The organism is Streptomyces sp. NPDC001858, from assembly GCF_053594615.1.
This window is the reverse complement of record NZ_JBSFEV010000028.1, coordinates 57,010-113,167: the sequence shown is the minus strand read 5'-3', so window position 1 is coordinate 113,167 and position 56,158 is coordinate 57,010. Positions and strand designations below refer to the sequence as shown.

Below are 56,158 nucleotides of genomic sequence, written 5' to 3'. Positions count from 1 at the left end.
GGGCACGGTCCGCCTCGTGGACCAGGCCGGCAACGTGGTGATCGAGCAGGCCGTCGCGGTCGGCGACATCTTCCGCGCCTGCCAGACCAAGGACGCGCCGATCCGCGACTGGGTGAAGCTGGCCGTCACCCGCGCCCGCGCCACCGGCGACCCGGCCGTCTTCTGGCTGGACGAGACCCGCGCGCACGACGCCAACCTGATCGCCAAGGTCAACACCTACCTGGACGAGCACGACACCGAGGGTCTGGTCATCCGGATCCTCGCCCCGGTCGAGGCGACCAAGCTGTCGGTGGAGCGCATCCGCCGCGGCGAGAACACGATCTCCGTCACCGGCAACGTCCTGCGCGACTACCTCACCGACCTCTTCCCCATCCTGGAGCTGGGCACCAGCGCCAAGATGCTGTCGGTCGTCCCGCTGATGGCGGGCGGCGGCCTGTTCGAGACGGGCGCGGGCGGCTCCGCCCCCAAGCACGTCCAGCAGCTGGTCAAGGAGGACTACCTGCGCTGGGACTCCCTCGGCGAGTTCTTCGCCCTGGTCCCGTCCCTGGAGCAGTGCGCGACGGCCACCGGCAACACCCGCGCCAAGGTCCTCGCCGACACCCTCGACCGCGCCACGGCGACCTTCCTCGACGAGGACAAGTCCCCGACCCGGCGCGTCGGCGGCATCGACAACCGCGGCAGCCACTTCTACCTGTCCCTGTACTGGGCGCAGGAGCTCGCGGCGCAGACCGACGACGCGGACCTCGCGAAGGCGTTCGCGTCCCTCGCCGAGACGCTGGCCGCGAACGAGCAGACCATCGTCGGCGAGCTGAACGCCGTGCAGGGCAAGCCGGTCGACATCGGCGGCTACTACCAGCCCGACCCGGCCAAGGCGGCGGCCGTCATGCGCCCGTCCACCACCTGGAACGAGGCCCTGGCCACCCTGAGCTGACCGCCCAGGCCCCCTTGGCCCCCGCCCCGGTCGGCAGCTGCCCGGCCGGGGCGGGGGCGTCTGCGACACGCCCCCGGAGCAGTCCCTTGCCGTACGAACCGCCGTCCTTCGAACTGCTGCCGGGTGCGCCCGACTCGCCGGTGATCCTGCATGTGCCGCACTCCGCGCGAGCGATTCCGGCCGAGGTGCGCGCGGGCATCGCCCTGGACGACGGCGCGCTGGAGCGGGAGCTGGACCACATCACCGACGCGCACACCGCGGAGCTCGCCGGGACGGCGGCCGGGCGGGCGGGCAGGACGCCCTGGCGGTTCGTCAACCGGCTGTCGCGGCTGGTCGTCGACCCGGAGCGGTTCCCGGACGAGCGCGAGGAGATGCGGGCCGTCGGCATGGGCGCCGTGTACACCCGGACCACGCACGGCGAGGTGCTGCGCCGCGCCGACGACGACCCCGGACCGCTGGTCGAGCGGTACTACCGGCCGTACGCCGACGCCATGACCGAGGCGGTACGGGAGCGCCTGGCGGCCGTCGGCCGGGCCGTGGTGATCGACGTGCACTCCTATCCGTCCGAGCCGCTGCCCTACGAACTCCACGGCGCGGGCCCGCGGCCGCCGGTCTGCCTGGGCACCGACGCCTTCCACACCCCGCCCGGACTGCTCGCCGCCGCGCGCGAGGCGTTCGCGCGGATCGGGGAGACCGGGCTCGACAGCCCGTTCGCGGGGACGTACGTCCCGCTGGAGCACTACGGGACGGAGCCGCGGGTGAGCGCGCTGATGGTGGAGATCCGGCGGGACGCCTACATGACCGAGCCGGGCGGGCCGACCGGGCCGGGGCTGCCCCGACTCGCCGCGGCCCTCGCGGCCCTGGTGGACGCCGTCACCGGCTGACCGCCCGTCGGAGCACCCGCACCGGACGGGCCGCCGTGGTCCGCCGGCCGACTGCCGGGCCACGGCTCGCGGCTCGCGGCCCCGGCCGACCGGACCGCCCCCGGGGCGCCGACCGTCGCCTGGATGCCGCGGACCCCACCCGTCGGTTCCGACGTCACGCGCGCAGCCACTCGGTGACGACCACCTCCCCGCCGGTGCGCAGCCGCAGCGCGAACGGCCCGGTGGGCGGCGCCTCGCAGGCGAAGCGGCCCATGTCGTCGGCGGTGAGCGCGGCGCCCGCGCGGGGACCGTGCAGGACCTCGATCGAGGCCGGCTGGGGCGGCAGCAACTGCCCCATCAGCCCCTCCGCGGTGACCTCGACGTCGACCGTCAGCCCGCCGGTGTGGAAGGTCAGCATCCGGGGCACGTCCACCGCTCCGCGCACCGGGATGGCGTCGACCAGCGAGTCGAAGGTCAGCTCGGCGATCCGCGCGTCCAGGTCGTGCAGCGCGTACGCCTCGATGGCGACCCGCCGCAGCTCCGCGGGGACCGGGTCCAGGATGGCGGTGGCCTCGCGGAGCTCCTCCTCCATCCGGTCGTGGTCGAACTCCTCGTCGACGAAGGGGACGTCGCCGAAGAAGTCGTCCGGCTCGCCGTCGCTCATGTCATGGATGCCGTTCATGTCGCTCACAGAGCTCCCCGTGCGTCGAGTCGGGCGCGCAGGCGGCGCAGACATCGCTGGCGCATCGGTCCGATGCTGCCGACGGCGATGCCCAGGGCGGCCGACACCTCCTGATAACTGGGCGGCGGCGAGGCGATCAGCACCCGCAGCAGTTGTCGGCAGCGGTCGCCGAGGGCCTCGAACTCCTGCCACAGGAAGCGCACCCGCTCGCTCTGCGCGGCGGCCTCCTCCGAGTCCAGCACCGACTGCTCCGGGGTGCGGTCCTCGCTGGCCCGGTCGAGCAGCAGGGGATCGTCCGTAGGGGTCAGCCGGCGCAAGCCCTTGATCACTTTCAGGCACTCGTTGCGCGCGGTGCTCGCGAGCCAGGAACCCGCCTTGTGCGGCTCGCGGATCCGCCCCAGATGCTGGGCGAAGCGGAACCAGACGGTCTGGTACACCTCGTGCCCGTCGGCGTCCGAGAGCCGGTGGGCCCGCACGACCGACCACACCAGTGGGCTGAGCCCGTCCACCAGCGCTTTCCAGGCCGCCGTGTCACCGTCGACGGCGGACTGGACGAGCGCGCCGACATCAGTACGGTCCACGGCCCCACCCCTCGTGTACGGCCTGTCATCGTACGCCGTGGCGGGGCCTGTCTCGGACCTCATGCGGACCTCACTGCGGACCTGCCGGGAGCGGGCGCCAGGTGGGCGGCAGCAGGGCCGGCACATGAGCACCGCGCACCTCGGCGAACTCGGTGTTCCCGGCGAGCAGTTGGGCCGCGGCGGCCCGCGGGTCGGTCATCCGGTTCGCGCTCATGTGGGCGGCGACGAGCCCGGCCACCAGGGGAGTCGCGAAGGACGTCCCGCTCCAGGACGCCAGTCCCTCGAACATCACCTGGTCCGGCTTGCCCGGGCTGACCTGCTGCGCCTCGCTCAACACACCGGTGTGGCGGGGGGATCGGCAGGTGCAGTCGTAGGTGAAGCCGTAGCGGCAGGCCTCGTAGGTGGAGTGCTGGTAGACGTAGGGGACGGGGGTGTCGAAGCCGGTGAGGGCGCTGGTGAGGCGCTCGCCGGGGGCGTAGACCCGCACCCAGGGCCCGTGGTTGCTGAAGCAGGCGCCGAACTCGCCGTCGGAGCGCAGCGCGCCCACCGACAGCACCGCGTCGGCGTGGTCGGGCAGGGTGGCATAGGCGGCGGGCCAGAACGGCGCGGCACTGGCGTTGTTGCCGGCGGCGGCCACCAACAGGGTGTGCCGGGTGCGGAGTTCCTCCATGAAGGCGGCGACGCCGAGGAGGCCGTCGACGCGTCCGTTGGAGGTGCCGGCGGAGAGGCTGATGATGTCGGGCCAGCCGTCCGCGACGGCGTCGAAGAGCTTCTCGCCGAACTCCGACTCCAGGATCGCGCCGGCGTCGTTGAGAGTGCCCCGCACGGTGACGTCGGTGTTGGGCGCGACGGCCGCGACCAGTCCGGCGATGAACGTGCCGTGGCCGACGTACTGCTGGAGGATCCCGTCGTCGTCGGTCTCCCTGACCTGGGCGTCGCCCTCGGTGTGGGCCAGCGGCGGGTAGGAGCGGTAGTCGTGCGTGAGGCCGGTGTCGATGACGAGGACGCCGACCGCGCCCGCCGGGTCGTGGGCCGCGTCGGCCGCGGACGGGTTGGGCGGCCCGGTGCGCGGGGCGGGCACCGGCTCGTCGCCGGGGCAGGCGTTGACCGCGATCGACACCACGTGGTTGCGGCTGATCAGCCGGCGGCCGGCGCGTCCCTCCGTCTCGCGCAGCGCGCGCAGGGCCCCCGCGACGGCGTGGTCGGCGGCGCGCCCGCCCTCGCCCGGGTCCCCCACCCGGATGCGGGTGATGCCGGAGCGGTTGGCCTGCGGGCCCGCCCGGCGCACCTGGTCCGGGACCAGGCCGTCGGTCGCGGTGAAGTGCGAGCGGACGGCGTCCTCGACGACCCGGGCCTCCTCGCCGTCACGGGCCAGGACGACGCCCTTCTCGTAGATGAACTCGGCCGAGTCGTCCGGCCCCATCGCCAACGGGACGTCGGGCAGCGAGCGTTGGATCTGGTCGAACTGCTCGTGGAATCGCTGTGGTGCCATGGCATGTCCTCCCCTACAGCCGGCGGTCGTCAGCAAGACCCGCGAGGCGGTCGTCTGATACAGGTGGTGCGGACGCGCCCGCGCGCCCCCCGAGTACGCCCCGGCTCGCCGAATCCGTTGACACGACGTCCAATTGTTACTGGTGGATACGGTGCCGAACCGGTGTGATGGGCGCAGCGGAGCACTACCATCCGTGGAGTGACAGCGGGAAACGACACGGTTCTCGAACTGCTGCCGATGGTGTTCGCCGCCCCGGGCGACGCGTTGTCGCGGGCGGAGGGAGTGCTCGACACCGATCCGACGCCGTTGCACGCCTCGGTCGCCCATCAGGTGATCGGCATCTGGCAGCGGGAGTGGGGCGACATGCGGCTCGCCCTGGACCATCTGCGCCGCGCCCGGGATCTCGCGGCGCGCGCGGACTCGGCCGAGCGGGAGGCGGACGTCCTCGGCACGCTCGGGGTGGCGCTGGTGCACGCGGGCCGCACCCGGCAGGGGCTGGCCGCCTTCGAGCGGGGCGTCGAACGCGGGAGCGGCCACACCCGCGCGCGGGTGCTCTACCGGCGGGCCTTCTCCCTCTGGGTCCTCGGCCATCACCGCGAGGCCCTCGACGACGTCCGGCGGGCGATTCCCGTGCTGCGTCAGGCGGACGACGTCATCTGGACGGCGCGCGCCCTCACCCTGCGCGCCACCGTGCACCTGGCCCTCGGGGCGGTGGACCGGGCGGACGCGGACTTCACCGCGGCCGAGGCCCTGTGGGACACCACCGGCCAGGAGCACGACAAGGCGGACGCCGTGGAGAGCCGCGGGCTGGCCGCGTTCCACTCGGGGGACGTCCCGGCCGCGCTGCGCCTGCTGGACGACGCCCAGGAGCGGTACGCCAAACTCGGCACCCCGACGTTCATGCTCACCATCCGGCGCTGCGAGGTCCTGATGGCGGCCGGTCTCGCGCCGGAGGCGCTGGCCGAGGCGGACGCCGCGACCGGGGTGCTGGACGGCATCGGCGGACAGTCCACCCGCAAGGCGGAGCTGCTCCTGACCGCCGCGAGAGCCGCGCGGCTGGCGGGTGATCCGGGCACGGCGCTCGCGCGCGCGGCGGTGGCCGAACGGCTGTTCGCGGGACAGCGGCGCACCTGGTGGGAGGCGCACGCGCGGCTGGTGCTGATAGAGGCGCGGGTGGCCACCGGACGCGGCTCGGGCCGGCTGGTCGCGGACGCCGCCCGGCTCGCCGACCGGCTCGCCGCCTTCCAGGCGCCGGCCGCGCCGGAGGCCTGGCTGCTGGCCGGCCGGATCGCGCTGGGTCTGAACTGGAGCACGGACGCGGAGCGCTATCTGCAGATCGCGGCGCGCAGCCGGCGCAGCGGTCCGCCGCTGGCCCGGATGACGGGCTGGGCGGCACAGGCGCTGTGGGCGCGGGCGACCGGCTCGGGCCGGGGCGTGCTGGAGGCCTGCCGGCGCGGACTCGACGTCCTCGACGCGCACCGCACGACGCTGGGCGCCTCGGAGCTGCGGGCCCGGGCCACCGCGCAGGGCGCCGAACTCGCGGCGCTGGCCCAGCAGGTCAGCCTGGAGCGGGGCGGGCCGCGGCAGTTGTTGGCGTGGAGCGAGCGCTGGCGGGCCACGGCGCTGTCCACGCCGCCGACCCGGCCGCCGGCCGACCCGGCGCTGCTGAGCGGGCTGACCGCGTTCCGGGTGATCGCCGCCCGCGCGGAGGCGGCCCGGATGGACGGCAAGCCCGTGCCGACGCTGGAGCGGGAACAGCGGCGACTGGAGCGGGAGATCCGCGCCCGGACCCTGCACATGCGCGGGGTCACGCCCTGGGGCGGCGAGCGGTTCGGCGGGGACCGGTTCGACGCCCGGCGGCTGCTGGACCGGCTCGGCGCGGGACGGCTGGTCGAACTGGCGGTGCTGGACGGGCGGGTTCAGGTGCTGCTGTGCGGGGGCGGGCGGGTGCGCCGGTTCGCGGGCGGGCTGCTGGCCGAGGCGGAGCGGGAGGCCGAGCACGTCCAGGCCGGGCTGCGGCGGCTGGCCCATCCGGGTGCCGAGGGCCGGCTGCCGGTGGTGGAGGCGGCGGGAGCGCGGCTGGAGGAACTGCTGCTGAGCGAGGCCTCGAAGCACCTCGGCTCGGGCCCCCTCGTGGTGGTGCCGCCGGCCCGGCTCCACCGGGTGCCGTGGGCGCTGCTGCCCTCGCTGCGCGAGCGGGTGGTCAGCGTGTCGCCGTCGGCGAGCGGCTGGCTGCGCGCCCGGGAGACCGAGCCGCACCCGGGCGGCCGGCAGGTCCTGGTCCGCGGACCCGGGCTGGCGACCGGCGGCGCGGAGGTGCCGGAGGTCGCCGGGCGGTACGGCGCACCCCTGGTGCTGGAGCAGGAGGAGGCCCATGTGGCGCGCGTGCTGCGGGAGTTGGACGGGGCCGCGCTGGCGCACATCGCCGCGCACGGCACGTTCCGCGCCGACAGCCCCATGTTCTCGTCGCTGCGCATGGCGGACGGCCCGCTGATCGTCCACGACTTCGAACGACTCACCCGCAGCCCGTACCGGATCATCCTCTCCAGCTGCGACACCGCCCGCCTCGCCTCGGTCGGCGCGGACGAACTCCTCGGCCTGGTGGCGGCGTTGCTTCCGCTGGGCACGGCGGGCGTGGTCGCGAGCAGCGCGCCCGTCAACGACGCGGCGGTCGTCCCGCTGATGCTGGCCCTGCACAAGGGTCTCAGCGCCGGCCTGTCCCTGGCGGAGGCCCTGCGGGACGCCCGGGCGGCGCTGCCGGGAGACAGCGTGCACCAGGCGACGGGCTGGGCGTTCACGGCGTTCGGCGCGGCCTGAACCGGCCGCCCTGTCACGCCAGTTGGGCGTCCGGTTCGTACGGGAGTTCCAGCAGGCAGGGGAGCGCCCCGCGGTCGCCCGCGCCCAGGCGGGTGTAGGCGCCGTGGAGGTGGTTGCCCACGGTGCGGACGGACAGGGTGAGGCGCTCGGCGATCTGACGGTTGCTCAGGCCCGTTGCGGCGAGGGTGACGATCTGCCGCTGACGGGCGGTGAGTTCACCCAGGACCAGACCCGCCAGGGCCGGGGTGCGGGCGCCCTGGCAGCGCCGGGCCAGCGCGACGGCACGGGTACGGGCGGTGCGGGCCGCGCCGGCGTCCCGGTGGGCGCGTACGGCCTGCGCGTACGCCTCGGCGGCGAAGAGCAGGAACCCGCGCTGCTCCAGCTCGGCTGCCGCCAGGTCCAGGGCAGGGCCGTCGGCACGGGCGAGCGCACGAGCGTGCCGGGCGAGCACGCCGTCCGGCGGGAGGAGCCGGGCAGCCCGCTCGGGAGCACCGAGGCGTACGGCGTCGTAGACGGTGTAGCAGTCGCCGACGTTGATGCTGGTGCTGGCATCGACACCTGGGCAGATGCCGGAGCTCGGGTCTGAGCCGGAGCCAGGGTCGATGCCGGAGCCCGGCTCGATGCCGGAGCCCGGGTTGGTGCCGGAGCCGGAGCCCGGGTCTGAGCCGGAGCCAGGGTCGATGCCGGAGCCCGGGTCGATGCCGGAGCCGGAGCCGGAGCCCGGGTCGATGCCGGAGCCCGGGTCGGTGCCGGAGCCCGGGTCGGTGCCGGATCCGAAGCCCGGGTCGGTGCCCGTACCGGAGCCGGAGCCGGAGCCGGAGCCCGGGTCGCTGCCGGAGCCGGAGCCGGAGCCCGGGTCGGTGCCCGTGCCCGTGCACGGGTCGGTGTTCTTGAGTGTCTTCAGGGCTTCGTCCAGGTCTCCGCGGGCGGCGGGCGGCCAGGCGGCTGTGCCGGGATCATCCGCGAGGGGCTCGATCAGCGGGCCGGTGTCCCCCGACTGCACGGCGGCCAGGGCGAGTTCGGTGCGGCAGGCCGGGTCGTGCGGGGCAGCCGTCAGGCCCTCTCCCGCCCAGGCCGCCGCCTCGCGCAGTTCTCCCCGCAGCCGTGAGAACCGTGCGCGGACGGCGGCGTACCACGGCGGTACCGGTTCCCGCTCCGCGAGGATCCACTCCCCCACGGGCGTGGGCGTCCGCCGGACGTCGGCCCGCTCGATGCGGCGGGTCAGCTCGGCCGCCTCGGCGGCGAGGGCGGGCCCGGTGGGCCGTCGGCCGCCGGTGAGCCGCCGCGCGCGCAGCCGGCCGGCGGCGGCGCGCAGCACGGGCCCGTGCAGGGGGTGGGCGAGGCGGACGGTCGTGTCCCCTTCCACGTCCACGTCCATCTCGATGTCCACGTCGATGTCGAGAAGGCCCTTCGCCTCCAGGCGTTCGAGGATCGCCAGGTCCAGGGTGTCCGCCGGCAGCGGCAGGGGTTCGGCGAAGGCGAGGCGGTCGAGGGTCTCGCGTTCCTCGGGGCAGGCGCGGGCGAGGACGGCGGCGGCGCGTTCGCGCAGCGCCGGCGTCACCGGGACCCGGCCCCGCCAGGTCCGTTCGTCGGTCCCGGGGACCCTGGTGAACAGCTCCTGCTCGCGCAGCGCGTCCAGCAGGTCCCGCAGGAGGCGCAGGTCGCCCCGGCACAGCCGGTGCAGCCGGTTGACGGTGAGCGGTTCGACGGGGCCCCCGGCGGCGGCCGTGAGGAGCTGGGCGGTGTCCTCGTGGGGCAACACTTCCAGGGCGAGGCGGGGCAGCAGTTCGCCGGTCCACAGGCGGGAGACCGCGTCGGGCGCCGGAACCTCGTCCGTGACGAGGACCAGCAGCCGGGTGCGGCCCTGGACGGCCAGCTGATGGAGCAGCGCGGCGGAGGCGTCGTCCAGCAGGTGGGCGTCGTCGACCAGCAACAGCCGGGTTCCGGAGAGGAGTTGGACGGCCCGGTGGAGGGTGACGCCCTCCGGGAGCAGGTGGGCGAAGGCGGCGAAGGGCAGTCCGCGGGTCTCGGGCGTGCCGGCCACCTTGACGCAGTCGGCGCCGCGCACCGCCTCCGCGGCCAGGCGGGTGCGGCCGCAGCCGGCCGGTCCGGTGACCGCAATGCCGGGCCGGCCCGCGGCCAAGGAGCGGCGGACGAGGTCCAGTTCCTCGTCCCGGCCGGTGAACGGCCACGGCAGACGCAGGGTCCTGGCTGGGGGCTGATAGGTCGTCACCTCTATGGGAGCAGCCATACTCACCCCTGATACAGGGGGAATTGAGTAGCCCCCGACTCACGCTCCCGGGCGGTGCTGCAGGGCAACCTGGAGTCCATGACCGCCCGTTACTGCTCGCTGGCCCGGCAGTCGGCCCCCGCGTTCGCCCCGGGGCTGGCCGTCGAGCGGCTCGGCGCGCTGCTGAGCGGGCGGCGGATGTGGGTCAACGGCACGGTGCTGCACTACTGCTTCTTCGACGGCGAGGCCGACGGGTCGGTCATACCGCTGCCGGGTTCCGCGGGGACCCGGTGGGTGTCCTGGGTCGGCGGCGAGGACCAGCGCGAGATCGTGCGGGACTGCTTCCGCGAGTGGCGGGAGCTGGGCATCGGGGTGTCCTTCGCCGAGGTCGCCGACCGCTCGGAGGCCGAGTTGCGCATCGGCTTCCAGGCGGGTGACGGCTCCTGGTCGGCGGTGGGCCGGGACGCGCTGTCGGCCGGGCGGGGCGAGCGCACCATGAACTTCGGGTGGGATCTGACCGCGCCCGGGGAGCGCACCACGGCCCTGCACGAGATCGGGCACGCGCTCGGCATGCAGCACGAGCACCAGAGCCCGTTCGCCGGTCTGCACTGGGACGACGAGGCCGTGTACGCCGAGCTGGCGGGCCCGCCCCACCACTGGAGCCGGGACCGCACGCACTTCAACATCCTGCGCAAGCTGGACGCGGCCGAGGTCAACGGGTCGGTGTGGGATCCGCAGTCCGTGATGCAGTACCCGTTCTCGGCGGGGCTGATCCTGGAGCCGGAGCAGTTCCGCGGGGGTGTGCATCCGCCGGGCTCGCTGTCGCCGATGGACAAGGAGTTCGTCCTCGGCTGGTACCCGCCGTCGGGCGCGCCGCGGCCGCCCGCACTGGTGCCGTTCCGGTCGGCGCCGTTGTCGCTGGGGGCGGGCGAGCAGGCCGACTTCACCGTCGAGCCGCGCGAGACCCGCGACTACACGTTCGGCGTCTTCGGGGAGAGCGACTCGGTGGTCGTGGTCTTCGAGGAACGGGAGGGCGAGCCCCGCTTCCTGGCGGGCCACGACGACGGCGGCTCGCCGCGCAACGCCACGATCAGGGCCCGGCTCGTCCGGAGCCGCCGCTACTTCGTGCGCGTGCGCCTGTACTCCGGCTGGGGTTCGGGCGAGACGGCGGTCATGTGCTGGTGAGGCACCCGACCGCGTACTGAGCCACTGTCCGGCGCCGGGGGAAAGGCCGGGGTGACGTCACCTTCGGGGGAGGGAGACGTCACCCCGGCCACACCCGACAATGCCGGGCCGAACAGCCCCCAGGGGCGCGGGAAACTGCGCGACCAACCACGACGCACCCGCACCCGCACCCGCCCGCACCCGCCGAAGCGCACATCCCCGCCCCCTCAGCCGCCCGACTCCAACGGCCGCCCCGGATCCGCCAACCACTCCTCCAGCGACCCGTCGTACACCGAGACGTCCTCGCGGCCCAGCAGAGTGAGCGCCAACGCCGCCCCTGCCGCCGATATCCCCCCACCGCAGTAAAGAACGACCGGGCTGTCGCCGTCGTCGAGCACGCTCCCGACCCGGGCCGCGAGGTCGCCCTCCGGCAGCACCCGCCCCTCGGCGTCCAGCAGCGCGCGCCCGGGAAGGCTGCGGCTCCCGGGGATGTGCCCCCGGCGGCTGTACCGGGTCGGGACACTCCCGTCGTACCCCCCGGAGGGCAACGCGCAGACGAGCGCCCCGGGCCGCTCCCCCCGGCTGATCGCGGCCACTTCGTGGACATCCGTCCACAGTTCGGGACGCGGCACCGGTGTCACCGGTGTGACGGGCCGGACCGGTGCGCTCTCCGCTCCGGAGAGGACCGGCCGCCCCGCCGCCTCCCAGGCCGCCAGTCCCCCGTCGAGGACGGCCGCCGGGACGGAGATCGCCCGCAGCATCCACCACAGCCGGGCCGCCCAGATCCCGCCCCCGGTGTCGTACGCGACCACCGCGCACCCCTCCCCCACGCCGACCCGGGCGAGGGCCGCGGCCAACTGCGCCGGGGCCGGCACGGCGAAGTGGTACGGGGCGTCCGGGTCGGAAAAGTCGCCGGTCAGGTCGGCGTGCCGGGAGCCGGGGAGGCGCCGGCCGGCCCAGGTCTCGTGGCCGCTCGCCGAGCGGTGGTCGCCGTCGTGCCGGGGCGAGGGCAGCAGCGCGGTGGCGTCCAGCACCACCAGGCGCGGGTCGCCGAGACGGTCGGCGAGCCAGGCGTCGTCGACCAGGGGGCCGGGGAGCACAGGTCCGGGGAGCGGGTGTCCAGGGGGCACTGGTCCGGGGAGCGGGCGAGTGGTCATGGCGGCCGATCGTACGCCCGTGAACTGGGCGTCTTGCCCAACGGGCGGCGGCGTCTCATATTCCGGATCACGCTTGCGCGGGGCCCGGCGGCTGCCGTCATGGTTTCGGCCATCTACGCGGGAGCCCCTCCCCGACCGGGCTGAGAGGGCGTCTGGGATCCGCTCGCCGAGCGGTCCCCATGGGGACGCCGACCGCACCAACCGCGCCATGTCGGCGCCCCGCGTAGGAGTTCATGTGTCCGCAGCAGCAGTCGAGCCGAAGCCTCCGGCGGTCTCCGCCCCGGTGCGCCGCTCCTGTTGTTGTCGCTGACCCGCCTCCACCCCTTCTTCTGCTCGCCGTTCACCGCGCTGCCGTGCGCGCCGCCTTCGGAGTTCCCTCATGCTGCACATCCGGGTCATGCTCGACTATTTCCACCCCTGGCCGAATTCGGCCGGTCTGTATGTGTCCCGTGCGGGCGGCCGGTTCGCCGAGGCGGGGCTCGACGTGGAGCTGGTCGTGCAGGACCCGGGGCGCGGCGACACGCTGGAGTATCTGGCGCGGGGCGAGGTGGACTTCGGGATCTTCCCGCCGAACCGGCTGCTCGCCCGCCGTGCGGCGCACGGCCAGCCGCTGATCGCCGTGGCGGCGGTGAACCACCGGGGTCTGGAGGCCGTCCAGACGACGACGTCGACCGGCATCACCCGGCCCCGCGACCTCGCGGGCCGCCGGATCGCGCTCAACCCGACCCCGCGCGGCCGTGCGATGGTCCGTCATCTGGTGGCGGCCGACGGCGGCGACCCGGACGCGGTGATCACCGTCGACGCGGGGGCCCGCGAGCTGACCGTGGACGACATCGAGGCGGGCGAGGCCGACGCCACCTTCGGCAACTACTGGTCGTGGGACGCGCTGCGCGGCGACCTGCCCGAGGAGCGGCGGCTGACCTGGCCGGTGGACGAGATCGGCGCCCCGCGCTATCACAGCTACCTGCTTCGACGCGCCACGGCGCCGGGTACAGCCGCTGGTCGCGTCGTTCACGGTGTTCGCGGCGGACGATCCACGGGCCGCGCTGGAGCGATACGTCGACGAGCGCGCCGAACTCGCCGACGGGCTGCGGAAGTTCCCGTGGCGCGCGGACATGGACCGCGTGCTCGTGCCCCTGCACGAGAACTTGGCTCCGCACCTGTCCGGGCTGCTCCCGCTGTGGACCCACAACGACTGGCACGCCTCCAACCTGCTGTGGGACGCCGACGGCCGGGTCGCCACCGTCCTGGACTTCGGCATGAGCGACCGCACGACCGCCGTGCACGACCTGGCCACGGCGATCGAACGCAACGCCGTGCAATGGCTCCGGCCCGGCTACCCGGTGCGGGAGGCGGACATGACCGCGCTCGTCGACGGCTACCAGTGCGTCCGGCCGCTCGCACCCGCCGAAGCGGCCGCCCTCCCCGCGCTGCTGCCGCTGGTGCACGCCGAGTTCGCGCTGTCCGAACTGGGCTACTTCCACGGCGTCACGCGGTCCGCGGAGAACGCCCGGCTGGCCTACGCGTACTGCTTCGGGCACGCCGAGTGGTTCGCCGGCGAGGACGGCGGACGCCTGCTGGACGTCGTGGCCCATGCCGCGGGGACCGAGCGCGGGCGCTCCACGGCGAGCGTTCTGCGGTAGCGCGCGGGTGCACCGCCCCGGCGCGGCGCGACAGAGCCGCCGCGCCGGGCCGGTCACGCCGGTGGATCAGCTCGGCGGGGCCGGGTGACCGGGGAACGTCAGGAGGCCACCCGCGCCGCGCTCTCCGCCTCGTCCGGGTGCGCGAGGCCGAGGTGGTCGCGGAGGGTGGTGCCCTCGTACTCGGTGCGGAAGACGCCCTGTTCCTGGAGGAGCGGGACGACCCTGTCGGCGAAGGCGTCGAGGCCGCTCGGGGTGATGTGCGGGACGAGGATGAAGCCGTCGGCGGCGTCGGCCTGCACATACTCGTTGATGGTCCTGGCGACGGTCGCCGGGGAGCCGACGAAGTTCTGCCGGTTGCCGGTCTGGATGACCAGGTCGCGGATCGACCAGTTGTTGGCCTCCGCGAGCTCCCGCCATTCACGGGCCGTGGCCAGCGGGTCGCGGTACATCCGGACCTGGGCCCGGCCGCGTGCGATGTGGTTCTCGCCGAGATCGGGGTCGATGTCGGGCAGGGGGCCCTCCGGGTCGTAGCCGGACAGGTCCCTGTTCCAGACGAACTCCAGGTGCTTGAGGGCGGTGGCGCCGCTGACCTGCTGGCGGCGCACGTCCTGGGCGATCTCCTCGGCCTCGGCGTCGGTGTCGCCCAGCACGAAGCTCGCGGCGGGCAGGATCAGCAGTTGGTCGGAGCGGCGGTCGTACTTGGCGAGGCGCGACTTGACGTCGGTGTAGAAGGCCTGGCCGGCGTCGAGGGCCGCGTACCGGCTGAAGATCGCGTCGGCGGACGAGGCGGCGAACTCGCGGCCCTCGTCGGAGTCCCCGGCCTGGAAGATCACCGGGCGGCCCTGGGGGCTGCGCGGCACGTTGAACCGGCCCTGGATGTCGAACTGCCGGCCCTCGTGGACGAAGGCCCCGGCCTTGGCGTCCTGGAGGAAGGTGCCCGTGCTCTGGTCGGCGACGATCTCGTCGCCCTGCCAGGAGTCGAAGAGCTCGCCGGTGGTGGCGAGGAACTCCTTGGCGCGGGCGTACCGCTCGTCCTGCGGGAGGAAGCCGCCGCGGCGGAAGTTCTCGCCGGTGAAGGCGTCCCAGGAGGTGACGACGTTCCACGCGGCGCGGCCGGCGGAGAGGTGGTCGAGGCTGGCGAACTGGCGGGCCACCTCGTAGGGCTCGTTGAAGGTGGAGTTGATGGTGCCGGTCAGGCCGAGGCGCTCGGTGACGGCGGCGAGCGCGGCCAGGATCGTGAAGGTGTCGGGGCGGCCGACGACGTCCAAATCGTAGATTTGGCCGCCCTGTTCGCGCAGGCGCAGCCCTTCGGCGAGGAACAGGAAGTCGAACTTGGCGCGTTCGGCGGTGCGCGCGAAGTGGGCGAAGGAGCTGAACTCGATATGGCTGCCGGCCTTCGGGTCGCTCCACACGGTGGTGTTGTTGACGCCGGGGAAGTGCGCGGCGAGGTGGATCTGCTTCTGGGGCTTGCTCATGGTGGTCGGCTCTCCGTCCGGCTCAGACTGCGGCGTAGCGGTTGGCGGGGCGGGACAGACCGAGCAGTCCGCGCAAGGTGTCGGCCTCGTAGGCGCCGCGGAAGGCGCCGCGGCGCTGCAGCTCGGGGACGAGGCCCCGGGTGACGGCCGGCAGGTCGTGGCCGGCGACGGCGGGGCGCAGCCGGAACCCGGTCAGCCCGGACGCCTGGAAGTCCTGGAGCAGGTCGGCGAGTTGGGCGGGCGAGCCGGCGAATATCCGGGCGTCGCTGCGGTACTCCTCACCGGCGAGGGCGTCGAGGCGGTCGCGGCGGGCGGCGGCTTCGGCGGGGTCGTCGTCGAGGAAGACCACCAGGTCCCCGAAGACGTGCAGCGGCTCGGCGGCCCGCCCGGCCCGCTCCTGTTCGGCGCGGATCTCGGCGACGATCGCGCGGGCCTGGGCGGTGTCGTGCGGGGTGACATACCCGACGTCGGCGGCGCGGGCCACCAGCCGGTAGGGGATCGTGTCGTGCGCGAGGGCGGTGACCAGGGGCTGGCCCTGCGGCGGACGCGGGGTGATGGAGGGTCCCTTGACGCTGAAGTGGCGGCCCTCGAAGTCGATGTAGTGGAGTTTGTCGCGGTCGACGAAGCGGCCGGTCGCCACGTCCCGGATCTCCGCGTCGTCCTCCCAGCTGTCCCAGAGGCGGCGCACGACCTCGACGTAGTCGGCGGCCTCGTCGAACAGTTCGGTCACCAGGTCCTGGGTGGCCGGGGAGTCGTAGGCCTCGATCCGGGGGATGGTGCGGCGGCCGAAGTGGGCGGCCTCGGTGGGGCGGGCGGTGACCTGGACGCGCAGGCCGGCGCGGCCGGTGCTCACGTAGTCGAGGGTGGCGATCGCCTTGGAGAGGTGGAACGGCTCGGTGTGCGTGGCCACCACGGTCGGCACCAGGCCTATGTGGTGGGTGAGCGGGGCGACGCGGGAGGCGATGAGGACGGCGTCGAGGCGGCCGCGTACCTGGTCGGTGCGGTCGTCCGGGTCGAGGAAGTGGGAGGACTGGGGGCCGAGGCCGTCCTCGATGGTCACGAAGTCGAGCAGTCCGCGTTCGGCCTCGGCGACCAGGTCGGCCCAGTATCCGGCGGTGAACAGCTCACGGGGTCGGGCGACCGGCTCGCGCCAGGAGGCGGGGTGCCAGCCGGTGCCGTCCAGTGCGACGGCGAGATGCAGGGGGGAGGAGGGGGTCGAGGACACGAGGGTGCCTTCCTGGAGGTCCGTACGAGAGCGCACGCCACCCCTGACAGGGGTGCGGCAGTGGGGAACGTCAGGAGCAACAGAGCGCGCCGGCCACGCGCTGAAGGTCGATGTGGGGCCGGGAGTGGAGGTGCACGGCGTGGCGTATGCAGGTCACGGCCGCACCTCCCTCGTTCCGGGCGCCGGACGGCGCCTCATACATCTCGACATGACTCAGAACGCCCCGGCCTTGCCGGATGTTCCCGGTGTGCGGACCGAGACGATGGTCGAGCGACGGCGCAGCGTGAAGCCCAGCGACTCGTACAGGCGGATCGCGGGGGCGTTGCCGGCGGCGGGGTGCAGGAACGGGGTGTCGCCGCGCGCGCGGGCGCCGTCTCCCACCGCGCGGATCAGCCGGGTGGCGAGGCCCTTGCCCCGGTGGCCGGGGTCGGTGCAGACGGCGCTGATCTCGGTCCAGCCGGGCAGTCGCAGCCTCCCCCAGCAGGCGCCGAGGGCGACGGTCCGCCGGAGGAACGGGCCGGGGCGGGTGCGGGCGACGAGGTCGAGGATCTCCGGCACGTCGTCGGGGCCGAGCGTCACCGCCTCGGGGGCGGGTTCGGTGCGGAACTCCTCGGTGGCGACGAGCTGGACGCCGTCTCCGCCGCCGATGACCTCCCAGCCGTCGGGGACCTGCTGAACGGGCTTGACGCGTACGGCCGTTCCGGGGCCGACCAGGGTGAGCAGGTAGCCCCCGGCCGCGGGATCCGTGGGGTCGGCGAGGGCGGCGAAGTCGTAGACGTCGGCCGGGTAGCGGGCGGCGCGGCCAGCCCGGTCGGCGGTGGGGGTACCGCCCATGCCCTTAAGGCTATGGGGGAGGGCGTGCGGGCCGTCGAGCGCGGCCCATACGGCGTTGTCGAGGGGATGCGGGTGGGCGCCGGCGGTCGGAACTCCGCCTCCGCGGAGGTCGATCGAGGTGGCCACGGAGGCGAAGTCCCTTCCGGTCGTCTCTGACTCGACTTGCATGGGTCACAACAACAGTGACGTGACGTCAGGAGTTGTCCAGCGGCAGTCCGGGCGGGTTGATCTCGGACTTGGCTACGGCCTCGTTGGAGAGGTTGTAGGCGGCCAGCCACTTGGCGTACTGACCGTTGTCGATCAGGTAGTTGATGGCGTCGGCGACCGGCTTGGCGAGTCCGCTGTCCTTCTTGGCGGTGGCGGCGATCAGGCCCTGGAGCGTCTCGCCGGCGCCGGAGAAGGTGCCCGCGTTGCGGGTGGCGTTGGCCTTGCCCGCGGTCTGCGAGACGTTGTAGGCGATGCCGGGGTTGGGGCCGAAGTACGCGTCGATCTTGCCGCTGGCGAGCGCCAGGTAGATGCCGTTGCGGTCCGGGTAGTACTTGACGGTGAGCTTCTTGCCCTCGGACTCCAGCTTCTTCTTCCACTCCAGGAGGATCTTCTCCTGGTTGGTGCCGGAGCCCACGGTGACGGTCAGACCGGCGAGGTTCTCGTAATTGCCGTCGAAGTTCCACGTGTTGGACTTCTTCACCTCCCAGCCGAGGTTGTCCTGGCGGTAGGAGGCGAACTCGTACTTCTTCTTCCGCTCCTCGGTGTCGGTGACGTTCGAGAAGGCGACGTCGACCTTGCCGCTGTCGATGCCGACGAAGAGGTTCTCCCAGGTGAAGTTCTTGGTCTCGGGCTTCAGGCCGAGGACGGCGGCCACCAGACGGCCGAGGTCGGGCTCGGCCCCGGTGAGGGTCTTCTGGTCGTCGCCGATATAGGCCAGCGGGGCGAAGCCGGAGGGCAGGGCGCCGATGCCGATGTTCAGCTTGCCGCTCTTCTTGATCGCGTCGGGCAGTTCGGCGCTGATGGACTTGACCTCGGAGACCTTCAGGGCGGTTTCCTCGGCGGCGCCGTTGGACACCCGGCCGATGGTCACCGTGCCGGCGGAGCTGCCGGTCGTGGTGGCCGCCTCGCTGTCACCACCGCAGGCGGCGAGCCCGGTGGCGAGGGTGGCGACCGCGGTCGCCGCGGTGATGCCGCGAATCAGGCTGCGTCGGGTGAAGTGGGCAGACATGGCCGTCCTTTGTGGCTCAGAGGGTGGTTCGGAAGGTGGTTCGGAGGGTCGTTCGGAGGGTGGTGCGGCGTGGGGGGAAGTCGTGGGGTGCTCGCGAGCGGGGGGGTCAGAGCACCTTGCTGAGGAAGTCCCGCGTCCGCTCGTGCTGCGGTCGGTCGAGTACCTCGCCGGGCGGGCCCTGCTCGACGATCTTGCCTTCGTCGATGAAGACGACCCGGTCGGCGACCTCGCGGGCGAAGCCGACCTCGTGGGTGACGATGACGAGCGTGGTGCCGCTGGTCGCCAGGTCCTTGATGACGGCGAGGACCTCGCCGACCAGCTCGGGGTCGAGGGCGGAGGTGGGCTCGTCGAAGAGGATGACGCCGGGGCGCAGCGCGAGGGCGCGGGCGATGGCGACGCGCTGCTGCTGGCCGCCGGACAGCTGCCGGGGGTAGGCGCCGGCCTTGTCGGCGAGGCCCACCCGGTCCAGGAGTTCGCGGGCCAGTTCCAGGGCGACGGGCTTGGCGAGCCTGCCGGTGGCGACCGGTGCGGCGGCGACGTTGTCCAGCACGGTCAGGTGCGGGAAGAGGTTGAAGTTCTGGAAGACGAAGCCGATGCGGCTGCGCTGGGCCAGGATGGCGCGTTCGCTCAGCTCGCGCAGCCGGTCGCCGTGCCGGCGGACGCCGATCAGCTCGCCGTTGACGCTGACGTAGCCGATCTCGGGCTTCTCCAGGTGGTTGACGACCCGCAGCAGGGTGGACTTGCCGGAGCCGGACGGGCCGAGGATCACGGTGACCTCGCCGGGCCGCACGGTCAGGCTCACCCCGTCCAGGACCCGGTGGGCGCCGTACCACTTGTGCACGTCGTGCACCTCGACGGCGGCGGGGACGACCGCGGCGGTGCCGGCGCTCTTCTGCACGGTCTCGGTGGTCATACGGCGGCCTCCCGGCGGATGCGGGCCCGCAGGTCGGTGAGACCGGTCCGCAGTTTCTGAAGCGGCGTCGGCGGCAGGGAACGCGTGGCGCCCCGGGCGTAGTACCGCTCGACGTAGAACTGGACGACGGAGACGAGGCTGGTCAGGATCAGGTACCAGACGGTGACGACCAGCAGCAGCGGCACGATGTCGCCGGGGTAGGTGGCCCCCATGGTCTGCGCGGTGCCGAACAGGTCGAGCAGCGACACGTAGAAGACCAGCGAGGTGGACTTGACCAGGCCGATCAGCTGGTTGACGTAGTTCGGCGTGATCGACCGCAGGGCCTGCGGGAAGACGATCTTCCAGAACTGGTAGCGCTTGGGCAGGCCGAGCGCGGCGGCCGCCTCGTGCTGGCCCTGGTCGACGGAGAGGATGCCTCCGCGGACCACTTCGGCCGCGTAGGCGGCCTCGTTGAGGCTGAGGCCGACGACGGCGATCACCATGTCGGTGGCCAGCCGGGACTCGTCGAAGCGGAAGAACGCCGGACCGAAGGGAACCCCCACGCTCAGGGTCTGGTACAGGGCGCTGAAGTTGTACAGGAAGAGCAGCACCACGATCAGCGGGATGGAGCGCAGCGCCCAGACGTAGGTCCAGCTGACCGCGCGCAGCACCGGGCTCCTGGAGAGCCGGGCGAGGGCGAGCAGGATGCCGCCGAGGAGGCCCAGCACCGCGCTGTACGCGGCCACTTCCAGGGTGATCAGCAGTCCGTCCAGGATGACCGGCCGCAGGAACCAGTAGCCGAACCGGTCCCACTGGTAGAAGGGGTTGGAGATCAGCCCGTGCGTGAACTGCGCCACCAGGACCAGGACCACGGCGGTGGCGATCCAGCGTCCGGGCTTGCGCAGCGGCTGGACGCGCTGGGCGGTGAGCTTCGCCGGCGGGACGTCGACGGCGGGCGCGGCCTCGGCGAGGGTCACGGCGCCTGGGGGTTCACTCATGAGGGGCTCCGGCGGGAGTCGGACACCCCGGGTCACGGCGGACGTGCGTGGCCGGACGCGCTTCGGCTCGGCGGCGGGGACCGCTGCGGGGGCGCGAACAGGGCATGGCGCACGGATGCGTACAGGAGACCGGGGTGGGGCGGACAACGGCACACCGCTCGGGCGGTGTTCGTCAGGAACGCGGAGGCGGGGCGGCGGGGCTGGGGTGCGAGGGGTTCGTTCAGCCCCGACAGCGGGCGCGGCCCGGTGCGGTACACAGTGCGCTGTTCACACGCAGGAGGTCGACGGCGCGGTTGGCGACGAGGATGTCGAGGTACGGCCGTACGCAGCCCCGGGGGCGGCGGGGCGCCGTCCGAAGAGCTGCGTACATGTCCGTCACCGTCACTGTTCCGGCCCCCGAGGGGCCCTCGCGCTTACCGATACGTCATTACCGAAACGTCGGTCCGGTCGTCACCTGGGGCACCCCACCGCGGAGCGAGGGTTGCCGGTCAGCTAGCCAGGGCTTGTCGCTGACGCTCATGACCGTTCTGGGCCGTAAGTAAGACAGTTGCCCGAACGAATGTCAACGGCGGTCCAGTGGATGGACCGGGTCAGGGCCGTTCGACCTGCGGTCGGACCGCCGAACCGTCCGCCGCGTGGGTCTCCCAGTCCAGGATCTGGACGGCGGCGCCGGCGGCCTCCAGGCCCTGGCAACGGGCGTGGTGGCGGCGGGCGATGGCGTCCAGGTCGAGGTGGGCACTGAAGGCCGGGTGGGCGGCCAGCCGGCGGGCGTAGGCCCACAGGGCGGGATGGTCCGCGATGCGGTGCACGGCCGCCGCGTCCAGGTGGTAGCGGTGCACGGTGTCGAGTTGGACCAGGGCGACCCACAACTCGACGTCGGCCGCGGTGATCTGATCGCTGATCAGATAGGCGTGCACCCCGAGGCCGCGCTCCAGCACGCCGAGCGTGTCGAGCAGCGTGGCGAGGGCGGCGGTGCGCTCGGCCTCCTCGGCGTCGGCGGCTCCGGCGCGCTGGGCCGCCGCTTCGATGCCCTGCGCGCACATCCGCTCGACGGCCTCGATCTGCGACTCGGCGCCGCACGGGTACAGCGTGGCCCGCCCGCCGCCGAACCTGCGGGCGAGGTCGCGGGCGATGTCGGGGCCGTGGCTGCTGACGATGCGCCCGGACCAGTCGTCGCTGAGCACCGGCGCGAGGGCCGGTCCGCGGTAGTTGTGCGCGCTGGCGTCGTACAGCGGGCGCAGCGCGCTGTGGCCGCCGTCGGGACTGTCCGGGACGGCGGGCAGGAAGGTGACCGGGCAGGCCCTCTCCAGGCCGAGGAGGCTGTGGGTGACGGCGATGCGCAGACAGTCGGGGTCGGCCGCGGCCAGGTGGAGGCGGTAGCGGCGCGGCACCGCGTAGTGGCCGCTGCGCGCGTCGCGGCCGATCCGCCCCCGGAAGACGGGTGCGGGCCGGGCGGACGGGTGGACGGCGGCCAGTGGTGTGACGGACATGACTCTCCCCGGGGGCGAGGCGCGCAGCGAGGTGCGCGCGGCGGCGGATGCGACGTCGAACAGGGAGGTGTGGACCTCGTCCGCGCGCGCCGGGTGCGGCCGTGTCCCGAGGGGGGACACCGCCGGTGCGGTTCGGCGCGGGGAGGGGTCCGGCTCAGCCCTGGGAGCTGATCGCGCTGCAGACGCGCTGCAGGTCGATGTGACGGCGGGAGGTGAGAAGGGGCGAGGACCATGCCGTGCGGCTCGCTCGGCCGCTGATCGGCTTCCGTCGCCCCATTGGCTCTACCTTCCCTACCTGTTCACTAGGATTCCCGGTTCGAGTGTCGATCCGCCCCGACCGCCCGTCAAGGGGGCGTCCACCAGGTGAGTACCCGCAGCCTCGGGGGCTCAGCCGGAGGCGGGCAGCAACGTCCGGGTACGGCGTCCCGGCTGCTGGGCGCGCCCAGCGACGGCTGCGAGGCCGACGCGGACACCGCGGGCCGTCCCTTTCCGCCGTTGGACGGTGCCCGCTCACCGTAGAGATTCCGGGATATTCCTCACAGACCCATCGCGCGCAGGGCCGCACGGGCGGCCTCCCGCGTCGGTCCCGGATCTGCTCCCTGCGCGGCCCCCTCGGCGAGTTCCTCGAACAGCCGGACGTCCTTGGCGAGCAGCTTGCCCGCGTGGGCGGAGATGCGGTCGAGGATGCCGCCGGCGTCGACGACCCGCTGCAGCGCGAAGCTCGCGGAACTGCCCTGCGGGAGGAACCGGCCGAGGCCGTCGCGGTCCAGGCCCAGTCGGCCGCCGATCTCCAGCACGTCGGCGGCCAGCCCCAACTGGGCGGTGAACAGCAGGTTGTTGAGGAGTTTGGCGAGCTGTCCGGAGCCGGTGGGGCCGAGGTGGACGACCGGGTCGCCGTAGGTCTCGAACACCGGTCGGCAGGTGTGGAGGACCTCGGCGTCCCCGCCGACCAGGACCAGCAGGGCGCCCCGGTCGGCGGCCGGGCCGCCGCCGCTGACGGGGGCGTCCAGCACCTGGACGCCCTGGGCGCGGGCCCGTTCGGCGAGGCGACGGCAGGTGTCGGGGTGCACGGTGGAGTGCACGGCGACGATCCCGCCCGGGCGGAGCCCGGACAGCACCTGCGCGCCCACCTGCTCGACGTCGGCGTCGTCGACCACGCACAGACACACCAGGTCGCTGGCGGCGGCCAGTTCGGCGACCGAGCCGGCGGTCCTGGCGAGGGTGTCGGCGAAGGGTTCGAGGGTGGCGGGCCGTCTGGCCCACAGGGTGGTCTCGAAGCCCGCGCCGACGATCCGCCGGGCCATCGGCGCGCCCTGGCCGCCCAGTCCGATGAACCCGACGCGCAACGCCTCGCTCATGAGGCTCGTTCCTCTCTCTCGGGACGCCAGAACACGGCCAGCAGACCGGCCGTCGCCGCGACGCCCACCCCGAGCACCACTCCGGCGCCCGCCCAGCCGGTCACGCCGATGTCGGCGGCCTCGTCCAGCGCGTACTCGCCCGGCCCCCACGCCCCGAGCGCCAGCGCGAGGACGCCCAGGACGAGGACGTACTCGTAGCCCTCCTTGAACACGAAGAAGCCGTTGGGGCGGTGGGCGAGCAGGCCCGCCACCAGCATCACGGACAGCACCGCCGCACAGGCCAGGGAGGTGAACAGGCCGGCCACCAGCAGGACGCCCGCGCCGAGTTCGGTGAGGACGCTCAGCCAGGCCTGCAGTCGCGGCCGGGTCAGCCCGAGGCCGCCGAACCAGCCGGCGGTGCCGGTGATGCCGCCGCCGCCCTTCCAGTGGTTCCAGCCGTGCGCCAGCATCACCACACCGAGTACGACGCGTATGAGCAGCAGTGCGGTGTCCGAAGCCTCGTTCATCCCCATGTCCTCTTCTCCGTCGGCAGCGCCTGGACACCCGGCGCACATTCCTCGACGAAGGCCGGGACGTGCAGGTGACAGGCGAGAGCTGTACGGCCGACGCTGGTGTTGTGGCCCGCGCCCGCCTGCTCGTGGCCTACCACCCGTGGGGCTGCCGTGAACATGGCAGCGCGGTCCGCCTGTCCGTCGAGCCCGCCGCCGGGATGGACGACGGGGAGTTGTTCGACGCATAGCGGGAGCAACGGGCGTGAGCAGGGCATCGGCCTCCGTCGATGCCCTGCTCGCTTAGGCTGCTGGCGTCGGCCGACGCAGCTGTCGGCCAGGGGGACGGGGGAAGCAAACCGATGGGCAACGCGACCGAGGCGTTCCAGCCACTGCAGGCGGACGATCCGCTCCAGGTGGCCGGTTACCGTCTGGCGGCCCGGCTGGGCGCGGGAGGCATGGGCCGGGTCTATCTGTCGCACACTCAGGGCGGCCGGCCGGTGGCGATCAAGGTGGTGCGGCCGGAGCTGGCCGACGACCCGGACTTCGTGCGGCGGTTCCGCCGGGAGGTGGAAGCGGCCCGGCGGGTCCGCGGCGCGTACACCGCCGAGCTGATCGACGCCGACGCCGACGGCGTGCCTCCCTGGCTGGCCACGCTCTACGTGCCCGGGCCCTCCCTGGCGGAGGCCGTCCACCGGCACGGCCCGCTGGCGACGCCCGCCGTGCTCTGGCTGATGGCGGGGGTGGCCGAGGCGTTGCAGGCCATCCACGGTGCGGGGATCGTGCACCGGGACCTGAAGCCGTCGAACGTGCTGCTGGCCGCCGACGGGCCGCGGGTGATCGACTTCGGCATCTCGCTGGCCTCCGACCTCACCTCGCACACCGCCACGGGAGCCGCCGTCGGCACACCGCAGTACATGGCGCCCGAGCAGGCGACCGCCGGTGCGGTCACGGCGGCGACCGATGTCTTCGCGCTGGGGCAGACCGCGGCGTTCGCGGCGCTGGGCAAGCCGCTGTACGGAGAGGGCTCCGCGGTCGGCGTGCTGTACCGGATCGTGCACGACGCGCCCGACCTGTCCGTGCTGCCCGCACAGCTGCGGCCGCTGATCGCCCGGTGCCTGGCCGCCGAGCCGCAGGAGCGGGCCACCCCGGCGGAGATCGTCGAGTGGTGCCGGCGGGAGCTGGGCCAGGACTCCGCCGAGGGCCCGGGACCGGCCGTCTGGCAGGAGGTCAGAGGGCCGCAGATGACGGTTCCGGCCCCGGTACCCGACCCCGCGCCGGCGCGCACGCTGCCGTTGCTCACGCCCACGCGGCCGACGCCGACGCCGCCGGACCGGCCGCGCTCGCGCCGAAGACGGGCGGCACTGATCACGGCGGCAGTCGCGTCGGCCCTGCTGCTGGCCGGGGTGACGTGGACGGTCATGCGTGCGGGAGCCGGGTCGGACGACCGCGCCTCGGGCGGGTCGTCGTCGACGACGGGGGCTCGGGCGGGAACGGGGGCGGAGGCGGGGACCGAGACCGACAGCCGGGCCTCGACGTCGGCGCAGCCGTCGTCGGCCGCGCCCAGGACGCCGCAGCCCGAGGCGCACCCCCAGCGGTGGCTGGACGAGAAGAACTCGCTGGACATCGCCGATACGGACGAGCGCGAGGACCGCAAGGGGGACCTCCGGTTCGTCTGCGAGACGGTCGGCTGCGCGCTGGAGACCGGCACCAACGTGATCGGCATGGTGTACAGCGAGAGGCCGGGGGCCACCCTCGACACCTGCCGTCTCGTCCTCACCGGCGCCAAGACACGCAGCCTGCCGCTGGCCGCGGCGGCGGCCGGCAGCGAGATCTGTGTCAAGGACCCCGCCGGAAACATCGCGCTGTTCGTGGTCCAGGTGAAGTCGACCGCACTGTGGGACACCCCCGGGATCAGCTTCCTGTCCGCGGACATGACGCTCTGGCGGGCGACCTAGAAGTACCGTTCTGCTCATGAGTGCCGTCCCCGCAGAACCGGTCGAGACACCCGAGCCCGGCTGGCGGCAGCGCGCCGTCGAGCGATCCACGCGCACCGCGAAGCTCCGTGCCGAGCAACGCGTGCAGCGCTTCCTGGAGGCGGCCCAGGAACTGATCGCGGACAAGGGCACCACCGACTTCACGGTGCAGGAGATCGTGGAGCGCTCCCGGCAGTCGCTGCGCAGCTTCTACCAGCACTTCGACGGCAAGCACGAGCTGCTGCTCGCGCTCTTCGAGGACGCCCTGTCCCGATCGGCCGTCGAGATCCGTGCGAAGGCGGCGGCCGGTCGCGACCCGCTGGACAAGCTCAGGATCGCGGTCGAACTGCTCTTCCACTCCTCCGAGCCCAAGTCCGGCGCCCAGTCCCCGCTGTTCACCGGCTTCGCCATCCAACTGCTCGTCAGCCACCCCGACGAGGTGGCCGGCGCCCATCTGCCGCTGCTCGGCTTCTTCACGGAGCTGGTCGAGGCGGCCGTCGAGGCGGGCCAGGCCGTCTCCCCGAAGCCGCGCCGCACCGCCTCCCTGATCATGCAGACGGCGATGTTCACGGCGCGGGCCCCGTCGGCGCCAGCCGTGGCGCATCCGTCGCCGATCTCCGCGGAGGAGGTGTGGGCGTTCTGCCTGGGCGGGATCACAGGCGGGGCGGCGCGCACCGACGCGACCGCGGCCGCGTCGGGCACCGCGAAGAAGGCTCCCGCCAAGCGGACGTCCACCGCCCGCAAGACCGCCGCCCGGAAGACCACGGCGAAGAGCACCGCCGCCGAGCCGGCCACGGCCGGAACGCCGCGCGCCAAGGCCTGACCACCCGAGCCCCCGTCTCGCCGTGCCCATGCCGGTGCCCGCGTCCCGTGTCGGGCTACGCCCCCAGCGCGGCCAGCGTGCGCCGCGATCCCTGTACGGCCGTCCGCTGCATCAGGTCCAGCACGCCCCGGATCCCGCCCAGCTCCGAGCCGCCGCCGGCCCGTCCGGGCCCGCCGTGTCGCAGTGCGGGCAGCGGTGAGCCGTGGCCCGTGGTCTGGGACAGGTTCACGGAGTCCAGCAGATGCAGCCGCCCGTGCCAGGCCGCCGTCCGCGCGACGAAGGCGGTCGTCCAGGCGACGTCGTCGCCGACCACGGTCGCGGCGAGGCTGCCGCGGCCGCGCGCGAGCAGCTCCGCCGCGTGCCCGGTGTCCCGGTAGGCCAGCACCGTCGCCGCCGGGCCGAACGGCTCGACCTCGTGGGGTGCGGCGGCGTCCGGGTCGGCGGAGAGGAGGAGGGTGTCGAGGAAGGCCCCGCGCTCGGGGTCGGCGTCCACGACGCGCACCTTCTCCGGGTCGCCGTGCACGAAGCGGCCGGACTCGGCGATCCTGCGCACGGCCCGGCGGACGTCGTCGCGCTGTTCGAGGCTGACGACCGCGCCCATCGTGACGCCCTCCGCGCCGGGGTTGCCGACGGTGACCCCGGCCAGCGCGGCGGAGATCGCGTCGAGGGCGGCGGACTCCTGTGCGCCGGGGACGAGGACGCGGCGGATCGCGGTGCACTTCTGACCGGCCTTGACCGTCATCTCGGTCACCACCTCGCGCACGAACGCGTCGAAGAGCGGCGAGCCGGGAGCGACGTCCGGGGCCAGCACGATCGCGTTGACCGAGTCCGCCTCCGCGTTGAAGCGGACCGAACGGGCCACCACGTTCGGGTGGGTGCGTAGGGTCGCGGCGGTGGCCGCGGAGCCGGTGAAGGAGAGGACGTCCTGTTCGCCGAGCAGGCCGAGCGCGGGCCGTGCCGAGCCGACGACGAGTTGCAGCGCCCCGGGCGGCAGGACGCCCGCCTCCGTCACGATCCGGATCAGGCGCTCGGTGAGGTACGAGGTGGGCGTGGCCGCCTTCACCACGCTCGGCATGCCCGCGAGCACGGCCTGCGCGAGCTTCTCCAGGGGCGCCCAGACAGGGAAGTTGAAGGCGTTCACCTGGAGCATCAGCCCCGGGGACGGCGTGAGCAGGTGGACGCCGAGGAAGTCCTCGCCGCGCGCCAGGCGTTCGGCGGGGCCCTCCACCAGGTGCGGCGCGACAGGGAGTTCGGCCCGCGCCCGGGCGGCCTGGTCGCGCAGGACGCGGATGCCGCCGTCGACGTCGTACCGGGCGTCGTTCAGGGTGGCTCCGGCGCGGGCGGAGAGCGCGTACAGCTCCTCGCGGCGGGCGCGGACGGCCGCGGCCACGGCGTCCAGGAGGTCGGCGCGCCCGTGGAAGGTCAGGGCTCGCAGGGCGGGGCCGCCGGCGCGGCGCGCGTGGTCGAACGCCCCGACGAGGTCGAGGCCCGCGGAGGAGACCCGGCAGACCAGGTCCCCGGTGACCGCGTCGCGCACGTCGGCCGCCGCGTCGTCGGTGGCCGTGGGCGTGGGCGTCACCCAGGTGTCCTTCAGGTAGCTCTGGAGCATGGCTGCGGCCCGCTTTCTGCTGCTGCGAGAGACGTCGGGGGAAGAAGGGGGAACGGCGGGCGGGTCAGTCGACCGGGTGGTGGCCCCAGATGTCGGCGGTGTAGACGCGACTGACCCAGGTGCTCTCGTCGACCTGCACGCCGCCCGCGCCGATCTCGATGCCGAAGCCGGCCGGCGAGGTCATGTAGAAGGAGAACATCCCGTCGTTGGCGTGCTTGCCGAGCGTCGCCATGAGTTTCACGTCGTGCTCACGGGTGCGGTCGAGGGCGCGGCCGACCTCCTCCGGGCCGGTCACCTCGCACAGGATGTGGTGGGTTCCCTCGTTCTTGTACGAGCGGATGAAGGCGATGCTGTGGTGGCGCGGGTTGCAGCCGAGGAAGTGGAAGGTCCCCCAGGGGTAGTCGGCGGTGTCGCTGAGCCGGAACCCCAGGACGTCGCAGTAGAAGTCGACCGCCTCCTGCACGCGCGGGGTCTTCATCACCACGTGCCCGAGCCCCTGCTCCCCGGTCACGAAGTCGACGCCGAGCGGTGAGACGAACTGGCTCGGGGCGAGCCGGCGGCCGCAGAACAGTTCGGTGCGGATGCCGAGCGGGCCGGTGAAGTGCACCATCCGGGCCACCTGCCGGTCCCGGCACTCCTCGTCCGTGCCGACGGACACCTCGACGCCGGCCTCCTTCAGGCGCACCGTCATCTCGTCGACGGCGGCAGGGTCGCGGACCTCCCAGCCGATGACCGTCACACCGCCGGCCGGCGCCTCGGTCAGCCACATCCGGAAGGGGTGCTGGTCCATGCGCAGGCGGTGGCGGACCGGATCGCCGGGGGCGCCGGGCTCGACCGCGAGGCCGATCACGTTCCGGGCGTACTCCGCCCACGCTGCCGGATCGGGCGTGCCGATCCCTACGTAACCAAGGCTCTGGATCGTCATGACGAGGACGATATTTGTCAGACCCTTGACGGTCAAGGGTCATACGAATACGTTGCCGTCATCGAGCCGAGGAGGACTCCGATGCCGGAGAAGCCCCGATTGCAGCCCGTCGACGAGCGCGAGCTGCACGAGAAGACCCTGGCGTCGCTGGCGCCGTACCGCGACGGGGACGGCCGGATCTACACGATCTGGGCGACCCTCGCGCACCACGAGGACGCGCTGCGCCGCTTCCTCGTCTTCGGCAACCACGTGCTGGGGAAGAACACCCTGCCGCTGCCGTCCCGGGAGCTGATGATCCTGCGGATCGCGGCCCGGGCGCAGGCCGCCTACGAGTGGGACCAGCATGTGCGGATCGCCCGCCGCGCCGGGCTCGCCGACGACACGATCCTGGCCGCGGCGACCGGCGACCCGGACGGGCTGGACGAGCTCGACCGGGTCCTGCTGGCCGCCACCGACTCGCTCCTGGACCGCCAGGGCGTGGCCGACGGACTGTGGGACCGGATGGCGGCCCTGCTGAGCACCGAGCAGATCATCGACGTCCTCTACACCGTCGGTCAGTACCTCACCATCGCCACCGTCGTCAACACACTCGGCGTGCGGGTGGAGGGCGAGCTCGCGCTGCCCCTGCCCCCGCCCCTGGCCCGGACCAGTGACCGGAAGGAAGAACCCGCATGAAGCTCGCCAACCTCGCCGGCCGCCCCGTCGTCGTCCGCGACGACCGCGCCCTGGACATCGCGGAGGCAAGCAAGGGGGCGATCGAGCCGCGGCTGGAGGTGCTCAGCGATCTCGCCCTCCACGACGAGCTGCGCGCCCTCGCCGAGCGGGCCGCCGACGCGGACTGGAAGCCGTTCCGGGCGGCCGACCTGGGCCGGGTCGCCAAGCCCTACAAGGCGGTCGGGGTCGCCCTGAACTACCGCGCGCACGCCGAGGAGTCCGGCCTTCCGGTCCCGGACGAGCCGTCGGTGTTCGCCAAGTTCGCCTCGTCGGTGATCGGCCCGTACGACGCGATCGTGGTCGAGGCGCGCTACGACAAGGTGGACTTCGAGGCCGAGCTCGTGGTCGTCCTGGGCAAGGCGGGCAAGAACATCCCCGAGGCCGACGCCTGGTCCCATGTGGCCGGGGTCACCGCGGGCCAGGACATCAGCGACCGCAAGGAACAGTGGCGCAAGCCGATCAACCAGTTCACCCTGCCGAAGTCGTACGACACCTTCAGCCCGATCGGCCCGTACCTGGTGACGCTCGACGAGTTCGCCGACCCGGACGACATCGAGGTGGCCGGCTGGGTCGACGACCTGGAGGTGCAGCGCGGCCGTACCTCGGACCTGATCTTCAGCGTGCCCGAGCTGATCGCCTGGCTGTCGCAGCGGGTCACGTTCGAGCCCGGCGACCTGATCTTCACCGGCACCCCGGCCGGCTGCGGCGTCCGCCGCACCCCGCGGCTGTACCTCACCGAGGGTAAGGTCCTGCGGACCGAGGTGACGGGCGTGGGCACTATGGTCAATCCGGTCGTCGGCGGCTGACACCGGCCAGAACAGGCCCTCGGCCGGAGAAGGAAGGGCGGGAGACCGTGACGGACACCGTGCGTGAACCGGAGGCCGCGGAGGGCTCGGGCACCCGGCGGACCCGGGAGTTCTCGGAGCTGCTGCGCCACCACCACCGCGAGCTGGGCACGACCGAGCCCCGGGACCTCGACGCGATCGAGATGGTCACCGACCTCACCCGCCTCGAAGCCCGGCTGACCAAGGACTTCGAGAAGCACGTCCACCGGCCGCTCGGCCTGACCTGGGCGGGCTTCAGGATCCTGAACGCGCTGTGGGTCTACGGGCCGCTCGGCCAGCAGGACATCGGCCGGGTCTCCGGCTCCACCCGGGCCTCCATCTCCAGCGCCCTCGCGACCCTGGAGAGCCGGGGGCTGGTCACCCGCGAACGCGTCGAGAGCGACCGCCGTCAGCTGGTCGTCGAGCTCACCGCGGAGGGCCGCGAGACGCTGCGGCTGGCCATCGAGGCCCAGACGAAACGCGAGCGGGCCTGGACGGGCGTGCTGCGCGACGATCAGCTCAGTGAGCTGGTGCATCTGCTGCGTACGCTGGTCAACCAGGAGACCCCGCCCACGGAGTGAGCGGGCCTTCGGGGGGACCGGCCCACCACCACGGGTGTTTTTTCATCAAGCGTCTGACTGTCAAGCATCGGACTGCCAAGCATCTGACTGTCAAATATCTAACAGTAGGTTGGTTTCTCAAGGGAGAGAATCATGGTCCGTCGTGTCGTCACCGGTGTCGATCCCCAGGGCAAGCCCGTGATCGTCAGCGACGGAGAGCCGCCCGTCACCCGTCAGTACACCCACATCCCCGGCTTCGCCCGTTCCCTGGTGTGGAACACGACGGCTCCCGCCGCCCCGTCGGACGACCCGACGGAGTCCCTGAAGTCCTACGTCCCCGCCCCCGGCGAGACCATCGCCCTGACCGTCACCTTCCCCCCGGCCGGTGTCTACGCCGACCCGGGCTGGGACCCCGCGGCCGCCGGCGCCGAGCAGCTGGAGGCGACCCCGGGCCTCGCCGAGTGCTTCGAGCCCGAGAACCCCGGCATGCACACCACCCCCACCGTCGACTACGGCGTCGTCCTGAGCGGCCGGATCGTCCTCGACCTGGACGACGGCGAGAGCGCGGTGCTCGGGCCCGGCGACCTCGTCGTGCAGAACGGCACCCGGCACGCCTGGCGCAACGACGGCACGGAGCCCGCCACGGTGTTCTTCGTCCTGATGGGCGCGGGCGGCCCCGCATGAGCGCCCTGACGACGGCGGCGCCCGGCGCTCCGGTCGTCGACCTGGACCTCGCCGACCTGCGCCGCGACCCCTACCCCGCCTACGCCGAGCTGCGCCGCGCCGCCCCGCTCGCCTGGGTGCCCTCGGTCGGCCGCCATCTGCTCACCCGGTACGAGGACATCGTCCACGCGGAGAAGCTGCCCGAGGTGTTCAGCTCGCGGGAGGAGGGCTCGCTGCTGCTGCGCACGGTCGGCCCGAACATGCTCCGCGAGGACGATCCGCAGCACCGGCGGCTGCGGTCCGCCGCCGAGCCGCCGACCCGTCCGCGCCAGGTCCGCGACCGGTGGGCGGCCTCCTTCGAGCGCACCGCGCACGACCTCCTCGACCGGATCGCCGGCCGCGGCCAGGCCGATCTGATCGCCGACTTCGCCGAACCGCTGGTCGCCGCCAACCTGGCGCTGGTGCTGGGCCTGCGCACGGCGAGCGCCGAGGACGTCGCCGACTGGTCGCGGGCGATGATGGCCGGCAACAGCAACTACGGCGACGACCCCGACGTCTGGCTGCGCGCCGAACGGGCGACCGCGGCCATCGAGGCGGCGGTGGCGGAGGCCGCCGAGGCCGCCCGGCGCGAGCCCGACGGCTCGGTGATCTCCGCGATGGTCCACGCCGAGGGGCCGGTGGAACTCGCCGAGATCCAGAACAACGTCAAGGTGATCATCGGCGGCGGCGTCAACGAGCCGCGGGACGTGTTCGGCGTGGGCGCCTGGGCGCTGCTCGACCGTCCCGCGGTGCTGGACCGGGTCCTGGCGGATCCGGCGAGCTGGAAGCGGGTCTTCGAGGAGACGGCCCGCTGGATCTCGCCGATCGGCATGTACCCGCGCCAGCTCACCCGGGAGTACGGGATCGCCGGGGTGACCCTCCCCGCCGAGAGCCGCGTGGCCCTGGTCATCGCCTCGGGCAACCGGGACGAGTCGGTGTTCGAGCGGGCCGACGAGTTCGACCTGGACCGGCCGCAGCGCCCGCATCTCGCCTTCGGCGGGGGTCCGCACTTCTGCATGGGCGCGTGGGTCGCGCGCCACGAGGTCAGCGCGATCGCCTGGCCCCTCCTCTTCGGCCGCCTCCGGGGACTCCGCCTCGACGAAGGGGCCCCGAGCCGTCTGGACGGCTGGGTGTTCCGGGGGCCGACCGCGCTGAACGTCACCTGGCAAGCAGCCTGAGCCGTCCCCTCGGGAGGACTTCATGCCCACCGTCATCTTCCGGTCGCCCGACGGGACCGAACGCAAGGTCACCGCCGGGTCGGGGACCGTGCTCATGCAGGCGGCCGTATCCCACGGCGTGCCGGGCATCGTCGCCGAGTGCGGAGGCAACGCCTCCTGCGCCACCTGCCATGTCTACGTCGACCCCGGCTGGTCCGGGCCGGCGGGAGCGCCGAACGACGTCGAGGACGAGATGCTGGACTTCACCGCCGCCGAACGCCGGCCCACCAGCCGGCTCAGCTGCCAGATCCCGCTCTCCGCCGCCCTCGACGGTCTGGTGGTCCACGTGCCCGAGGAGCAGGTATGACGAGCGACTCCGCAGGCGTGGTCGTGGTGGGCGGCGGACAGGCCGGGTTCAGCGTCGTCTCCACGCTGCGCGCCGCGGGCCACCAGGGCCCGGTGACGCTGTTCGCCGACGAGGCCCATCTGCCGTACCGGCGGCCGCCGTTGTCCAAGAAGGCCCACACCGAGGCCGCCGACCTGGGCGTCTGGCTGGTCCCGGAGTCCTTCTACGCCGAGCGGGACATCGAGCTGTGCCTCGGCGACGACGTGATCGCCGTCGACACCGCCGCCCGCACGGTCCGCACCCGCTCCGGCCGGAGCGTGCCCTACGCCCACCTCGTGCTGGCGACCGGCGCCCGCAACCGCCCGCTCCCGGTCCCCGGCGCCGACCTGGCCGGCGTCCACGCCCTGCGCTCGCTCGACGACGCGCTGGCCGTCGGCCGGGCCCTGACGACGGCCCGGGACGTGGTCGTGGTCGGCGGCGGCTTCATCGGCCTCGAACTGGCCCGGGTGGCCCGGGCCCACGGCGCGCGGGTGACCGTCGTCGAACTCGCCGACCGGCTGCTGAGCCGGGCGCTCTCGGCCGAGGTGGAGCCGTATGTGCGCGAGCGCCACGAGCAGGCCGGCGTCCGCATCCGCACCGGGACGGCCGTCCGGGCGCTGGAGGGCGCCGGCCGGGTCGAGCGGGTGCTCACGTCGGACGGCGTCCTCCCCGCCGACCTCGTCGTGTACGGCATCGGCGCGGCCCCTCGCGACGAGCTGGCGCGGGCGGCGGGGCTCGCGGTGGACGACGGCGTCCTGGTCGACGAGCAGCTCCGGTCGGTGTCCGACCCGCGGGTCTTCGCCGTCGGCGACTGCGCCCGGCATCCCCATCCGCACGCGGACGGGCCGGTCCGGCTGGAGTCGGTGCAGAACGCCACCGACCAGGGCGCGCTGGTCGGCCGCCGCCTCGCCGGACAGCCGCCCGCCCGGTACGAGAGCCTGCCGTGGTTCTGGAGCGACCAGGGCGCCGTCAAGCTGCAGATCGCCGGGCTGCGGGCGCCCTCCGACGAGGTCCGGCTGGCCGTCGGCGACGCTCCCGAGCGGCTGGCCGCGTACGCGTTCCGCGGCGGTCTGCTCGCGGCGGTGGAGACGCTGAACTGGCCCGCCGAGCACCTGGCCGCGCGCCGCCTGCTGGAGCGGCGGACCCCGGTGTCCGCCGCCGAGCTGGCGGGAACGACCCTGGGCGCGCTCGCCCGGGCCGGACGCGCGGCGGAGGTGCGGGCATGACGGACACGTTCGGGGCCCAGCTGGCCGTCGGCGCGGTCGAGGCCGGCGGGCGGACCGCCCTCGTCTTCGAGGACCGCGCCTGGACCTACGCCGAACTGGAGTCGGCGGTGCGGCGGACCGTCGCCCGCCTCGACAGGTACGGGGTGCGCAGGGGCGACCGCGTGGTGATGCAGGGCGCGGCCCGGCCCGAGGCGCTGATCACGCTGTTCGCGGTGACGCGGCTGGGCGCCGTGCTCGTCCCCCTGCACCCGCAGGCGGCCGCGGGCGAGCTCGCGGTCGTCTGCGCGCAGACGTCCCCGGTGGCCGTGGTCGCCGACGAGGGATTCCCGGCGGCGGGGACGGGACCGCGGCTGGCCTGGGAGGAACTGCACCCGCCGGGGGACGACGGGCCCGAGGCCGCGCCCCCGGACGCGCCGGACGGGTCCGACGTCGCCGTCATCGCGTTCACCTCGGGCACCTCGGGGCGTCCCAAGGGCGTCTCGCTGACCCACGGCAATCTGTGCCGGAGCATGGCGGGCGGCCTGGCCGGGATGCCCTTCGGCGAGGACGACACCGCGCTGATCGCCACCCCGCTGGCGCATGTCGCCGTCCTGGGCGGGCTGCCGCAGGTCACCTGGGCGCGGCGCGGGACGGTCGTGCTGGCCCCGCGCTTCGACCCGGACCTGTTCGTCGACCTGGTCCGCGAGCACCGCGTCACCTGCGCCTTCGCGGTGCCCGCCATGTCCGCCCTGCTGGCCCGCCACCCCCGCTTCGACGGCGGCGACCTGGACACCCTGCGCTGGATCCTGTCCGGCGGCTCGCCGGCCCAGAGCGCCACCCGCGAGCGGTTCCGGGCCCGCGGGATCGGCGTGGTCAACTCCTACGGTCTGACGGAGACCGGCGCGGGCGTCACCTACTCCGCGCCCGACGAACCGGCCGCCTCCACCGGCTCCCCCGTCCCCGGGGCCGAGCTGACGGTCGTCGACGCCGCCGGGGCCGCCGTCCCGGTCGGGACGCCCGGCGAGATCTGGGTGCGCGGGCCGTCGGTGGCGTCCGGGTACTGGACGGCCGAGGGACCGGTGCCGGTGACCGACGCGCAGGGCTGGTTCCACAGCGGCGACCGGGGACGGTTCGACGAGGAGGGCCGGCTGACGGTCGTCGGCCGGCTCAAGGAGACCATCATCACCGGCGGCGAGAACGTCGATCCGGCCGAGGTGGAGAACGCGCTCGCGGACTTCCCCGGCGTCGTCGAGGTCGCGGTGTCCGGGGCGCCGGACCCGGTCTGGGGCGAGATCGTGACCGCCTTCCTCGTCGCCGACGCCGCCGCGGACGCCGACGTCCCGACCCTGGACGACGTCCGAGGTCATCTCGACGGCCGGCTCGCCCGGCACAAGTGGCCGCGGCGCCTGTGCGTCGTGCCGGCACTGCCCCGCGGGGCGACCGGAAAGCTGCAGCGGGCGCGCCTCGCGACGCTGCTGGACGACTGACCGCACCCGCACACCCGTCGGAGGCCGCGCCGTCACAGGTGCCGTCTCGCCCACCCCTACCCTCTCCGTCCCCACCCTCACCCTCACCCTCACCCCGAGGAGACGCCATGAGTGCGACCATGCGAGCCGCGCGGATGCACCACGTCGGCGAGCCGATGAAGCTCGAGGAGCTCCCCGTTCCCGAGCCCGGCCGCGGCGACGTCCGCGTGGCCGTCCACGCCGTCAACATCGTTCCGAACCTCGCCAACATCCTGAACATGTGGACCACCTGGTTCCCGCACAGCCCGCTGCCCACCCTGCCGGCGATCTTCGGCCTCGACCCGGCCGGTGTGGTCGAGGAGGTCGGCGACGGCGTGGAGGGCTTCGCGGTCGGCGACCGGGTGTACGTCAACCCGGGCCGCTCCTGCGGCTCCTGTCGCTCCTGCCGCGGCGGCGACTCGATCAACTGCGCCAGCTACGCCTTCGCCGGGTACTTCGGCTTCTCCCCGACGGCGCTGAGCCTGCTCGACCGCTACCAGGGCGGCCTCGCCGAGTACATGATCGCCCCGGCGTACAGCCTGGTGAAGCTGCCGGACTCGCTGTCCTTCGAGGCCGCCGCCCGCTTCGGCTACCTCGGCACGATGTACTCGGCCCTGCGCAAGGCCGGCGCGGGCCCGGGGAAGACGATCCTGGTCAACGGCATCAGCGGCACCCTCGGCATCGGCGCCGCGCTCCTCGCGCCCGCCCTGGGCCTGACGCATGTGTACGGCACCGGCCGCGACAAGGGCCTGCTGGACCAGGTCGGCAAGCTCGCGGGCGGCCGGCTGCGGCTGCACTCCCTGGACGACGGTCCGCTCGACGACTGGCTGCGCGAGGAGACCGGCGGCCACGGCGCCGACATCTACATCGACGCCCTCGGCCCGGGCGCCCCGCACGAGACCTTCCGGGCCGGGATGCGGGCGATGGCCCGCGGCGGCATCGCGGTCAACATCGGCGCCGTCGCCGGGGATCTGCCCATCGACATCCACCGGATGATGGACCAGCAGCTGCAGCTGATCGGCTCGGCCTGGTTCACCTCCGGCGAGGGCCAGACCATGGCCGACATGGCGGGGGCCGGCCTGCTGGACCTCAGCCCCCTGCAGCACCAGGTGTTCCCGCTGGAGCGGGTCAACGACGCCATCGGCGGCGTCGCCGAACGCAACGGCGGCTTCAGCAACTTCATCATCAGCCCGACGGCCTGACCCGACCCGGCTTCGACCCTCTTCTGGAGACTGACGATGCACGCACCACCGCACGCCGGGCGCCCGGCCGACCCGCTCGACCTCCTCGAACTCGACAGCCTGCTCACGCCGGACGAGCGCGCCGTGCGCGACGCGGTGCGCACCTTCTGCGACCGGCGCGTCGACCCGTTCATCGCCGAGTGGTTCGAGCAGGGGGCCATCGAGGACATCCGCGGGCTCACCAAGGAACTCGGCGAACTCGGCCTGCTGGGCATGCACTTGGCAGGGTACGGCTGCGCGGGGATGAGCGCGGTCGACTACGGACTGGCCTGTCTGGAGCTGGAGGCCACCGACTCCGGGCTGCGTTCCCTGGTGTCCGTGCAGGGCTCGCTGGCCATGTACGCGATCCACGCCTTCGGCTCCGAGGAGCAGAAGGAGGAGTGGCTGCCGCGACTGGCCGCCGGCACGGCGATCGGCTGCTTCGGGCTGACCGAGCCCGACTCCGGCTCCGACCCCGGCAGCATGCGCACGGTCGCCCGTCGGGACGGCGGCGGAGACTGGGTCCTGGACGGCCGCAAGATGTGGATCACCAACGGTTCGGTCGCCGACGTGGCCGTGGTCTGGGCCCGCACGGACGACGGCGTGCGCGGCTTCGTCGCCCCCACGGACACCCCCGGTTTCTCGGCGTCGGCGATCAAGCACAAGATGTCGCTGCGGGCGTCGGTGACCAGCGAGCTGGTCCTGGATTCCGTACGGCTGCCGGCGACGGCCGTCCTGCCCGAGGTCCGTGGGCTGCGCGGCCCGCTGTCCTGCCTCAACGAGGCCCGGTACGGCATCGCCTGGGGTGCGATGGGCGCCGCGCGGTCCTCGTTCCGGGCGGCCCTGGCCTACGCCGGCGACCGGGTCCAGTTCGGCCGTCCGATCAGCGGATTCCAGCTGACGCAGGCCAAGTTGACCGACATGTCCCTCGAACTGTCCAAGGGCACGCTGCTGGCGCTGCACCTCGGCCGGATCAAGGACGACCGCGGGCTGCGGCCCGAGCAGGTCAGCTACGGCAAGCTCAACAACACCCGGACGGCGCTGGACATCTGCCGGACCGCGCGCACGATCCTGGGCGCGAACGGCATCTCGCTGGACTACCCGGTCATCCGGCACGCCAACAACCTGGAGTCGATCCTGACCTACGAGGGCACCGTGGAGATGCACACCCTCGTGATCGGCCAGTCCCTGACGGGGCAGGCGGCCTTCCGGTGACCGGCACGCCGGGGCCGGCGGCCGAAGCTGCCCGGCCGTCGGCCGACATCCGGCGGGTCGGGGTCGTCGGCTGCGGGCTGATGGGCGCGGGCATCGCCGAGGTCTGCGCCCGTGCCGGCCTGGACGTCGTCGTCCACGAGCTGAGCCCGCAGGCAGCGGAGGCGGGCCGGGCCAGGATCGCCGCCTCCCTCGACCGCGGTGTCCGGCGCGGCAAGCTCTCGGCCGCGGAGCGGGACGCAGCGCTGGACCGGGTCCGGGTCGGCACCGCCCTCGCCGAACTGTCCGACCGGGATCTGGTGGTGGAGGCGGCGACGGAGGACGAGAAGGTGAAGGTCGAGCTGTTCGCCGAGCTCGACCGGATCGTCGCCCGCGAGGACGCCCTCCTCGCGTCGAACACGTCCTCCCTGCCCGTCATGAGACTGGGCATGGCCACCGCCCGCCCGCACCAGGTGATCGGCGTGCACTTCTTCAACCCGGTGCCGGTGCTGGAGCTCGTGGAGATCGTGCCGTCACTGCTGACGGCCCCTCAGACCCGGTCCAGGGCAGAAGAGTTCGTCACCGGGGTGCTGGCCAAGAAGGTGATCCTGGCCCAGGACCGGGCCGGTTTCGTGGTCAACGCCCTGCTGGTGCCCTACCTGCTGTCCGCGATCCGGATGCTGGAGTCCGGGCACGCCTCGGCGGAGGACATCGACACCGGCATGGTCCTCGGCTGCGCCCACCCCATGGGGCCGCTGGGCCTGGCCGACCTGATCGGCCTGGACACGCTCACCGCGATCGCCGAGGCCATGTACGCCGACTTCAAGGATCCGCTGCACGCCCCGCCGCCACTGCTGCTGCGCATGGTGGAGGCGGGGCTGCTCGGCCGGAAGTCCGGCCGCGGCTTCCACGACCACGCCGGGAGCCGGGTGGTCGCCTGATCTCACCTCATGTGCGGGACTTCTGCGTCGCGGCGAACTCGTCGGCCGCGGCGAGGTCGAAGTCGCCGTGGTCGCTACCGAGCCCCTGCGCCACGAGGGCCGCGGCGGCGCTGCCGAGGACGGCGGCGTCGCTCGGCGTCCGGCCCAGGCTCACGCCGCGCAGATAGCCCGCCGAGAACGCGTCACCGCAGCCCGTGGTGTCGACGACGTCGATCACGAACGCGGGAACCGGTTCCGCGCCGTCCGCGGTCACCACCAGCGCGCCGTCGCCGCCGCGGGTGACGGCGACGACGCCCGCACCGGCGTCGAGGAGCTTGCGCGCGCCGGCCAGCAGGTCGCTCTCGCCGGTGAAGCCGAGGACCTGGTCCTCGTTGGGCAGCAGATGGTCGATGTGCGGCAGGGCCGCCTCCAACTGCTCGAAGCTGCCGAGGACTCCGGGGGCGAGCAGGTCCACGGAGGTGACGACGCCGTGCTCCTTCGCGAACGACAGGATGCGCGTCGCGACGTCCACGCCGATCAACTCCGGGCCGCCCAGGTGGAGATGGGTGGCCTCGGCGAGGGCGTCCCAGGGGACGTCGTCCGGGCCGTAGGTGATGTTCGCGCCGAGGAGGTGCAGCGAGGGACGGTCGCCGTTGGGCCGGATCGGCAGCACGCTCGCGGAGGTGGCGGTGTCGGTGCGGCGGACGAGGAACTCGGTGTCCACACCGGCCCGTTGGAGCAGCTGCACCAGCATGTCGCCGGTCGGGTCGGTGCCGATCGCGCCGGCGCTGCGCACCTGCGCGCCCAGCTTGGCGAGGGTGAGTGCGGTGCCGCCCGCGGTTCCGGCGGCGGTCATCCGGATGTCCTCGACGAGCGTCGCGCCCTGGCCCTCGGGTATCTCCTCCACGGGCCGTACCAGGACGTCCAGCACATGCACGCCCATCGTGAAGACCTTCATCGGCTCCCCCTTCATCGGCTTTCCTCCTGCGCGGGTGGTACGGGGTGGGTGGTTCCGTAGTCGCGGGCGATCGCGGCCTCGATGACGGCGAGTTGCTGCCGTTCGTCGAGAACCCGGGGTTGCCCCATGGCGGCGGCGCGCTGGTAGACGCCGCAGGCCCACTCGAGCAGCAGCGCGTGCTCGACGGCCTTGTCGAGGCTCGTCGCATGCGTGACCGCACCGTGGTTGGCCATCAGCGCGGCGCTGCGGCCGTCGAGCGCGGCGATCACCGACGCCGCGAGATCGGGAGTGCCGAACGTGGCGTACGGCGCGACGCGCACGGTGCCGCCGAGTGCGAGCAACTGGTAGTGGATGCAGGGCAGTTCGTCGAGCACGCAGGAGACGGCGGTGGACATCGGGGCGTGGGTGTGGACGACGGCGCCGGTGCCGTAGCGGCGGTAGACGCCGAGGTGCAGATCCAGTTCCGAGGTCGGCCGCAGCTCCCCGGCCACGATCTTCCCGTCGAGGTCGACCACGGTCACCTGGTCCGGGGTCAGTCGTTCGAGGACCGCTCCGGTCGCGGTGATCGCGACCCGGTCCTCGACCCGGACGCTCACGTTTCCGGCCGTGCCGATCAGGAGGCCCTCGGCCCCCAGACGCCGACAGGCGTCCGCGACGGCGGTCCGCTCCTGACTCAGCGCCGAGCTTGAGGCGGTCATGGGCGCGAAGGTAGCGTAAACCTGAAACAAAGTCACGTTCAGGTTTGGAGAGGTTTCCTTGGCCCAGCCGACAGCGGGTAACGGCGGCGGCACCACCGGTGGCACCCCCCTGCGCCGCACCCCCCGGCAGGCGCGCAGCAAGGCCCGGCTGGCCCTGTTGCTGGCGGCCGCCGAGCGCATCCTGGTCGCCGACGGCGTGGAGGCGCTCACCACGACGCGGGTCGCGGCCGAGGCGAAGGTGTCGGTCGGCTCGCTGTACCAGTACCTCCCCGACCGCGGCGCGATCATCGACGCCCTGGCGACGGGCTACTTCGCCCGCCTGGAAGCCGTGATGGACGACCTGGTCCGGGCGGCGGCCGAAGAGCGGTGGGACGATCCCGTGGGCGTGCTCGTCGACACCTACGCCCACGTCTACCGCACCGAACACGGCTTCCGCGCCCTGTGGTTCGGCAGCGGGCTGACCGAGCGGACCCGCGCCGCGGACCGCGAGCACAAGCACCGGATGGCCGACGGGATCCGCCGCGTCCTGCTCGCGCTGGGCGTCGCCCGCGACGACGAGGCGCTCATCAGGGCCGCCACCGCCGCGATCCTCACCGCGGACGCCCTGGCCCAGGAGGCGTTCCGCCGAGCCCCCGAGGGCGACACGGCCCTCCTGGAGGAGGCGAAGACGATGCTCCGCGGCTACCTCACCGAGGTCGCCGCACGCTATACACAAGGGTGACTTCCATGACCATGCCGCGAGCGACGACGACCCTGTGGCGCCCCACCGGCCCCAAAGAGCTGGAGCTGGTGCGCAACCTCGCCTGGCGCGCCTGGCCGCCCCGCCTCCCCGAGCAGCCGATCTTCTACCCGGTCCTCGACGAGGACTACGCCGTCAAAATCGCCCGCGACTGGAACGTCAAACACGACGGCGCCGGCTATGTCACCCGCTTCGAGGTCGACTCGGAGTTCCTCCGCCGCTACCCGGTCCAACAGGCGGGCGGCCGGACGATCCTCGAACTGTGGGTCCCGGCCGAGGAGTTGGACGAGTTCAACTCCCACATCGTGGGCGAGATAACGGTGACCCACGAGTTCCGGTGAGTCCGACGAGCGCGTGCCCTCATCTTTCACGTCGGGACGACAGGATTTGAACCTGCGACCCCTTGACCCCCAGGAGTGAGGGCCAAGGAACCACCTGCACATATCAGGCAGGACTAGAGCGCAGGGCGTGCGTCCGTGCGCGTGCCGTTCAGGGTCGCGAACACCGTGTGGTCCCCAACTGGTCCCCACGGCAGTGGAAACAACAAAGGACGTTGTCTGCTCGAAGAGGCGTCCCGCTCGGTCAAGCAGGCGGCTCAAGAGGCATCTTCCCCTGAAGGTATTCCGCAGCGGTTCCAGGGGCTGGCCCACAGGCACGTCCGCCGTCGCCGCCCTGGCCGGTTCGGCCCTCCGGACCGAGGTGAATGCAGGGGCCCACCGAGTGGGTTCCTGAGGGAACTTGTCTCCAGCGTCGGGTTCCTTGCGGGAGGCCCAGACGCCTTCCAACTCGCAGTCCCACCTGACAAGCCAGTCCCCGCGTCCCCCTCAGCCCGCCTCAATCAGCCGCGCGACAGCTCCTGCCGGCCACTCCCAACTGCGGTCCTCTCCGGCTCGCAGGGCCTCGGCCTCGTACTGACCTGCGGTGAACCGAAGCTCCCGAGGCCGCCGCCCGGTCGGCGAACTACGCGGCCAGATGCAGCACTTCACCACCGCTCTCACCGAGGCCGAAGCACGTCTCGCGGACCTGGCCACCACCCGGAAGGTCATCACCGAACTCGCACCACCGGGGACGCACCGGATCCGCCCGAGTCGAGCACTGCCTACCAGGCCATCGGGAACGCCTCCAACAGGCACCCGGCAGGCATTTCCGTGGCCGCGAACCGCCCGAACTCCTCGGCATGCCCACCGAACGCCCCGGCCCTGAACGTCACCCGCAGCTGTCTCGGACGCCTCACCCGGCCTCGGCTTCCTCCCCCAACCCGGACGAGGCCGCTACCGGAAACGGACGTAACGCCCTCTCATACGCGTAGAAACGGCTCGCGCGCAGAAGCACTGCAAGCGCCGGGCATGAATGCCGCTGCAACTCCAGGAAACCACAGGTCACAACCACAATCTGAAATCTCCACCGGACCTCGGGGCGGTTCGGTCAAATGTTTGCCGGTCCGAGGGTTGCGGTGCCAGACTACCTCTGCAACTCACCGTCGGCTCAGGGTCCTTGTCCTCGGGACCATGTTTGCCACTGTGTTGACACTGATGTCGGCACACGGTTCGGCCACCCCTCTGCGACCGCGCGACGCGGCGTCTGCCCTGTACGGCCTGGAACCCTTCCCGACCGCCGGGCGTGGGCCCGGTGCGTCGACGTTTCGGCGGGCAGGCCTGGTTCCGGCCGGTCCGGCCTGAGTGCAATACCGACCGGCTGGGTGAGCGAGGGGTTCACACCACCCGGTCATCCCTCGACTGCGCTACAAGTGAGAGAACGTGATGAGAAAACGAGTGCGCGCGCTGGTGGTGGCCGCGCTGACGGCGGTCGTCGCCCCGACCGTCACGGCCGCGACGCCCCCCGTGGCCGCCGCCCCCGCCACTTCTTCGCTCAGCTGGCAAGCCTGCGGTACACAGGGCGCCGAGTGCGCCTCGCTGCCGGTGCCGCTCGACTGGTCCCGGCCGTCTGCCGGGACCGTCACCGTGGCGGTGAGTCGACTCAAGGCGGCCGATCCCGCGCAACGGATCGGCACCGTGTTCTTCAATCCGGGCGGGCCGGGCAACGCCGCCCGCCCCTGGATCCGGGACATGGCGACGCAGATGTTCCCCGCTGAACTGCGCGAGCGCTTCGACATCGTCGGGGTGGACCCACGCGGCATAGGTGACAGCCGCCCACTGATCGCCTGTGAGAAGCCGACCGCCGAAATGGACGGCGGGCGGTACCCCGAAACCCGCGCCGCCTACGACCGGCTGATCGCCTACAACCGCAGCGTGGCCGAAGGATGCCGGCGGGCCACCGGCCCGCTCATCGACCACGTGGACACGGTCAGCGCGGCCCGCGACTTCGACCTGGTGCGCAAGGCCCTCGGCGAACGGCAGGTGAGCTGGCTCGGTCTGTCCTACGGGACCGTACTCACCGCGACTTACGCCCGACTGTTCCCGGAGCGGGTCCGGGCCGCCGTGCTGGACGGAGCCCTGGACCACTCCATCGGATCCCGCAGGCTCGCTTCCGACGACGCGGCCGGGGCCGAGGACGCGTTCGGCGTCTTCGCCGACTGGTGCGAGTCCGACCAGAGTTGCGCGCTGTACGGCCGCGACGTGAGGGCCGAGTACCGAGCGCTGCTCGACCGCGCTCCGCTGCCGGCCGCCGGGTTCCCCAACGGCGTGACCGCGGACCAGATCGGCTTCGGCGCCTATTCCAAGCTGATCTTCCGCAGCTCCTGGGGTGCACTGGCGAAGGACCTCGCCGACGCTTCCACCAACGCCGCCGCCTTCGCCACGGTCGGCTCACCCAGCCCCGCGTACCGGGTGATCGCCTGCCACGACATGCCCACGGGGAAAGTCAGTTACGAGAAGTTCACCGCCCGCCTGGCGGAGGCACGCCGGCTGGCCCCGGTCACCGGCGGTTACGTCGAGGGCTGGGACATCCAGGCCAGTTGCCTCGGCTGGCCGATCAAGGCGGCGAACCCGTGGGGTGAGATCCCGGTGACCGGTACCCCGCCGTTGCTCGTGGTGGCGGGCACCCACGACCCGGCCACGCCGCACCACTGGGGTGAGGGGATGGCCTCGCAGATCGACGGTTCGAAGCTCCTCACCTGGGACGGTGTGGGCCACACCGCGTTCCTCAACTCCCCGCAGACCCTCGATCGCGCGGTCGACTACCTGATCACCGGCCGGGTCTGAACCAAAGCCGGCCGTCGCGTCGGCTCCGCTCGCGATGGCACCGACGGCCGGCCCGCATCGGCCGGCCGTCAAACCGCCGCCCCTTGGACGACATCGCCCTGGCGGCCGGCTCGGCGTCGATCTCGGCATCGTCGACATCGCCACCACCTCCCGACGGCCGGATCATGTCCGGCCGCCAGGTCGACCGGCACCGCGAACGGACCCACGACCTGCGCAAGAAGCTCCAGAGGAAGCGCACCAAGTCCGCCACAACGGCTTCCGCCACATCGCCCCCGGGCCGATGCCGCGTGGCAGCGGGGCGCGGTCAATCGCCCCGGTCCCACCGTCAGGACGGGACAGGACTCAGGGGACCATGCGGCAGCCGGCCGCCCTCCACTTGTCGTCCCGGCCCCCAGAACCGAGCCCACAAGCTCGGTCCCCTCAGGGCCGAGAATTTGACTGTCGTCACCGTGCGCACCGTTTCAACCCGTGTCTGCGTGGCGTAGATGTGACGTGTCGCTTTTGGACAGCGAGAAGCCGTGCCCTGCAGCCATCTGACATGTCACGCTGTCACACCATGGGAAAGAGGAACGACAGGTTGGGCCCAAAGGCCCACAGACCTCGGTCGCAGTACGTGGTCGGCGCCGCGCTCGTGGCCCTGCTGGCCGGAATGACAGCCACGCCTGGTGCTGCTCAGAGCGCCGACCGGACAGCCGGACAGGCCGGTTCGGAGGTCCAGGGAGAGACGGCGGCAGCCGGATCCACCCAACACGATGTCACACTGATCACCGGTGATCGTGTCACGCTGACGATCGGCCCGGCAGGTCGGCAGAGCGTTGCGGTGGAGCCCGCGCAAGGACGGGAGCACATCAGGTTCCTGCAGCGTCAGGACGGTGGCAACTGGACGGTCATCCCGCTCGACGTGCTTCCGCTGCTGGCGGCGGACCGCATCGACAAGGCCCTGTTCGACGTTTCGGCGCTGGTCGAGGAGAAGTACGCGGACCGGGCGAGCCTGCCGCTGATCGTCGAGTACGCGGGGGCGGCGGATGCCGCACGGCGCAGCCTGACCGCGGCCGGTGCCGGCAAGGTCCGCACCATATCCGGGACTTCCTTCGCGACGCTCAGCGAAGACGGCAAGGGCGCGGCGGATTTCTGGAAGGGCATCACTTCTGCCGAGGCGGGCGCCGACTCCTTCGGGGCGGGCATCCAGCGGGTGTGGCTCGACGGCCGCTCCAAGGTCCAGCTCGACCGGACGGTGGCGCGTATCGGAGCGCCGCAGGCCTGGGAGAAGGGCTACAAGGGCGACGGGGTCAAGGTCGCGGTGCTCGACACCGGTTTCGATGCGAACCACCCTGACCTCAAGGGCCTCATCGCCGGATCGGCGAACTTCACCGCCGAGCCGAACACCGATGACTTGAACGGCCACGGCACCCATGTGACCTCGACCGTCGCGGGTTCCGGCGCGGCCTCCGGCGGCACGTACAAGGGTGTGGCGCCCGGCGCGCGGATCCTGTCGGGCAAGGTGTGCACCGCGAACGGCTGGTGCGACAACTCCGACATCATCGAGGGTATGGCCTGGGCCGCCCAGCAGGGCGCCAAGGTGATCAACCTGAGCGTGGGCGATACGGACACTGCGGGGATCGACGTCCTCGAGGCCATGGTCGACACGGTCACCCGTGACTTCGACACCCTGGTCGTGGCCGCAGCCGGCAACGGCGGTTCGAGCAGCAGGGTCAGTTCCCCCGCCTCCGCCGATCGTGCGCTGGCCGTCGGCGCCACCCAGATCCACGACGATCTGGCCAAGTTCACCTCGATCGGCCCGCGGGTGGGCGACTTCGGCCTCAAGCCCGACCTGGTCGCACCCGGTGTCGATGTCGTCGCCGCCAAGGCGGGCGGCACCACCGCCGAGGACGGCTACACCGAGTTGTCCGGTACGTCGATGTCGACCCCGCACGTCGTCGGCGCCGCCGCGATCCTGTTCCAGCAGCACCCCGACTGGACCCCGGAGCAGGTCAAGCGTCAGCTGATGCAGACCACGACCGGCGGCTTCGAGCGCGGTGCCTACTACCAGGGCGCCGGTCGCGTCGACATCGCCCGGGCCATCACCCAGCAGGTCACCGCCGAACCCTCCGGACTGTCCTTCGGGCACGTCCGCTACTCCGACAGCGGCCGGCCGCCGGTCAGCAAGACGCTCACCTACCGCAACCCGGGCAGCGAGCCGCTCACCTTCGACCTCGCGCTCAATGTGACGTACCTCGCGAGCAGGCCCGCACCCAAGGACCTGTTCCGCCTCAGCAGCGACAAGGTCACCGTGCCCGCGCACGGCTTCGCGGACGTCACTCTCACCGCGACCCCGGAAGCGACCACGGTCTACGGCGCTCTCAGCGGCGTCGTCATCGCCTCCACCGCGGACAAGTCCGTCTCGGTGCGTACCCCGCTCGGCATCGACGTCGAGCAGCCGTCCTACGACCTCCGCCTCAACCTCAAGGACCGGTCGGGCAAGGCGCCCGCCTATGCCAACCTGCTGCTCACCTCGGCCGACGGTGTACGGCACGACCTGACACTGCGCGGTCAGACCGAGCTGGTGACGAGGGTGCTCAAGGGTAAGACCTACTCCTTGAGCGGATTCTTCCTGAACGAGTCACTCACCGAGACCACCGTGGTGGGTGCGCCGGAGATCGTCATGGGCGGAGACCGGAGCGTCACCATCGACGCCCGGCAGGCGAAGCCCGTGACGGCGTCGGCCCCGAGCCGCTCGGCCCGCATCGCGTCGGCCCGCGTCGGCACCATAGGCCTCGGCGGCGAGGAGTCGTCTCCGTACCTGCAGGACGTCATCGGTGGCGACCGCGTCGAGGGCGTGTACGCGGTCCCGACGGCGCGGGTCAAGAACTCGAAGTTCGCCTATGTCATCAACACCACCTGGGCTGAGCCCGGCTCCGGCGGAACGAACCCGTCCCCGGCGTACTACCTCCTTCGGCCGGTGCAGGGCGGCATCCCGGCCGATCCCGGTTACCACCCCCGCAAGTCGGAACTGGCCACGGTGAACTCCACCTTCGCCGCGACCGCACCGGGGACCACCGCCGACCGCTACGTCTACATGCGAGTCGGCGGCGCCCTGATTGCGGGCGGACACGCGGTGCAAGGCATTCCGCTTCCGAGCCGTCGGGTGGACTACTTCTCGGCGCACGAAGGCGCGAGCTGGGACACCGTCTTCATCCAGGCGTCCATGATGGACCCGGAGGTTCGCGGACAGACGTTCGTCAGCGTCCCGCACAGCTACAAGGGCGGCACCGTGGTCGAGGAGCGCTGGAACAACGGCGTGCAGGCCATGGGCTTCTCCCCCGTGGACATGCGAACTCACCGTGACGGCGACGTCATGACGTGGATCATGAACGATGCGGCCAACGGCAACCTCGACCGTTCGGCCACCACGACGACGGGCAGTCAGCGCACCTGGGAGCTGCGGCGCAATGGCGAACCGGTCCCGCATGCCGGGGACCAGGCCGAGGTGCCGGCCGACGCCGCCCCGGCCGACTACCGTCTGACGTTCCGGCAGCAGCGCGACCTCGCTCCCGGCTCCTCCATCTCCACGGACCTGCGGGCGGAATGGCGGTTCCGGTCGCAGACCACGTCGCAACAGCAGGCGTTGCCGTTGTACGCGGTGCGGATGTCGCCGGAGCTGGACGAGTGGAACCGGGCCAAGAGCGGACGTTCGTTCGATATCCCGGTCCAGATCCAACGCCCCGTCGGCGCCGCTCAGACGCCGATCCGCACCTTCACCACCGAGGTCTCCTACGACGAGGGCAAGACCTGGCACGACGCCAAGGTCAAGGGCTTCGGTGACCAGCGGACCGTGTCCGTGAAGCACCCGCGCCACCCGTCGGGTGGCGCCGTCTCGCTGCGCACGTACGTGAAGGACGCCGCAGGCAACTCCTTCAAGCAGACCGTGATCAAGGCCTACCTCCTCAAGTAGGCGCCAGGAGCGGTGTTCGGCCCGCCGGAATCCATTCGGCGGGCCTCTGCCCTACCAGGCCCACCCTCGAGTTCGTCACTGTTCGCAGTTGTTCGGAGCGACTTCGCGGCGGGCTTCAGTACTGTGGCGCCGGCATCCAAGGCGGCGCCGAGGAAACCGCCGACGGTGGCCGACCGGGACACCGTGAGCGAGCGCCGTCGCCCGAAGTGGCGGCCCTGCCGCACCCTCGCGTCCGGACGTCCGCCCGACCAGCCGCGCAGGACGCCCCGGACCGGGCCCTGACGCCGGTGACGGCGGGCGGTGCCCGGGCCGGTGACCGGTCGGGGTGGCGGTTTCGGTCGCATCACTCGTCGATGGCGGTGCCGAAGAGCGCGTCCGTGCCCGCGGCGGCGAAGGAACCGCCGCCGTACAGCCAGGAGCCGTCGGCGGTGATGCCCCTGGTCGCGGTCGGGAAGGCGATCGCGACGGCGTCATCCATGTTCTCACCGGGGGCGCAGGCCAGCAGTTCGCCGCCGCCGTCGTCGCTCCGGCTCGATCAACTCCCAGCGGGCATCGGACAGATCAATCGGATACGGACGACGTTCGGCCATGACTTGGCATAGGCCCGTCCCCAACTGGTCCCCAAGAATGCTCAAGGCCGGTTTCGGATGCCTCCGAAACCGGCCCTGACCTGCGACTGTCTCCAGTCGGGACGACAGGATTTGAACCTGCGACCCCTTGACCCCCAGTCAAGTGCGCTACCAAGCTGCGCCACGTCCCGCGGCGTCTCCGCCGCGGTGAGCTGCGGGAACGCGCAGGTGAACCTTACCGTACGGGGGTGGGCGCGGCGGTCGGCGTCCGGTGTGGGGCCGGCTGCGACGGGCGGCCCGTGCGGCTGACGGGGACCAGCAGGGCGGCGAGCGCCGCGCCGAGGCAGAGCACGGCGAGCAGCGTGAAGCCGTGGGTGTAGCCGGAGTCGTACGGCAGGCCCGACGGCTGGAGGCGGCCGGTGACCAGGACGCTGGTGACGGCCGCGCCGATGGAGCCGCCGATGGTGCGGATGTTGGCGTTCATCCCGGTGGCCGCGCCGGTCTGTCCGGCGGGGACGCTGCCCACGATCAGGTTGGCCATCGAGGCGAAGGCCAGACCGATGCCGAGGCCGAACACGCCTGCGACGAAGGCGACTTGCCACTGGGCGTCGTGCCACAGCGCGAGGAAGCCCAGGGCGAGCGCACCGAGTGCGGCACCGGTCGTCAGCAACGCCTTCGCGCCGACGCGGGGTTCGAGCCGTCCGCTGAGCACGCCCGAGACGAACATCGCGACCAGCATCGGCAGCATGAGCAGCCCGGAGGTGGTGACGCTCGCGCCGAAGCCGTAGCCGGCCGTGCTCGGGGTCTGGACGAAGCCGGGCAGGAAGGTCCAGATCGCGTACATGCCCGCGCCGAAGAGCAGCGCGGCGAGGTTCGTGGTCCACACGGCCGGGAGTCGCATGATGCGCAGGTCGATCAGCGGGTTGCGGGAGCCCGCCTCGAAGGCGAGCCACAGCGCGAAGAGGGCCACCGCCACGGTGAACAGGCCGATCACGCGGGCCGAGCCCCAACCCCAGCTGCCCGCCTGGCTGAGCGGCAGCAGCAGGGCGACCAGCCAGCCCGACAGCAGCACCGCGCCGAGCCAACTGACCTTTCCCTGCGCCCGGTTGGGCGACTCGGGCACATAGCGCAGGGCGATCAGGGCAGCGGCGGCGACAATGCCGACGGGGATCCAGAAGAGCCAGCGGTAGTCGAGCGCGGAGACGATCGGTCCGGCCGCGACCATGCCGACCCCGCCGCCGGCCGCGATCACGGCGGACAGGTTGCCGATGGTGCCGGGCACCCGGGAGGCGTCGAACTCGTCCCGGATGATGCCGAAGGAGAGCGGGACCAGCGCGCCGCCGACGCCCTGGATCACCCGGGCGACGATCAGGACGCCGATGTCCGGCGCGAGCGCGGCGAGCAGACAGCCCGCCAGGACGGCCAGCAGGACCGCGACGAGCGTGCGTTTCTTGCCGATCAGGTCGCCGACCCGGCCCAGGATCGGCGTGAAGACGGACGCGGACAGCAGATAGGCGGTCATCACCCAGGTCGCGGTGGACTGCGAGGCGTGCAGGGCGTGCTGCACGGTGGGCAGGGCCGGCGCTATCAGCGACTGGAGCATGGAGAACACGCCCGCACCGGTCGCGAGGACCGCGAACGTGAGGCGCGTGGACTTGCGGGGCATGAGAAGCCTCTCGGAAACCCGGAAACGGCGAAAGGAAGGCAGGAGGAAAGAGAGGAAAGAAGGGAGAGGGGCCTCGGACTGGTAAAGTGGAGGCACTCCTCCACTGTAGCGGAGGCACCCCTCCGGTTCAACCGAGTCCGCCCAGGAGGCAGCAGTGACGGCCCAGCCGTTCCCCGTCGGCGAGATCGTCGCCGCCCAGCGCCCGCACCGTAAGGACGCCGCCCGCAACTACGACGCCCTGCTGGACGCCGCGCGCGAGGCGTTCGCCGAGAACGGCTCGGAGGCCTCGCTGGAGGACATCGCCCGCCGGGCCGGCGTCGGCATCGGCACGCTCTACCGGAACTTCCCGACCCGTCGCGCCCTGTTCGAAAGCGTGTACGCGGACGAGGTCAACGCGCTGTGCCAGGCGGCGCTCGAACTCGGCGATCTCCCCCCTTGGGAGGCGTTGACGGCCTGGCTCGGGCGGTTCGCGGGCTACATGGTGACCAAGCGGGCGGTGCGCGAGGCGCTGGAGGACGAGTCGGAGATCTTCGGGGCCTGCCGCGAGTCGATGTTCGCGGCGGGCGGACCGCTGTTCCAGCGGGCCCAGGACGCCGGCGCGGCCCGCAAGGACATGGACTTCGGCGACCTGCTGCGGCTGGTGGCCGGCATCACCGCGACGACGTTCACCGACGACGCCCAGCGCGACCGCGTCCTGGCCATCGCCCTGGACGGGGTGCGCGCCGGGCGCTGAGAACGGCCGGCCGGTCAGTCCGCCAGCGGATACTCGGGGGCCAGCAGGTCCGCGATCCGCTCGGTGATCGTCTGGGCGTTGTTGCCGGCGGGGGCGTCCGGGCCGACGGTCGTCGACACGGCGATGGACAGCCGCTCGTGCGGCTCGTACGCCATCACGGCCGCGTACCCGAAGAAGGACGGGTTCTGCACCACCCAGCCGTTCTTGACGACGACGCCGACGCCGAAGTGGAAGTCCTCGGTCATCGGCAGACAGACGGTGGCCGGACAGGTGTCCGTCGGCTGTCCGAGGCCGACCGTGCCCGGGTTCAGCTGGGTGCGGTGGGCGCGCCGGGAGAGCAGCTCGCCCGCGCCGATGCCCTGGCCGGAGCGGGCGAGGTCGCAGATGTCCTGGGTCAGGATCGCGCCGGGGGCGGTGGTCCAGGACGGGTTGAAGTAGGTCGACTCCTCGTAGGTGCCGCGCTCGTCGTCGTAGGCGTGCAGGACGGGACGCGGGATGACCGCGGTGTCGTTGTTGCGGGTGTTGCGCAGATCGAGCGGCTTCAGGATCCGCTCCTCGAGCAGCTGCTCCAGCGGGGTGCCGGTGATCTTCTCCAGGGCCTGGCCGAGGAGGACGAAGTTGGCGTGCGAGTAGCTCCAGTTGGTGCCGGGCTCGTACCACAGGGGGTGGCTGAGCGAGATCCCGACGACCTCCTCGGGCGTCCAGTGCTGCCACGGGTCTGCGTAGAGCTTCTCCAGGAAGACCGGGTCGGTGACGTAGTCGTGCAGGCCGGAGGTGGAGTCGCCGAGCATGCGCAGGGTGATCTCGTCGCCGTGCGGGAGGTCGGGCAGCCAGCGCGACACCGGGTCGTCGAGGCGGACCTTGTGCTCGTCGACGAGCTGGAGCAGCACGGTGCCCATGAAGGCGATGCCGACCGAGCCGGTGCGGAAGTGCATCGCAGGGGTGGCCGGCACGTCCGTCATGGACTCGCCGACCGCGCCGGTGACGAGTTCACGTCCGTCGACCGTGACCTTGACGAGGGCGGCCTCGAGATCGAGTTCCTGCTGCGCCTGACGGACGATGTCCATGACCTGCCGCGCCCGGCCCTCGGGGTTACGGGTGGCGGTGCACGCCTGGTCGTGGTGTTCGGGGGCGGCCGCGGCGACCGCCGTCTGGAGTGTCGAGGCGAGGAGAGCGGCGGCGCACAGGACCGCCGTACGGGTACGGGTCATATGCGCACTATGGGCTGATCTTCACACCGGCTCCGACGCCAACACTCCGGACACCGTCACCCCGGACCCGTACGGAGGAGTTGGCCTGACGGCCGCATCGGTCTGACCTCCGCGACCTGCCGCGGTCCTTCGCGACCCGGTGTCCTTCCTCGCCTCGGACCGGGCCGGGTTCATCAAGGGGCAGGTGCTGGGGGTGGACGGCGGCTACAGCGTGTGATGGCGACTACTGCCGGTGAAGCGCCCGGCCCCCGACATAGGCGGCCCGTACGACGTCGGCGGAGAGCGCGTCGAGCGCCTCGCGCAGGGGCGTGTGGAGCAGGCACAGGTCGGCGTCGGCGCCGGTCTCCACCCGCCGTACGAGCGACGGCCGTTCGGGGCGGCCGAGGAACATCCGCAGCGCGGTCCCGGGCGGGACGGCCTCCCCGTCGTCGCGCCGCACCGCGGCCCGCATCACGGCCCACGGGTCGTGGGTGCCGTACGGCGCGTCCGTGCCCGCGGCGACCGGGATGCCGGCCTCGGCCAGGCTGCGGCAGCGGTAGAGGTGCGGCCGGTCGTCCGGGTGGACGTCGGTGGCGTAGGCGTGGGCGCGTTCCACGGGGAAGTGCGGCTGGGTCACCACGGTCACGCCGAGCCGCCGGATCCAGTCGACGGTCTCCGCCGGGACGACCGCCGCGTGCTCGATGCGGTCGCCGCCGACCGGGCCGGCCTCGTCCAGCGCGAGCAGCGTCACGAGCAGCTGCACCCGGGTCACGCAGTGCACGGCGACCGGCCGAGGACGCAACTGCGCGACGGTCACGGCGAGTTCGGCCGGCGTGGGGAGGGTGGGGTCGTCGAGCACGAGCTTCGTCGGCGGGTCGACGCCCATCACGAGCAGCCTCTGGGGCAGCACCGACAGGGTCTGGGCGAGGCCGGGCCCGGGGTGTGGGTCGGCGTTGGTGAACCCGGTGACGCCGAGACGGGCGGCGCGCCGCCCGACCCCTTCGAGGTCGAGCGGTGTGGGCGGGACGAGGTGCCGCAACCGTTCGTCCGCCCGCCAGAAACGCCCGTTGTGCGGCCCGTCCGAGTACCGATCCCCGTCGAGGCCGGTCGCGTGCAGGGCGGCGCTGTTCAGGAACCACATCGCGCCGCTGCGGTGCTGGACGCGCACCGGCCGGTCGGCGGCCACGGCGTCCAGCGCCCACCGATCGAGCTCCCCGGCGACGCTCTCGTGGTAGCCGGTGGCCCGGACCCACTCCCCCGGCTCCCCGGCGCGCAACGCCGCCGCGAACCCGGCGCGGCCCTGCACCTCGGCGGGGCCGACCCGCACCGAGGCCGGCTGCGCCGCGAGGGCGGCCAGGTGGATGTGATGGTCGTGCAGGCCCGGCAGCAGCGCGCCGCCCCGCCCGTCCACGTCGACCGGCCCGGCCAGTCCCCGCCCGAGCTCCACGACCCGCCCGCCCGCGACCCGGACGTCGACCCGGCCACGGCCCGCCACCTCCACGTCCCGGATCAGCACGACCGCACCCGGTTCGGCGCAGGTCCGCGCCCCGTGCCCGCCTCGGCGAGCGCGGCCGCGCAGGCGGTCATGGACACGCACAAGAGGTCTCCGCCTCCGGCGGCCAGCGAGCGAGCGGCGGCGTGGGCGGCGAACAGGCCGGTGACGGGGTCGGCGAGGGCGTCGCCGAGGAACACCGGGTCGCCGTGCCGGTCGCGGCCGGTCAGTCCGGCGGCCACGGCCGCGTCGTCGCCGAAGGCGATCCGGTCGTCGTCGCGGCCGTACCCGGTGATGCTCACCCAGACCCGTCCGGGACGGGCGGCGAGGAAGTCTTCGGCACGGATGCCGAGCCGGCGCAGCGCCCTCGGCCGGGAGGCCTCGATGACGATGTCCGCCTCGTCGACGAGCGCGGCGAGGGATCCGGTGGCGAAGTCGAGGACGCGGCTCTCGTGTCCGTCGTGCAGCCACCGGTAGAAGTCGGGGTGTCCGAAGCGGGCCCCGTCGGGCCGGGTGGCGCTCTCCGCCTTGACGACGCGGGCCCCGGCCAGGCCCAGCAGCCGGGCGCACAGCGGTCCCGCCCACAGTGCGGAGAGGTCGACGACACGAAGACCGGGCAGCGGGCGCACGAGGCGCTCGCCGTGGCGCTGCGCGCGTACCGGAGCGCGATCGGCCCCGGCCGAGCCGAGCCCGGCGGCGGGGATTCCCAACAGCTGGGCCTGTTCGGCGAGTTGCCGCGCCTCTACACCCCGAGCCGCCGTGGCCAGGTCGGCGCCCTCGGCCCCCAGGAGGGCCAGCAGGGCGGGCAGGGCGGCGGTGTCGTCGGGGCGGGCCAGGTTGACGGCGGCCCAGCCGTCGGCGGTGGCGAGCAGCCGGCAGGAGCCGCCCGCGGAGGTGCGGCCCGGCGGCCCGAGACCGGCCAGCCGGGCCCGCAGGAACAGGGCGGTGGGCAGGTCGACGGGAACGCCCGTGAGGGCGGTGAAGTCGCGCACGGCCGCCGCGAGGGGGCCGAGGCGCGGGGCCACGGCATCCATCCAACGGTCTTCGCCCGTCTGACGGCCTTCGAGTGTCCGGCGGTCTTCGGGCGTCCGGCGATCTCCGAGAGAGGCGTTCTTCATTCAGTGAACACCCTTCTCTTCGCAGGTCAGGCAAGATTACACTCCGGTGGTCATGGAGCCGCCGTTCGTGCTGGTCGACCTGGACGTCGACTTCGACGTCGCCCTCGACCGCACCGCAGCGCCGGAGCCGCCCCCGTCGGCGGACCGCGTCCTGGTGGGAGTGGCGGCCGAACCGCGTCCCGTCTATGGGCAGTTCGACGTTCTCCTCACCAACGTCCCGGATCCGCCGCGGCCTTGGGTGGGGTGCGTGGATCCGTACGCCGCCGCCCGCGAGCTGCGCGAGGCCGTTGCCCGGCAGCCGGCCGCCGCCGTCGCACTGGTTCAAGTCCTGCGCATGGGGGCGGCGTTGGGCCCGGCCGAACGGCTGGTCGTCGAGTCACTCGCCTACTCGACGCTCCAGGGCGGCAGGGGCTATCGCGCCTGGCTCGCCGACGCCCGGCCGCGCGTCCCGCGCCCGGCCGCCGAGCCGGTGCTGCTGCGTCGGGACGGCGAACTGCTGACCGTCACCCTGAACCGGCCCTGGGTGCGCAACGCGTTCGACGCCGCCACCCGCGACGCGCTCTGCGAGGCGCTGGAGGTCGCCGTGGCGGATCCCTCCGTCGCCCGCGTCGAGCTGCGCGGCGCGGGGCC

49 protein-coding genes, 1 tRNA gene, 3 pseudogenes and 1 riboswitch (2 of these 54 running past the window's edge) are annotated in these 56,158 nt (G+C 72.8%); of the genes and pseudogenes, 26 read left to right on the top strand and 27 right to left on the bottom strand.

Annotated elements, in window-relative coordinates:
* A protein-coding gene (locus tag ACWCPF_RS31610; RefSeq protein WP_451048514.1) for an NADP-dependent isocitrate dehydrogenase crosses the window boundary here: on the top strand, positions 1–931 show its final stretch. 1,289 nt of this gene lie to the left of the window's left edge; 931 of the gene's 2,220 nt are visible here — the last part of the coding sequence; its start codon lies beyond the left edge, outside the window; it ends in the stop codon at positions 929–931.
* An 86-nt stretch (positions 932–1,017) separates the two neighbouring features.
* The gene (locus tag ACWCPF_RS31605) at positions 1,018–1,815 is read left to right on the top strand and encodes an N-formylglutamate amidohydrolase (protein WP_451048513.1); all 798 of its coding nucleotides are present in this window, start codon (positions 1,018–1,020) and stop codon (positions 1,813–1,815) included.
* Between the two features lie 154 nt (positions 1,816–1,969).
* Here ACWCPF_RS31605 and ACWCPF_RS31600 read toward each other — a convergent pair whose 3' ends face one another.
* The 3 genes from ACWCPF_RS31600 to ACWCPF_RS31590 all read right to left on the bottom strand — a co-directional run bounded on the left by ACWCPF_RS31600 (position 1,970) and on the right by ACWCPF_RS31590 (position 4,549).
* On the bottom strand, positions 1,970–2,476 hold the full coding sequence (locus ACWCPF_RS31600) for a hypothetical protein (protein WP_451048528.1): 507 nt from the start codon (positions 2,474–2,476) through the stop codon (positions 1,970–1,972).
* A 5-nt stretch (positions 2,477–2,481) separates the two neighbouring features.
* The gene (locus tag ACWCPF_RS31595) at positions 2,482–3,057 is read right to left on the bottom strand and encodes an RNA polymerase sigma factor (RefSeq protein ID WP_451048512.1); all 576 of its coding nucleotides are present in this window, start codon (positions 3,055–3,057) and stop codon (positions 2,482–2,484) included.
* 70 nt (positions 3,058–3,127) lie between these two features.
* Positions 3,128–4,549, bottom strand: coding sequence for a S8/S53 family peptidase (locus tag ACWCPF_RS31590; RefSeq protein ID WP_451048511.1), 1,422 nt, complete (start codon positions 4,547–4,549; stop codon positions 3,128–3,130).
* Positions 4,550–4,786: 237 nt separating this feature from the next.
* Between ACWCPF_RS31590 and ACWCPF_RS31585 the strand changes: the two genes are divergently transcribed.
* Positions 4,787–7,366, top strand: a complete 2,580-nt coding sequence (locus ACWCPF_RS31585) for a CHAT domain-containing protein (protein WP_451048527.1) — start codon at positions 4,787–4,789, stop codon at positions 7,364–7,366.
* A gap of 13 nt (positions 7,367–7,379) precedes the next feature.
* On the opposite strand, the gene ACWCPF_RS31580 is transcribed toward ACWCPF_RS31585, so the two are convergent.
* The gene (locus tag ACWCPF_RS31580; RefSeq protein WP_451048510.1) at positions 7,380–9,617 is read right to left on the bottom strand and encodes a LuxR C-terminal-related transcriptional regulator; all 2,238 of its coding nucleotides are present in this window, start codon (positions 9,615–9,617) and stop codon (positions 7,380–7,382) included.
* 78 nt (positions 9,618–9,695) lie between these two features.
* On the opposite strand from ACWCPF_RS31580, the gene absR1 reads away from it, so the two are divergent.
* Complete coding sequence (gene absR1, locus ACWCPF_RS31575; protein WP_451048526.1) at positions 9,696–10,781, top strand: beta-glucuronidase AbsR1; 1,086 nt, start codon at positions 9,696–9,698, stop codon at positions 10,779–10,781.
* A gap of 206 nt (positions 10,782–10,987) precedes the next feature.
* Here the strand turns inward: absR1 and ACWCPF_RS31570 are convergent, their stop codons facing one another.
* Entirely contained in the window at positions 10,988–11,917 is a 930-nt protein-coding gene (locus tag ACWCPF_RS31570) for a sulfurtransferase (RefSeq protein WP_451048509.1), read from the bottom strand.
* A 379-nt stretch (positions 11,918–12,296) separates the two neighbouring features.
* On the opposite strand from ACWCPF_RS31570, the pseudogene ACWCPF_RS31565 reads away from it, so the two are divergent.
* A pseudogene (locus tag ACWCPF_RS31565) lies at positions 12,297–12,827 on the top strand (ABC transporter substrate-binding protein); the annotation flags it as partial.
* A gap of 106 nt (positions 12,828–12,933) precedes the next feature.
* Positions 12,934–13,560, top strand: a complete 627-nt coding sequence (locus ACWCPF_RS31560) for a phosphotransferase (RefSeq protein WP_451048508.1) — start codon at positions 12,934–12,936, stop codon at positions 13,558–13,560.
* A gap of 98 nt (positions 13,561–13,658) precedes the next feature.
* Here ACWCPF_RS31560 and ACWCPF_RS31555 read toward each other — a convergent pair whose 3' ends face one another.
* The 10 genes from ACWCPF_RS31555 to ACWCPF_RS31510 form a co-directional block, all read right to left on the bottom strand.
* On the bottom strand, positions 13,659–15,035 hold the full coding sequence (locus tag ACWCPF_RS31555) for an NtaA/DmoA family FMN-dependent monooxygenase (RefSeq protein ID WP_451048507.1): 1,377 nt from the start codon (positions 15,033–15,035) through the stop codon (positions 13,659–13,661).
* 22 nt (positions 15,036–15,057) lie between these two features.
* Positions 15,058–16,260, bottom strand: a complete 1,203-nt coding sequence (locus tag ACWCPF_RS31550) for an LLM class flavin-dependent oxidoreductase (protein ID WP_451048506.1) — start codon at positions 16,258–16,260, stop codon at positions 15,058–15,060.
* Between the two features lie 70 nt (positions 16,261–16,330).
* Entirely contained in the window at positions 16,331–16,462 is a 132-nt protein-coding gene (locus ACWCPF_RS31545; RefSeq protein ID WP_451048505.1) for a putative leader peptide, read from the bottom strand.
* Positions 16,463–16,473: 11 nt separating this feature from the next.
* Positions 16,474–17,220, bottom strand: a complete 747-nt coding sequence (locus tag ACWCPF_RS31540; protein WP_451048525.1) for a GNAT family N-acetyltransferase — start codon at positions 17,218–17,220, stop codon at positions 16,474–16,476.
* A gap of 67 nt (positions 17,221–17,287) precedes the next feature.
* Positions 17,288–18,310 (bottom strand): ABC transporter substrate-binding protein, encoded by a 1,023-nt coding sequence (locus ACWCPF_RS31535; protein ID WP_451048504.1) that lies wholly within the window; start codon positions 18,308–18,310, stop codon positions 17,288–17,290.
* Between the two features lie 106 nt (positions 18,311–18,416).
* Positions 18,417–19,223: an amino acid ABC transporter ATP-binding protein gene (locus ACWCPF_RS31530; RefSeq protein WP_451048503.1), complete on the bottom strand. Its 807-nt coding sequence runs from the start codon at positions 19,221–19,223 to the stop codon at positions 18,417–18,419.
* A complete protein-coding gene (locus ACWCPF_RS31525) occupies positions 19,220–20,200 on the bottom strand; it encodes an amino acid ABC transporter permease (RefSeq protein WP_351912035.1) in 981 nt (326 codons plus the stop codon). Before ACWCPF_RS31525 ends, ACWCPF_RS31530 begins: the two co-directional genes overlap by 4 nt.
* A gap of 404 nt (positions 20,201–20,604) precedes the next feature.
* Positions 20,605–20,724: riboswitch (SAM riboswitch) on the bottom strand.
* A 66-nt stretch (positions 20,725–20,790) separates the two neighbouring features.
* Positions 20,791–21,690 (bottom strand): glutathione S-transferase C-terminal domain-containing protein, encoded by a 900-nt coding sequence (locus tag ACWCPF_RS31520; RefSeq protein WP_451048502.1) that lies wholly within the window; start codon positions 21,688–21,690, stop codon positions 20,791–20,793.
* A 536-nt stretch (positions 21,691–22,226) separates the two neighbouring features.
* Positions 22,227–23,048: an NAD(P)-dependent oxidoreductase gene (locus ACWCPF_RS31515; protein ID WP_451048501.1), complete on the bottom strand. Its 822-nt coding sequence runs from the start codon at positions 23,046–23,048 to the stop codon at positions 22,227–22,229.
* Entirely contained in the window at positions 23,045–23,554 is a 510-nt protein-coding gene (locus ACWCPF_RS31510) for a DoxX family protein (RefSeq protein WP_451048500.1), read from the bottom strand. Before ACWCPF_RS31510 ends, ACWCPF_RS31515 begins: the two co-directional genes overlap by 4 nt.
* Before the next feature lie 110 nt (positions 23,555–23,664).
* Between ACWCPF_RS31510 and ACWCPF_RS31505 the strand changes: the two genes are divergently transcribed.
* The 3 genes from ACWCPF_RS31505 to ACWCPF_RS31495 all read left to right on the top strand — a co-directional run bounded on the left by ACWCPF_RS31505 (position 23,665) and on the right by ACWCPF_RS31495 (position 26,335).
* Positions 23,665–23,787: a hypothetical protein gene (locus ACWCPF_RS31505; RefSeq protein WP_451048499.1), complete on the top strand. Its 123-nt coding sequence runs from the start codon at positions 23,665–23,667 to the stop codon at positions 23,785–23,787.
* A 111-nt stretch (positions 23,788–23,898) separates the two neighbouring features.
* The gene (locus tag ACWCPF_RS31500) at positions 23,899–25,494 is read left to right on the top strand and encodes a serine/threonine-protein kinase (RefSeq protein ID WP_451048498.1); all 1,596 of its coding nucleotides are present in this window, start codon (positions 23,899–23,901) and stop codon (positions 25,492–25,494) included.
* Positions 25,495–25,510: 16 nt separating this feature from the next.
* Positions 25,511–26,335 (top strand): TetR family transcriptional regulator, encoded by an 825-nt coding sequence (locus ACWCPF_RS31495; RefSeq protein WP_451048497.1) that lies wholly within the window; start codon positions 25,511–25,513, stop codon positions 26,333–26,335.
* A gap of 55 nt (positions 26,336–26,390) precedes the next feature.
* Here the strand turns inward: ACWCPF_RS31495 and paaZ are convergent, their stop codons facing one another.
* Positions 26,391–27,944 carry a phenylacetic acid degradation bifunctional protein PaaZ gene (gene paaZ / locus ACWCPF_RS31490; RefSeq protein ID WP_451048496.1) on the bottom strand — a complete coding sequence of 518 codons (1,554 nt, stop codon included), beginning with the start codon at positions 27,942–27,944 and terminating at the stop codon, positions 26,391–26,393.
* A gap of 64 nt (positions 27,945–28,008) precedes the next feature.
* Positions 28,009–28,869: a VOC family protein gene (locus tag ACWCPF_RS31485; protein WP_451048495.1), complete on the bottom strand. Its 861-nt coding sequence runs from the start codon at positions 28,867–28,869 to the stop codon at positions 28,009–28,011.
* 81 nt (positions 28,870–28,950) lie between these two features.
* On the opposite strand from ACWCPF_RS31485, the gene ACWCPF_RS31480 reads away from it, so the two are divergent.
* The 11 genes from ACWCPF_RS31480 (at position 28,951) to ACWCPF_RS31430 (ending at position 39,273) form a co-directional block, all read left to right on the top strand.
* Positions 28,951–29,544, top strand: coding sequence for a carboxymuconolactone decarboxylase family protein (locus ACWCPF_RS31480; protein ID WP_451048494.1), 594 nt, complete (start codon positions 28,951–28,953; stop codon positions 29,542–29,544).
* Positions 29,541–30,389, top strand: a complete 849-nt coding sequence (locus tag ACWCPF_RS31475; protein WP_451048493.1) for a fumarylacetoacetate hydrolase family protein — start codon at positions 29,541–29,543, stop codon at positions 30,387–30,389. The genes ACWCPF_RS31480 and ACWCPF_RS31475 overlap by 4 nt, the downstream gene beginning before the upstream one ends.
* Positions 30,390–30,436: 47 nt before the next feature.
* Positions 30,437–30,988 (top strand): MarR family winged helix-turn-helix transcriptional regulator, encoded by a 552-nt coding sequence (locus tag ACWCPF_RS31470; protein ID WP_451048492.1) that lies wholly within the window; start codon positions 30,437–30,439, stop codon positions 30,986–30,988.
* A gap of 132 nt (positions 30,989–31,120) precedes the next feature.
* Positions 31,121–31,651, top strand: coding sequence for a cupin domain-containing protein (locus tag ACWCPF_RS31465; RefSeq protein WP_451048491.1), 531 nt, complete (start codon positions 31,121–31,123; stop codon positions 31,649–31,651).
* Positions 31,648–32,847, top strand: coding sequence for a cytochrome P450 (locus tag ACWCPF_RS31460; protein ID WP_451048490.1), 1,200 nt, complete (start codon positions 31,648–31,650; stop codon positions 32,845–32,847). The genes ACWCPF_RS31465 and ACWCPF_RS31460 overlap by 4 nt, the downstream gene beginning before the upstream one ends.
* A gap of 22 nt (positions 32,848–32,869) precedes the next feature.
* Positions 32,870–33,193 (top strand): 2Fe-2S iron-sulfur cluster-binding protein, encoded by a 324-nt coding sequence (locus ACWCPF_RS31455; protein ID WP_451048489.1) that lies wholly within the window; start codon positions 32,870–32,872, stop codon positions 33,191–33,193.
* Entirely contained in the window at positions 33,190–34,437 is a 1,248-nt protein-coding gene (locus tag ACWCPF_RS31450) for an NAD(P)/FAD-dependent oxidoreductase (protein WP_451048488.1), read from the top strand. Before ACWCPF_RS31455 ends, ACWCPF_RS31450 begins: the two co-directional genes overlap by 4 nt.
* On the top strand, positions 34,434–35,903 hold the full coding sequence (locus ACWCPF_RS31445; protein ID WP_451048487.1) for a class I adenylate-forming enzyme family protein: 1,470 nt from the start codon (positions 34,434–34,436) through the stop codon (positions 35,901–35,903). The genes ACWCPF_RS31450 and ACWCPF_RS31445 overlap by 4 nt, the downstream gene beginning before the upstream one ends.
* Before the next feature lie 107 nt (positions 35,904–36,010).
* Entirely contained in the window at positions 36,011–37,123 is a 1,113-nt protein-coding gene (locus ACWCPF_RS31440) for an alcohol dehydrogenase catalytic domain-containing protein (protein WP_451048486.1), read from the top strand.
* Between the two features lie 36 nt (positions 37,124–37,159).
* Entirely contained in the window at positions 37,160–38,356 is a 1,197-nt protein-coding gene (locus ACWCPF_RS31435; RefSeq protein ID WP_451048485.1) for an acyl-CoA dehydrogenase family protein, read from the top strand.
* Complete coding sequence (locus ACWCPF_RS31430; protein WP_451048484.1) at positions 38,353–39,273, top strand: 3-hydroxybutyryl-CoA dehydrogenase; 921 nt, start codon at positions 38,353–38,355, stop codon at positions 39,271–39,273. Before ACWCPF_RS31435 ends, ACWCPF_RS31430 begins: the two co-directional genes overlap by 4 nt.
* Positions 39,274–39,280: 7 nt before the next feature.
* Here the strand turns inward: ACWCPF_RS31430 and ACWCPF_RS31425 are convergent, their stop codons facing one another.
* Both ACWCPF_RS31425 and ACWCPF_RS31420 read right to left on the bottom strand, forming a co-directional pair.
* Positions 39,281–40,210 (bottom strand): carbohydrate kinase family protein, encoded by a 930-nt coding sequence (locus ACWCPF_RS31425; RefSeq protein ID WP_451048524.1) that lies wholly within the window; start codon positions 40,208–40,210, stop codon positions 39,281–39,283.
* An 11-nt stretch (positions 40,211–40,221) separates the two neighbouring features.
* Positions 40,222–40,908: a class II aldolase/adducin family protein gene (locus tag ACWCPF_RS31420; protein ID WP_451048483.1), complete on the bottom strand. Its 687-nt coding sequence runs from the start codon at positions 40,906–40,908 to the stop codon at positions 40,222–40,224.
* Between the two features lie 58 nt (positions 40,909–40,966).
* Here ACWCPF_RS31420 and ACWCPF_RS31415 point away from each other — a divergent pair, with 58 nt between their 5' ends.
* The 4 genes from ACWCPF_RS31415 to ACWCPF_RS31400 all read left to right on the top strand — a co-directional run bounded on the left by ACWCPF_RS31415 (position 40,967) and on the right by ACWCPF_RS31400 (position 48,760).
* On the top strand, positions 40,967–41,629 hold the full coding sequence (locus ACWCPF_RS31415; protein ID WP_451048482.1) for a TetR family transcriptional regulator: 663 nt from the start codon (positions 40,967–40,969) through the stop codon (positions 41,627–41,629).
* Positions 41,630–41,634: 5 nt separating this feature from the next.
* Positions 41,635–41,988, top strand: a complete 354-nt coding sequence (locus tag ACWCPF_RS31410) for a hypothetical protein (protein ID WP_451048481.1) — start codon at positions 41,635–41,637, stop codon at positions 41,986–41,988.
* Positions 41,989–43,407: 1,419 nt separating this feature from the next.
* Complete coding sequence (locus tag ACWCPF_RS31405; RefSeq protein ID WP_451048480.1) at positions 43,408–44,808, top strand: alpha/beta hydrolase; 1,401 nt, start codon at positions 43,408–43,410, stop codon at positions 44,806–44,808.
* Positions 44,809–45,628: 820 nt separating this feature from the next.
* Complete coding sequence (locus tag ACWCPF_RS31400) at positions 45,629–48,760, top strand: S8 family peptidase (RefSeq protein ID WP_451048479.1); 3,132 nt, start codon at positions 45,629–45,631, stop codon at positions 48,758–48,760.
* Positions 48,761–48,855: 95 nt separating this feature from the next.
* Here the strand turns inward: ACWCPF_RS31400 and ACWCPF_RS31395 are convergent.
* The 5 genes and pseudogenes from ACWCPF_RS31395 to ACWCPF_RS31375 all read right to left on the bottom strand — a co-directional run.
* A pseudogene (locus ACWCPF_RS31395) lies at positions 48,856–48,951 on the bottom strand (glyoxalase); the annotation flags it as partial.
* Positions 48,952–49,103: 152 nt separating this feature from the next.
* Entirely contained in the window at positions 49,104–49,238 is a 135-nt protein-coding gene (locus ACWCPF_RS31390) for a hypothetical protein (RefSeq protein WP_451048478.1), read from the bottom strand.
* Positions 49,239–49,248: 10 nt separating this feature from the next.
* A pseudogene (locus tag ACWCPF_RS31385) lies at positions 49,249–49,350 on the bottom strand (IS5 family transposase); the annotation flags it as partial.
* A gap of 96 nt (positions 49,351–49,446) precedes the next feature.
* Positions 49,447–49,520: transfer RNA gene (locus tag ACWCPF_RS31380), tRNA-Pro, on the bottom strand.
* Between the two features lie 44 nt (positions 49,521–49,564).
* Positions 49,565–50,995 carry an MFS transporter gene (locus ACWCPF_RS31375; protein ID WP_451048477.1) on the bottom strand — a complete coding sequence of 477 codons (1,431 nt, stop codon included), beginning with the start codon at positions 50,993–50,995 and terminating at the stop codon, positions 49,565–49,567.
* Between the two features lie 154 nt (positions 50,996–51,149).
* Here ACWCPF_RS31375 and ACWCPF_RS31370 point away from each other — a divergent pair, with 154 nt between their 5' ends.
* Entirely contained in the window at positions 51,150–51,728 is a 579-nt protein-coding gene (locus tag ACWCPF_RS31370; RefSeq protein WP_451048476.1) for a TetR/AcrR family transcriptional regulator, read from the top strand.
* 14 nt (positions 51,729–51,742) lie between these two features.
* Here the strand turns inward: ACWCPF_RS31370 and ACWCPF_RS31365 are convergent, their stop codons facing one another.
* From ACWCPF_RS31365 to ACWCPF_RS31355, 3 genes are all read right to left on the bottom strand, one after another.
* Positions 51,743–52,939, bottom strand: coding sequence for a serine hydrolase domain-containing protein (locus tag ACWCPF_RS31365; RefSeq protein ID WP_451048475.1), 1,197 nt, complete (start codon positions 52,937–52,939; stop codon positions 51,743–51,745).
* Positions 52,940–53,162: 223 nt separating this feature from the next.
* Positions 53,163–54,434 (bottom strand): amidohydrolase family protein, encoded by a 1,272-nt coding sequence (locus tag ACWCPF_RS31360; protein ID WP_451048474.1) that lies wholly within the window; start codon positions 54,432–54,434, stop codon positions 53,163–53,165.
* Entirely contained in the window at positions 54,428–55,444 is a 1,017-nt protein-coding gene (locus ACWCPF_RS31355) for a CoA transferase (protein ID WP_451048473.1), read from the bottom strand. The genes ACWCPF_RS31360 and ACWCPF_RS31355 overlap by 7 nt, the downstream gene beginning before the upstream one ends.
* Before the next feature lie 136 nt (positions 55,445–55,580).
* Between ACWCPF_RS31355 and ACWCPF_RS31350 the strand changes: the two genes are divergently transcribed.
* A protein-coding gene (locus ACWCPF_RS31350) for an enoyl-CoA hydratase/isomerase family protein (protein ID WP_451048472.1) crosses the window boundary here: on the top strand, positions 55,581–56,158 show its 5' portion. Its footprint extends 382 nt past the window's final position; the window shows 578 of its 960 coding nt (coding positions 1–578); it begins with the start codon at positions 55,581–55,583; the stop codon falls past the right edge of the window.

What these genes read in the sequence shown, in the direction of transcription:
- ACWCPF_RS31500 (WP_451048498.1), top strand. Translation starts at nt 23,899, where the DNA reads ATGGGCAACGCGACCGAGGCGTTCCAGCCACTGCAGGCGGACGATCCG.
- ACWCPF_RS31485 (WP_451048495.1), bottom strand. Translation starts at nt 28,869, where the DNA reads ATGACGATCCAGAGCCTTGGTTACGTAGGGATCGGCACGCCCGATCCG.
- ACWCPF_RS31580 (WP_451048510.1), bottom strand. Translation starts at nt 9,617, where the DNA reads ATGGCTGCTCCCATAGAGGTGACGACCTATCAGCCCCCAGCCAGGACC.
- ACWCPF_RS31460 (WP_451048490.1), top strand. Translation starts at nt 31,648, where the DNA reads ATGAGCGCCCTGACGACGGCGGCGCCCGGCGCTCCGGTCGTCGACCTG.
- ACWCPF_RS31495 (WP_451048497.1), top strand. Translation starts at nt 25,511, where the DNA reads ATGAGTGCCGTCCCCGCAGAACCGGTCGAGACACCCGAGCCCGGCTGG.
- ACWCPF_RS31365 (WP_451048475.1), bottom strand. Translation starts at nt 52,939, where the DNA reads ATGACCCGTACCCGTACGGCGGTCCTGTGCGCCGCCGCTCTCCTCGCC.
- ACWCPF_RS31475 (WP_451048493.1), top strand. Translation starts at nt 29,541, where the DNA reads ATGAAGCTCGCCAACCTCGCCGGCCGCCCCGTCGTCGTCCGCGACGAC.
- ACWCPF_RS31420 (WP_451048483.1), bottom strand. Translation starts at nt 40,908, where the DNA reads ATGACCGCCTCAAGCTCGGCGCTGAGTCAGGAGCGGACCGCCGTCGCG.
- absR1 (WP_451048526.1), top strand. Translation starts at nt 9,696, where the DNA reads ATGACCGCCCGTTACTGCTCGCTGGCCCGGCAGTCGGCCCCCGCGTTC.
- ACWCPF_RS31480 (WP_451048494.1), top strand. Translation starts at nt 28,951, where the DNA reads ATGCCGGAGAAGCCCCGATTGCAGCCCGTCGACGAGCGCGAGCTGCAC.
- ACWCPF_RS31465 (WP_451048491.1), top strand. Translation starts at nt 31,121, where the DNA reads ATGGTCCGTCGTGTCGTCACCGGTGTCGATCCCCAGGGCAAGCCCGTG.
- ACWCPF_RS31555 (WP_451048507.1), bottom strand. Translation starts at nt 15,035, where the DNA reads ATGAGCAAGCCCCAGAAGCAGATCCACCTCGCCGCGCACTTCCCCGGC.
- ACWCPF_RS31520 (WP_451048502.1), bottom strand. Translation starts at nt 21,690, where the DNA reads ATGTCCGTCACACCACTGGCCGCCGTCCACCCGTCCGCCCGGCCCGCA.
- ACWCPF_RS31455 (WP_451048489.1), top strand. Translation starts at nt 32,870, where the DNA reads ATGCCCACCGTCATCTTCCGGTCGCCCGACGGGACCGAACGCAAGGTC.
- ACWCPF_RS31510 (WP_451048500.1), bottom strand. Translation starts at nt 23,554, where the DNA reads ATGAACGAGGCTTCGGACACCGCACTGCTGCTCATACGCGTCGTACTC.
- ACWCPF_RS31355 (WP_451048473.1), bottom strand. Translation starts at nt 55,444, where the DNA reads ATGGATGCCGTGGCCCCGCGCCTCGGCCCCCTCGCGGCGGCCGTGCGC.
- ACWCPF_RS31535 (WP_451048504.1), bottom strand. Translation starts at nt 18,310, where the DNA reads ATGTCTGCCCACTTCACCCGACGCAGCCTGATTCGCGGCATCACCGCG.
- ACWCPF_RS31590 (WP_451048511.1), bottom strand. Translation starts at nt 4,549, where the DNA reads ATGGCACCACAGCGATTCCACGAGCAGTTCGACCAGATCCAACGCTCG.
- ACWCPF_RS31515 (WP_451048501.1), bottom strand. Translation starts at nt 23,048, where the DNA reads ATGAGCGAGGCGTTGCGCGTCGGGTTCATCGGACTGGGCGGCCAGGGC.
- ACWCPF_RS31410 (WP_451048481.1), top strand. Translation starts at nt 41,635, where the DNA reads ATGACCATGCCGCGAGCGACGACGACCCTGTGGCGCCCCACCGGCCCC.
- ACWCPF_RS31425 (WP_451048524.1), bottom strand. Translation starts at nt 40,210, where the DNA reads ATGAAGGTCTTCACGATGGGCGTGCATGTGCTGGACGTCCTGGTACGG.
- ACWCPF_RS31530 (WP_451048503.1), bottom strand. Translation starts at nt 19,223, where the DNA reads ATGACCACCGAGACCGTGCAGAAGAGCGCCGGCACCGCCGCGGTCGTC.
- ACWCPF_RS31435 (WP_451048485.1), top strand. Translation starts at nt 37,160, where the DNA reads ATGCACGCACCACCGCACGCCGGGCGCCCGGCCGACCCGCTCGACCTC.
- ACWCPF_RS31585 (WP_451048527.1), top strand. Translation starts at nt 4,787, where the DNA reads ATGGTGTTCGCCGCCCCGGGCGACGCGTTGTCGCGGGCGGAGGGAGTG.
- ACWCPF_RS31390 (WP_451048478.1), bottom strand. Translation starts at nt 49,238, where the DNA reads ATGGATGACGCCGTCGCGATCGCCTTCCCGACCGCGACCAGGGGCATC.
- ACWCPF_RS31525 (WP_351912035.1), bottom strand. Translation starts at nt 20,200, where the DNA reads ATGAGTGAACCCCCAGGCGCCGTGACCCTCGCCGAGGCCGCGCCCGCC.
- ACWCPF_RS31450 (WP_451048488.1), top strand. Translation starts at nt 33,190, where the DNA reads ATGACGAGCGACTCCGCAGGCGTGGTCGTGGTGGGCGGCGGACAGGCC.
- ACWCPF_RS31440 (WP_451048486.1), top strand. Translation starts at nt 36,011, where the DNA reads ATGAGTGCGACCATGCGAGCCGCGCGGATGCACCACGTCGGCGAGCCG.
- ACWCPF_RS31570 (WP_451048509.1), bottom strand. Translation starts at nt 11,917, where the DNA reads ATGACCACTCGCCCGCTCCCCGGACCAGTGCCCCCTGGACACCCGCTC.
- ACWCPF_RS31405 (WP_451048480.1), top strand. Translation starts at nt 43,408, where the DNA reads ATGAGAAAACGAGTGCGCGCGCTGGTGGTGGCCGCGCTGACGGCGGTC.
- ACWCPF_RS31600 (WP_451048528.1), bottom strand. Translation starts at nt 2,476, where the DNA reads ATGAACGGCATCCATGACATGAGCGACGGCGAGCCGGACGACTTCTTC.
- paaZ (WP_451048496.1), bottom strand. Translation starts at nt 27,944, where the DNA reads ATGCTCCAGAGCTACCTGAAGGACACCTGGGTGACGCCCACGCCCACG.
- ACWCPF_RS31545 (WP_451048505.1), bottom strand. Translation starts at nt 16,462, where the DNA reads ATGTATGAGGCGCCGTCCGGCGCCCGGAACGAGGGAGGTGCGGCCGTG.
- ACWCPF_RS31375 (WP_451048477.1), bottom strand. Translation starts at nt 50,995, where the DNA reads ATGCCCCGCAAGTCCACGCGCCTCACGTTCGCGGTCCTCGCGACCGGT.
- ACWCPF_RS31445 (WP_451048487.1), top strand. Translation starts at nt 34,434, where the DNA reads ATGACGGACACGTTCGGGGCCCAGCTGGCCGTCGGCGCGGTCGAGGCC.